The sequence below is a fragment of the Brevundimonas sp. FV2ps16 genome (assembly GCF_058681075.1).
Window position 1 is genome coordinate 1294396 of the sequence record NZ_CM178728.1, and the last position, 55773, is coordinate 1350168.

Here is a 55773-nt window from a genome sequence, read left to right on the forward strand (position 1 = left end):
GGTAGGGCGATCCGATGCCGTAGCGGGTGGCCTGGACATGGAAAGGATTGGAAACCCTCAGGCTGAAGGCCCGCTGGGCCGAGCCGAGACGGGCGGTCAGCTCGGTACGCACATAGCCGCCCTGGGGGACGTCGAGGCCTGGTCCCAACCCAAGCCGCGACTTGCCGACATAGCGCACGTTGGCGCCGAGCGTCAGGGGCAGGCCGGCCAGACGCAGGTCATGCTGATCCACGGCCAACTGGGCGCCGACGGGCGCGACGTTCGGGATCGGGGCGCGGCCTACGCCGATGATCGTGGGCCGGTCGATACGCACGAGACTGTCGTTGAGAAACAGTCCGCCAGAGAGTTGCAGCGTGGGCGTCGGCGTCCAGGCGGCGCGCGCCGACACGAACCGGATTCGGCCGTCGCCGATATTGCCGGTCACGAGGTCGCCGCCCTGGGTCGCGACGTCGGCCTGGATGTCTCGCCAGTCCTGCCAGCCGATCGAGACCTGGGCTTGGATGTTCGGTGAGGAAGGCGTCTGGACGCCGGTTTCCCACAGGGTGACATGATCCGAGGCGAAGGTCTCCACGCCTCCATCGCTGTCGCTGACGCCGCCCGGTCGGACCGCCTGATCAAACCGCACAAAGGCCGACCAGCCGAATGGCGTCGTCCAGCGCGCCGAGACCGTCGGGGTCGCCGTCAGGCTGACGCCGTCGTCGCGCGGTGAGGCGGCTTCCACCGCGTTCGGCCCGACGGTATGGATGTCGTAGACGAGGCGAACCGCCGCCAGACGGCCGCCGAACGCAAGCCGCAAGCCGGGGGCGGGGCGAGCCACAGCCTCGCCGAAAACGGCGGCCTCTGCAAAGGTCCGGTCGAGGTCCGAGCCATAGGTCGGGCCCTGCGCCTGGGAGGGTTCAAACCGGCGTCGCTCGGCGCGGGTTTCACCGAGCGCCAGGGCGCCGCCGCCTGTCCAGGACCAGGGCGCCTCGCGGTCGGATTCGACGCGGAACTCGCTGGACAGGGCCCAGATCGATTGGTCGCGGTCCACGAGGGCGGCCACCGCTCCGCCCGGTTCGGTGGCGTCGAACCGTTCCTTGAGGGTCTGCCGCGAGAGACTGGTCGCGGAGGTCAGGCGCATGGCGCCGACGTCGCGGCTCGCTGTCACCCCCGCCAGTGCAAGCGTGCTTCGATAGGGTTCGGCGACCAGACGGTCCCGCGACAATCGCTGGTCCGCCGCCGGTATGGTCTGGGCGTCGTTTGCGACGATGTCCTGTCCGACCGCCGTGAGGTCGAAGGTCCAGCCGTCGCGAACCAGTCGGATTGCGCCGCGGAGACCCAAGGTCTCGACGCTGTCGCCGTCCTCGACGCCTCGCGCCGGATTGTTCAGGAAACCGCCGTCTCGACGACCATAGACGACGAGACGGGCAGCGGCGTCATCGCCCCAGGGTTGGTTGAGGATCGCCGCGGCGTCCGCCCCGTCTGCGCCGCCGGAGGTCGACGACAGACCGACGACGAACCGCGCGCTTGTCTCGGCGAAGGACGGTGAGACGGGTTGCAGACGGACGACGCCGCCGATGGAGCCGGCGCCGAACCGCGCGCCCTGCGGCCCCTCGAACACCTCGACGCCCGAGATGTCGACCAGGGCCAGGTCCGGGTCGGGCGATCCGTAGGTCAGTCTCAGGTCGCCCAGATACTGGCCGATCGTGGACTGAAGCGGTCCGTTGAAGGCGGAATCGGCGAGACCGCGGACGAAGAGCTTGTTGCGGCCCGGACCCTGGCGGGTTGAATCGACGGCGGCGGAAAGGTCGGCGACAGCCTCGCTGGAGGCGACCCCCTCCGCTCTGTCCAGTCCGTCGGGCGCGATGAGGGTTCGTCCGGTGGCTTCGGACAGGCCGCCTCGTCGCACGGAGGCCGTGACGATCACCTCGTCCAGAACGGTCGGGGCGGCCGGGCGCGGCGGCGGAGGCGCAGGGCGGACAGGGGGAGCCGGCTCGATCCGGTAGACCCCCTGGGCCAGCCGCACGGCGCGGGCCCCGGTCGGTCGCAACAGCCGCTCGAAGGCCTGGTCCACCGTCAGCCGCCCGTTGACGCCGCCCGCCGTCCGGCCGCGAAGTGGGGCCTGAACCACCACATCCACCCCGGCTTGAGCCGCGATCGCCTGTGCGCCCTGGAGCAGGGGGCCGGGGCGGACGTTGAAGTCATGTTGCTGGGCCGGCGCCTGAGCCGAGATATGGGCCAAGACGGCGGCGACAAGGACGGCCGGGGCTGTCACGGAACGGCGCGCGGCTCGATACGCCAACCGACGCCATTGTTCGTCACACTGGCGTCTAGGCTGAGTTCCAGCCGGCGTCGCACACTCTCCGGCGCCCCTGAAACCGAGAGGCTTCCCGAAATGCGGCTGTCCTCCATTTCCGGGGCGACGCTGACCGGGCGGCCCAGCGCGATCGACAGATCGACCGCGACGACCGCCAGGCGTTCATTGTCATAGACCAGCCGTCCGTCGCGCCAGGCGCCGACCGCCGCGAGATCCAGGCGACGGCGCTCGAAACCTTGGTCTCCGACGATGACGCCGTCGCCGGCGCCTAGAGTTACGGAGCGCCCCCTTTGATCGACCCGCACCACGCCCTCGGACACGGTCACGCGCGCGCCGTCGTGCAGACGGGTGACGTCGAAGACGGTCCCGAGATCCGTGACGGCGACCTCATTGACCTCGACCACGAACGGGCGGCGGTCGTCGTGGGCGACCTCGAACAGGGCGCGGCCTGACTCCAGCTCGGCGTTTCGGGGCGCGCGGCGGTCCAGGCGCAGACGCGTGCCGCCGGCGACATGGACGATCGTGCCGTCCGCCAGTTCCAGAGCCCGCTGTTCGCCGGGCGCGGTCTCAACCACCCAGGGCTGTGGCCGCATCAAACCGTACCAGCCGATCCCGAACAGTGCGGCGACGAGAACAGCGGCCGCCGCCGTGAGCCACATCCGCGAGGTCCGCCGCCGAGCCTCGCGCGCGGGGCGCAGACCTGATCGTCTGGACGGGGCGGCCATGGCGTCGACGAGATCGGCCTCGGTCTTCGCCAGCCGCCAGTAGACGGCCGCATTCAGCGGATCCTGGTCGAGCCACGCCTGCCAGTCGTCCCAGGCGTCAAAAGCGGGATCGTTGACGCGCACCAGCCAGTCCAGGGCGGCGCGTTCGACGGCGTGCGAGGTGTCGGTCATCTGCATATCCCCTGGACGCCGCGGTGTAGGGTTTGCCTCATGCCGGATCTCCCTCAAGGCCGAGGAGCGCGGCGTAGGCGCGTCGCAGGTGCTTCTCGACCGTGCTCAAGCCCATACGCAGGTCCTCGGCGATGCGGCGTTGGGTGTGGCCGTCGATTCGATGACGGCGGAAGATCATGGCGGCGGGGTCGCCCAGGGCTTCAAGCCGAACCTCAACGGCCGCCAGGGTTTCGCGTGCGATCAGGGCGCGTTCGGCCTCGGCGCTGGTCGCGGGGTCGACTGCGCTCCCGGCGTCCCTGATCCATGCGGCCTCGCGGGCGGATGTCCTAAGACGCCCGCGACGGCGGTCCAGAACGCCGGTGTAGACCATGCGAAACAGATAGGCGCGGGGATTGGCGATCGGGCCGCGCGAGCCCTGCACTCGGATCCAGACGTCTTGGAGAACGTCCTCCGCATCGTCCGCCGCGCCCATGGCGCGGGCGCGCCGCTCGAGCTCTGGCCGCAGGGCGTGAAACACCGCCTCTAGACCGGCGGCCTGTGTCGAAGACGGAGGGCTCATCGGCGCCCTATACACCCGCTCGCGACGATCCCGGCAACCGATGAGATCAGAGGTTGCGGCGAAAACGGTCGTCGATGATCGGACGTGCGGCCGTCCCGCTTACTTTCAAATTCAGCAAATTTGTCGCGGGCCGTGCGTCCGCAGCCTAAACGCCGCCTAGTTCTCAAGTCGGATCGTTCGCCGTGCGCACTGCAATCCTGATGCCTTCCGGATGCCGCTTTTCCGCGTCCCAGCCCAACTCCATGGAGACGGTGGTTCGAACCCTGGTTCAGGCCAGCCCAGGCCAGGATGTCCGAATATTCTGCTGCGAAGGCGCCGAAGATCATGGTCTGCCGAATGTCGTCGTCCTGCCGGTCGATCGTGCAAGCCGTCGCACAGCCTTGATCGAAGGTCTGCGAGCCTATCGACCCGATGTGATCGAACACCACCAGCAGGTCAAACAGGCCGTGTTCGTTTCGTCAGTCCTGCCTGAGCCTGCCCATATCCTGTATCGCCACAACGCCCTGAAAACGCCTCGCCATATGCTGGACGACTGGCGGTACAACCGACGCTACGACTGGATGGACGGCTTCGTCTTCGTCAGCGATGCGGAAAAGGACGCCTTTGTTCGCGCCTACCCCCGTCAGGCGGAGCGGGCCTTCTCGGTGCCCAATCCCATCGACGTGGGGCCCTGGCTGGCGCCGCTCGAACGCCGGGAGCCGATCATCGCCTTCGCCGGGCGGGCCATGCCGGAAAAGGGCGTCGCCGCCATCTGCGCCGCCCTTCCCACCGTGCTGGACCGTCATCCGGAGTGGCGCGCCGTTCTGATGCTGAACGACTGGGACCATCATCACCGCTGGGCGGGTCCGCATGTGGCGCCGCTGACGCGCTTCGGCGAGAGGGTCACAATCCTGCGCTCCGCTCCCATCGGTCAGGTTCAGACGGTCATGAAGTCCGCCGCCATCGCCCTGACGCCCTCGATCTGGGACGAACCCTTCGGCCTCACCGCCGTGGAAGCCCACGCGGCAGGCGCCGCCCTGATCTCATCGGGTCGTGGGGGACTGCGCGAAGCCAGCGGCCCTCATGCCCTCTATTTGCGGGCCGTGGCTCCCGACCTGCTGATCGAGGCGATGGAGCGCCTGATTCTTGATCCGGGCGAGAGGTTCAGGCTCGCGCGCGGCGGACAGCGCTATGTGTCCGAGGTTCACCAGCCGGGGCGCAGAGCGGCTCAACTGCACATGGTACGCAGAATTGTTCTGGCCGAATGCCAGGCTACCGCCCCCGTCGCACCGCCAAGCCCTCTCCCTGATAGTGCCGAGACGGCTTCTTCTTGTTGAGGCTGAAGCGCTCGCGCTCCAGACTGATGCATAGGCGCCGATAGCCGAAGCGACGGCGCTCTCCGACTAAGCTCCGCAGCCGCCCCTCGGGACGAGCCCGAGGATGACGGCATCAGGAAGTCGGGAGCATGCTCCTACTTCAGCGAACCGCTGTTCAGGTTCAGGTCCCCGGCCTCGATGACCTCCAGGTTCGGGTGTTTGGCGCGCAGGGCGTCGAGGAACAGCGAGCCGTCGCCGACGATCACCAGGCTGGCGCGATTGACCGGCAGGTGTTCGGCGAAGGCGGCCTCGACCTGTTCCGGTGTGACGGCGCGGACGCGACCGGCGTAGTCGGCCAGATCGCTCATCGGCAGGTCGTACAGAGCCAGATTGGCGACCAGCGAGCCCAGGCCGTCCACGGTTTCCAGCGAGCGACCGAAGCCGCCGATCAGGGTGGCGCGGCGCGGGGCCAGGTCGGCCTGGGTCGGGGTCTCGGTTCCCAGTTTGGCGATCTCGGCCAGGATCAGGTCGGCGACCTCGTCGGCGGTCTCGTTCTTGGTCTGGGTCGAGGCGGTGAAGACGCCGGCGTCGGCGCGTACGCCCAAGGAGGATCCGGCGCCGTAGGACAGGCCGCGCTTGATGCGGATCTCCTGGTTCAGCCGCGACGAGAAGCCGCCGCCCAGCAGGGTGTTGCCGACCGTCAGCGGGAAATAGTCGGCGTCGGTGCGCGACACGCCGCGGATGGCGGCGACGACGGCGGCCTGGCCGGCGCCGGGCTGGTTCACCACGACGATGCGCGGGGCGAGGGCCTGACCGGCGGGATTGGCGGTGGCGGCGGGCGCAGTTCCGGCCGGGCGCCAGTCGCCGAACGCCTGTTGCGCCAGGGCGCGGGCGGCGGCGGGGGTGATGTCGCCCGAGAAGACCAGGGTCGCGTCCGATGGGCGATAGCGGGCGGCGTGGAAGGCGGCCACGTCGGCGGGGGTGATGGCCGGCACCGTCTGCTGCGTCAGGGTCGCGCCATAAGGGGCGTCGCCATAGATAACGCGGCCCACGGTCATGCTGGCGATCGAGCCCGGCTGGCTGAGGGCGACGCGCAGGCCGTCCAGGGCCTGGGCCTGCTGACGCTCCAGCTCTTCGGCGGCGAAGGTGGGGTTCTTCACCAGATCAGCCATCAGAGCGACCGTCGCCGGGAAGGCATTGGCCGGGGCGTTGGCGTAGACATTGGTGAAGTCCACGCCGGCGCCGGCGCCGATGGAGGCGCCCAGCTGTTCGATCTCCGTCGCGATCTCGGGCGCCGACTTGGTCTTGGTGCCCTGGGTCAGCAGCGCGGCGGTCATGGAGGCGATCCCGGCCTTGCCGGTGGGATCATCGGACGAACCGGCGTCGAAGCTGAGGCGGGCCGAGACCAGCGGCAGGCCGTCGGTCGGGGCGACCAGGACGCGCAGGCCGTTGGACAGACGGAAGTCGGCGACGGTCGGGGTGGCGGGCGCCACCTCCGCCCCCGGCTGCGGCAAGGCCGCACGCTCGGCCTCTGGCAGCAGGACGGCCGGGGTTCCCGCCGGCGCCAGGTCGGCCACCTTGACGGGGGCGTCCACGTTCATCTTCTGAACCGAGGGCGGGTTCTGCTCGTCAGCGGCCAGATAGCGGATCGTCGACTGCCGCTGCGGCGTCAGATATTTGCGGGCCACACGCTGAACGTCGGCGACGGTGACCGCCTGGATCTGGGCGATCTCGCGGTCGGCGGCGGCGGCGTCGCCGGTGTTGATCAGGGCGAAGCCCAGCGCCACGGCGCGGTCGTCCACGGTCTCGCGGCTGCGCAGGGTGTCGGCGACGATCTCGTTCTTGGCCTCGGTCAGTTCGGCGGCGGTGACGGGGATGTCGCGCAGCTTGGCGATCTCGGCGTTCAGGGCGGCGATCCCCTCCTCGGCCGTGTGCCCTTGGGCCATGATGGCCAGGGCGGTCAGATTGCCGGCCTGCTGGGCGAAGTCGGGCGTCGAGCCGATCTGGGCGGCGATCTGCTGATCATAGACCAGCGAACGGTACAGGCGGCTGCTCTCTCCGGTCGACAGTATGCCGTCCAGCACGGTCAGGGCGGCGCGGTCGGCGTCGGCGTACTTGACCGTCGGCCAGCCGAGCACGACGGCGGGCAGGGGGACGTTCGGCGCATAATAGGTGGCGTCTCGCGGGCCGGTCGGCTCGGGCTCTACGACATTATTAGCCGGAAGGGGCGTGGTCGGGTTCTTAAGCGGGGCGAAATACTGGTCGATCCAGCGGTCCAACTGCGCCTGGTCGAAATTGCCCGCCACGATCAGATAGGCGCTGTCGGGCCGGTAGTAGGTGGCGTGGAAGCGTAGGACGTCGTCCAGGGACGAGGCTTCAAGCTCCTCGATCGAGCCGATGCCGGCGCGGCGATAGGGGCTCTCCTGATACAGGGTCTCGGGCACGAACAGGCCGAACAGGCGGCCGTAGGGATTGGCGAGGATGCGCTGGCGGTATTCCTCCTTCACCACGTCACGCTCGGCGACGAAGGTCGGCTCGTCGACGACAAGCGAACCCATCCGCTCGGCCTCGGCGAACAGCATCCGCTGCAGGTGGTTGGCGGGGACGGTCTCGAAATAGGCGGTGGTGTCGTCGGCGGTGAAGGCGTTGTTCGACCCGCCCACATCCTCGGTCAGCCGGTCGAAGGTTTCCGGCGGCAGGTTCTTGGTCGCCTTGAACATCAGGTGTTCGAACAGGTGGGCGAAGCCCGAGCGGCCGGCCGGATCGTCCTTTGACCCGACCTTGTACCAGACCTGGACCGTCACGTTCGAAGTGTCGGCGTCGCGGGCCGTATAGACCTCCAGCCCGTTCGGCAGCACGCGCTTGGCGAAGCCCAGAGGCGGGACGGTGACGCCTTGGGGCGCCTGGACGGCGGCGATCGCGGCCACTGGGGCCGGGGCGGCGAAGGCGGGCGCGGTCAGTCCCAGCAGCAGGGCCGAGGCGGCGACGGTGACGGTCAGGCGGATTTTCATCGGGGGTCTCCAGGCCCGGAACGCCGGGGCGGAGGCGACCGTACCAGCGTCCGCCCGCCGTGCACCTTACAGAGATGTAATCTTCAGCGCCTGAACACCTCGACCCCGATCTCGCCGTCCGGCGTCAGCCAGGCGCGTTTCATGCCTTGGCTGTTGAAGGGGCTGGCGATGTTTCCGGCGGCGTCCAGGGCGATCAGGCCGCCGTCGCCGCCCATATGGCCGATCTCGTCGATGACGGCCTGGGTCGCCTGCGCCAGAGTCTGGCCGGCGGCGACACGCCAGGCGACCTGGGCGGCGGCGGCGACGCGGATGAAATATTCGCCCTGGCCGGTGCAGGAGGTGGCCGCGTGGCCGTCGGCCCAGGTTCCGGCGGCGGGGATGGGGGTGTCGCCGACGCGGCCCGGCATCTTGCCGAAGACCCCGGCGGTCGAGGTGGCGGCGGCGAGACGGCCCTGGCTGTCCAGCACGCAGCAGCCGACGGTGCCGTGGCTGAGGGTTCCGGGCGGATGATTGTCCTCCCCCTGGCCGGCGCCGGTGTACCAGGCGGCCTCGTCGGCGATGGGCTCAAGCCCCTGGTCATGGGCGAACAGGGCCGCGCCCTCGCCTACCAGCATGACGTGCGGCGTGCGGTCCATCACCGCGCGGGCGGCGACGACGGGGTTGCGGAAGCCCTGGAGCGCGGCGACGGCGCCAGCCCGGCGGGTGGCGCCGTCCATCAGGCTGGCGTCCAGCTCATAGGCGCCGGCCAGATTGGGCGAGGCGCCCTTGCCGGCGACATAGAGGCCGGAATCCTCAAGCAGGGTCACCGCCGCCACGGCCACGTCCAGGGCGCTGTCGCCCGCGTCCAGCCGGGCCTTCATGGCCTCGACCACCTGGCGCATGTGCACGACCTCGGCGTCATAGTTGCGTTCGCGCCGGGCGCCGGCGCCGCCGTGGAGGATGAGGGCGGTCATGATCTGTCTTCCCGAGCCTGTTGTTTCGCCTCTTTCAAACGGGCGTGGCGCTCTTTAGCGTCGTCGAGAAGGCCGCGCCATGTCGGCCAAGGAGGAATAATGCGCGCAGTCCTGTCCAAGACCGCCGGTGGTCCCGAAACTCTCGTGGTCGAAGACGTGCTCGATCCGACGCCCAAGGCGGGCGAGGTGGTGATCGAGGTCAAGGCGGTGGGGATCAACTATCCCGACACCCTGATTATCGAGGACAAATACCAGTTCCGCCCCGAACGGCCCTTCTCGCCCGGTGCGGAAGTCGCCGGCGTGGTCGAGGCCGTGGGCGAAGACGTCAAGGGCGTGCGCAAGGGCGACCGGGTCATCGCCGTGCCCGGCTGGGGCGGCTTGGTCGAGCGGCTGGCGGTCAAGGCCGAGACGGTCATTCCCATCCCAGAGGCCATGAGCTTCGAGGAGGCGGCGGCCCTGATCATGACCTATGGCACCAGCTATTATGCGCTGAAGGACCGGGCGCAACTGAAGCCCGGCGAGACGCTTCTGGTGCTGGGCGCGGCCGGGGGCGTGGGCGCCGCCGCCGTCGAATTGGGCAAGGCCATGGGCGCGCGGGTCGTGGCGGCGGCCTCGACCAATGACAAGGTCCAGTTCGCCCTGGATCTGGGGGCGGACAACGGCCTGATCTATCCGACCGGGCCGATGGACAAGGCGGGGCAGAAGGAGCTGTCCGGCGAGTTCAAGCTGGCGGCCGGCCGCGACGGCGCGGACGTGGTCTATGACGCGGTGGGCGGCGACTACGCCGAACCGGCGCTGCGGGCCATGGACTGGAACGGGCGCTATCTGGTGGTCGGCTTCCCGGCGGGGATTCCGTCCCTGCCGCTGAACCTGACCCTACTGAAGTCGGTGTCGGTGATCGGGGTCTTCTGGGGCGCGGCCGTGGCGCGTGATCCCAAGGGGCACGCCGCCAACATGGCCGAGCTGATGCAGATGTATGCCGAGGGCAAGATCAAGCCGCGCGTGTCGCAGACCTTCCCCCTGGAGAAGGCCGGGGCGGCGATCAAGGCGCTGGGGGATCGTCAGGCCTTGGGCAAGATCGTGGTGACGGTGGAAAGCTGAAATCCCCTCTCCCCTTGCGGGAGAAGGTGGCCCGAAGGGCCGGATGAGGGGTCGGTCTGTGCGAAACGGCGAGGCCGGCGCGACCCCTCGCCCGACCGCGCCAGGACGACGGCTGCGCCGCCGTGCGCGGTCTCCCTCTCCCGCAGGGGGAGAGGGGTGTGCCTATTTCGCCTTCAGCCGCTGCACCGCGTCCTCGGCCTGGTCGCGGTGGCGGCGTTTGATGTTGGCACCGAGGGTGGCGATCAGGGCGGCGATGACGGCGGCGTCGTCGGTGTAGCCGATGCCGGCGAACAGGTCGGGGATCGCGTCGATCGGCATGATGAAATAGGCCAGGCCGGCGAAGATCATGCCCTTGGCCGGCAGGGGCGTGGCCGGGTCGCGGGCGGCGTACCAGGCGGCCAGGGCCTGATCCGCGAAGGGGATTCGGGCGGCCGTGCGTTGCAGCTTGGGCCAGAAGCCCTTGGCCACGCGCACTTCGTTGACCTTGACCACGGACGGGACCAGGGCCTTGCGCGGGTCAAGGGCGTCGGATGGGTCGGCGGGTTTGGCTTTGGCGGTCATGGCCGCTAAATCCTCAAACGAAACTCAGGTTCATTACAACATAGGAACGACCGGGATGAAACTCGACAACAGTATCGCAGCAGTGGTCACCGGCGGGGCCTCGGGCCTAGGCGAAGGCACGGCGCGCGCCATCGCCGCCACCGGGGCCCGGGTGGCCTTGTTCGATCTGAACGCCGAACGCGGCGAAGAGATCGCCAAGGAAATCGGCGGCGTCTTCTGCCAGGTCGACGTCACCGACGACGCCTCGGTCGCCGCCGCCTTCGCCAAGGCCCGCGCCGCCCACGGCCAGGAGCGGCTGACCGTCAACTGCGCCGGCATCGCCACCGGCATGAAGACCGTCTCGCGCAAGAAGGACACCGGCGAGATCAAGGCCCACGATATGGCCCAGTTCGAACGGACGGTGCGGGTCAATCTGTTCGGCACCTTCCGCGTCCTGTCGCAGTCGGCGGCCGGAATGGTGACCCTGGAGCCGATGGCGGACGGCGAGCGCGGCCTGATCGTCAATACGGCGTCGGTGGCGGCCCAGGACGGTCAGATCGGCCAGGCGGCCTATTCGGCGTCCAAGGGCGGGGTCTACGCCATGACCCTGCCGATCGCGCGGGACTTGGCGCAGGAAGGGGTGCGCTGCAACACCATTCTGCCCGGTATCATGTGGACGCCGATGATGGCCGGCATGGACCAGAAGATCCAGGACGCCCTGGCCGCCGCCATCCCCTTCCCCAGCCGCCTGGGCACGCCCGCCGACTACGCCTCCCTGGTGCTGGAGCTGGCGCGCAACGTCTATATCAACGGCGAGTGCATCCGGCTGGATGGGGCTATTCGCTTGGCGCCGCGCTGACGCGCGGAAGGGCGCTACGCTCGCGACGCGGTCGCTCGCTGCTTGAGCGCGAAGGCGCTCATGCGGCGAGCGTACAGGCGTTCCGGTAGGGGCAGTTTGCGCATGAATTCGGTTCAAGTCGCGCGAAGCGCGATAGCCACAAAAAAGAGCTTGCAGGACCGATCAACCCTCCGCTATACGCCCCCTCCTCGACGGGGAGCGCACCTAGCTCCTACGGAGTGCGGGCGTAGCTCAGTGGTAGAGCACAACCTTGCCAAGGTTGGGGTCGAGAGTTCGAATCTCTTCGCCCGCTCCAAGTCGAGACTGACAAAATCAGGGGCCTGTCGTTTTCGGCAGGCCCCGATTTTTTTGCCCTAGATCAGCCCGGCGGCGAGGGTCAGGACGCCCAGTCCGAGCGACAGGGGCGCGCGCAGGGCCAGCCATCCCTGGGGCGTCATGCCGGCCGCCTTGAGACGGAGATCGACGCTCAGGCTGGCGGCGATGAAGACGCCCAGAATCATAAGGGACGGTTCGGGCCAGGTCTGGCCGGTCGCCCAGGGCCAGGCCGTCGCAAGGGCCAGCAGGGATGGCGCCACGGCGGCGATCCAGACCCAGCGTGGGGCGCCGCCGTGTCTCGTGGCGGCCAAGCCCCACCAGACCCCGCCCAGGAAGCTGAAGATCAGGGCGGCGTAGGCATAGGCGAGGCTGAGGGCTGAGAACCGGACGTCCGGCCCGCCGAAGATCAGGACCCCGACCGCCGCCGCCTGGGGCAGCAGACCGGCGAAACCCAGGATGCGGGCAAGGGGCGGCAGCGCGGGGTGGTCGGTCATTTCGGCATCCATCGTATCGGCCATCGGTCATCGATCGGGGCGGCGTCTGATCCAGGTTATAGAAATTTGCGTATAGGATTGCGACTGCGCGCTGCGCCCCCGGAAGGCCGTCGTCGTCGATGACTGGAGCCTTTCCTTGCCCCCAACCCCGACCATAGCCCCGATCAAGAGCCCGCTGCTCGTCTGGTACGACGGCGGCTGCCCCCTGTGCCGCCGCGAGATTGCCCTGATGCGTCGGCTGGATCACCGAGGCGCGATCCAGTTCGTCGATGTGGCCTCGGGCGATGACGCGTCCTGTCCCCTGGACCGCGACGCCCTGCTGGCCCGGTTCCACGCCAGCGAGAATGGACGGCTGCTGTCGGGGGCCGCGGCGTTTGCGGCCATGTGGCGGGCCATTCCCCTGCTGCGATTGCTCGGGCTGGCGGCGCGCGCTCCCATGGTGCTGGCGGGGCTGGAAGCCGCCTATCGGGTGTTTCTGAAGGTGCGACCCCGGCTTCAGGCCCTGGCCCGCAAGGCGGGGTGAGCCATGGCCGTGCTGCGGCTGGTGCTGGGCGACCAGCTGTCCGATGGCCTGTCGGCCCTGGAGGGGCTTGAGCCCGGGGTCGACGCCGTCCTGATGGCCGAGGTGCGCGACGAGGCGACCTATGTCCGCCATCACAAGCAGAAGATCGCCCTGACCTTCGCGGCCATGCGCGGCCATGCCGAGCGGCTGGCGGGCCGAGGCGTGCAGGTGCGCTATGTGCGGATCGACGATCCCGACAACAGTGGTTCGATCACCGGGGAGCTGGGTCGGGCGCTGGAGGGCGGCGGTTACGACCGGGTCGTCATCACCGAATGCGGGGAGTGGCGGCTGGCTGAGCATCTGGCGGCCTTCGCGGAAGGCGCGAGCCTGCCGGTCGAAATCCGCGAGGATCGCCGCTTCCTCTGTTCGCATGACCGGTTCCGGCGCTGGGCCTCGGGCAAGTCGCAGCTGCGGATGGAGTTCTTCTATCGCGAGATGCGGCGCGAGACCGGCCTGCTGATGGACGGCGCCCAGCCGGAGGGCGGGCGCTGGAACTATGACGCCGAGAACCGCAAGAAACTGCCGCGCGGCCTGACGCCGCCGTCGCGGCTGCGCATTCCGCCCAATGCGACGACCCGAGCGGCCATGGCGGACGTCGAGCGGCTGTTCGGGGATCATTTTGGATCGCTGGAGGCCTTTGGCTGGCCGACGACGGCGGCGGAGGCCGAGGCGGTTCTGGCGCATTTCCTGGAGGCGATTCTGCCGTCGTTCGGCGACTGGCAGGACGCCATGGCGGAGGATCAGCCGTGGATGTGGCACGGGCTGATCTCGACCTCGCTGAATCTGGGCCTGCTCGATCCGCTGGACGTCTGTCGCCGGGCCGAGGCGGTCTATCGCGCCGGGAGGGCGCCGCTTAACGCGGTCGAGGGCTTCATCCGCCAAATCCTGGGCTGGCGCGAGTTCGTGCGCGGGATCTACTGGTTGAAGGCGCCGGAGTATCGGGTCAGGAACTTCCTGGACGCGGACCGGACCCTGCCCTGGTTCTACTGGTCCGGCGAGACCGACATGGCCTGCGTGGCGGATGCGGTGAAGACGACGCAGGACAACGCCTACGCCCACCATATCCAGCGACTGATGGTGACGGGGAACCTGGCCCTGTTGCTGGGTGTCCATCCCGACGCGGTCGACGACTGGTATATGGCCGTCTACGCCGACGCCTATGAATGGGTGGAGATGCCCAATACGCGGGGCATGGCCCTGTTCGCCGACGGCGGGATCGTGGGGTCCAAACCCTATGCGGCGTCCGGGGCCTATATCGACCGGATGAGCGACTACTGCGGCGGCTGCCGCTATGACGTGAAGAGCAAGAGCGGCGACGCGGCCTGCCCCTTCAACCGGCTGTACTGGGGCTTTCTGGAGCGCAATCGGGGCCGGCTGAGGGACAATGTGCGCCTGGCCATGCCCTACAAGACCCTGCACGGGTTTGACGAGGCGAAACGGGCTGCGCTGGCCGCCGAGGCGGAGGCGTGCCGGACCCTGCTGGGGGCGAACCCGATCAAATAGGGGGAACCTCGACGCGGCGGACGGTATTTGCTTGGATGTTCCGTCAACCCCGCCAGAGGCCGCCCATGATCGCCATTCGCCGTCCCGCCGCCATCCTGGTCGCCGCCGTTGCGGCCTCGGCCCTGTCCGCCTGCGCCTATAACGAGGCGCTGGGGCGCAATCAGCTGCTGCTGGTTGACAACGCCTCCCTGTCGCAGCAGTCGACCGCCGCCTGGCGCGAGGCCATCGCCAAGCCGGGCGTCCAGACCTCCGGCGCCCAGGTTGATCGGATACGGCGTGTCGGCGGGCGGCTGGTGCAGGCGGCGGGCCTGGGCGGCCGGACCTGGGACTACGCCGTCTTCAGCGAGAAGAGCCCCAACGCCTTCGTCCTGCCGTCGGGCCAGATCGGCGTGACCGACAGCCTGCTGGCCCTGGTCCAGAACGACGACCAGCTGGCCAGCTTCATCGGTCATGAGATCGGCCATGTCGTCGCCAACCACGCGGCCGAGCGCGCCTCCAGCCAGTCGCTGACCGCCGTCGGCCTGGCGGCCGTGGGCGGCGCAGCGGGACGCTATGGCGATGCGGTCAACGCCTATGGCGGTCTGGCGGCCCAGTACGGGCTGCTGCTGCCCTATTCGCGACGCGATGAACTGGAGGCCGACCGGCTGGGCGTGGACTATATGGCGGCGGCGGGGTTCAGGCCCTCACAAGCCGTCGCCCTGTGGCGGCTGATGGCGGCGCAACGCCAGGCCAGCGTCCCTCAGTTCGCCTCGACCCACCCGTCGGATGCGACGCGGATCGATCTGCTGCAGCAATATATCGCTAGCAAGGGCTGGAACTGATCAGACCTTGATGTCGAGATAGGTCCCCGGGCGCATGATCCGGGGCGTTTCCCCGTCGGCTGCGGGCCGCGGCGCAAACGGGCGGGGCGCAGTGGCCACGGGCGCCTGAACCTGGATCGGCGTGGCTTGAACCTGGGCCGCCTGGACTTGGTTCAGCGCGGTGCGGAAGAAGGCGGCCTGGGCGTTTCGCGCAGACGGAGCCTCGCCCAAGGGCGTGGGCAGGGACTGCGGCAAACCGGGGCGAATCGCGCTCATGCCCAATCGTTAACGCATTCGGAGCGATCAATCGTTAACAAGGCCTCTCGAAAGAGAGTTAACGCGCTTTTTCGTTCGGCAGGGGTCTCGGCGGAGCCTGCATCGAGGCCACAAGACGGTCGATATCGGCGTCGTTGAGCAGGGGGCCGGACTGTTTGGCGGTGATCCGGCCCATGGCGTCGACGGCGAAGGTCTCGGGCACGCCGGAGATGCCCAGGTCCAGGCCGGCCCGACCCTCGCGGTCCACCAGAACCATGGAATAGGGGTCGCCCAACTCGTCCAGGAAGGCGCGCGTCGCGACCGGCTCGTCCTTGTAGGCCACGCCGACGACGGCGATCCCCCGCGCCTTCAGGGCCAGAAGCTTGGGATGTTCGATCCGGCACGGCGCGCACCAGGAGGCGAAGACATTGACCAGCATGGGCCGGCCGACGCCCGCCGTCTTGAGATCCAGATTGCCGGGTCCGGCGGTGTCGCCGGTGAGCATGGGCAGAACCGTTTCGGGGATGGGCTGGCCGACCATGGCGTCGGGCTTGAAGGCCGGATCGCGTTTCAGCGACCAGCCGATGAACAGGGCGGCGAGCGCGCTGAGCACCACCAGGGGCAGGAGGGCCAGCCAGCGGTTCACTTTAAGGGCCCTATCGCGCTTCGCGCTACTTGAGGGCGATTGGAGTCTGAGGCGTCCGATGTGGGGTCCGTCTCCAACCGCTCCAGTTCCCGCTTCCATTTGCGGGAGGCGATGACGGCGCGGGCGACCAGGGCGGCCAGGACCAGGGCGCTGACGCCCCAGGCGGGCCAGACGAAGGCGGCGTAGGGGGTCATGTCGAGGTCGAGCATCTAAGCCTCCAGCGCCTTTCGGGCGCGCAGGGTCAGGACGCGGCGGCGCCGGATCTCGGTGCGGATCGCCGTCAGCCACAGGGCCGCGAACAGAACCCCATAGGCCGCCAGCATGGTCAGGAACGGCGGCAGATAGACGGGGTCCAGGCCTGAGGACCCAGGGGTCAGGAAGCTGGCCGGCTGGTGCAGGGTGTTCCACCAGTCGACCGAGAATTTGACGATGGGCAGGTTGATCAGGCCGACGAGGCCCAGAACGGCGGCGGCGCGGGCGCCCTTCTGCTCATCGTCGATCGAGGCCCGCAGCGCCATATAGCCGATGTAGAAGAGGAACAGGACCAGCACGCTGGTCAGGCGCGCGTCCCACACCCACCAGGTTCCCCACATCGGCTGGCCCCACAGCGAGCCGGTGAACAGGGCCAGGGCCGTGAAGGCGGCGCCGGGCAGGGCGGCCGTGCGGGCGGCGGCGTCGGCCAGGGCGTGGCGGAACACCAGGGCGAAGAAGCTTGAGACGCCCAGGGCCGAATAGGCGCCCAGGCCCCAGACGGCGGCGGGCACATGGACGAACATGATCCGCACCGTGTCGCCCTGCTGATAGTCCGCGGGGACGGAGAAGCTGAGCCAGATCCCGACCGCCAGCAACACGGCCGCGACCGCCCAGAGGACGGGCGTCAGAGGGCCGGTGAAGGCCATGAAACGCTGCGGGTTGGACAGGCCGAACATGGGCTCAGCGATTACGCGGGGTCGCGACGGCGGGCAAGCGGCGGATCACCTCAGTCATCCCTGGGCGTTGCGCACCGCTGCGGCCCCAGCGAAGGCGGCGACGACGCCCGCGAACAGGACATAGGCGCCCAGGAAGGCCAGGGCCGGGGCGGGCGACTGGCCGGATGCCGCGCGTTCCAGCGCCCCTGCGCCGAAGACGACCGGCGGAATGAACAGGGGCAGGACGACGACGGCGATCAGCAGGCCGCCCCGCTTGGCGCCCAGGGCCAGGGCCGCGCCCAGGGTTCCGGTCAAGGCGAAGCCCGCGCCGCCGATCAGGGCCGACAAGGCGGTGAGCGGGACCAGGGCCGGCGGCAGCCCCAGCGCCAGGGCGGCGACCGGCGCGGTCAGAGCCAGGGGCAGGCCGACGGCGATCCACTGGGCCAGGGCCTTGATCAGGACGACCGACTCGAGCGGCAGGTGGCCGAGCGCCAACAGGTCCAGCGCCCCGTCCTCCAGATCCCGCTCGAACAGCCGCTCGAGCGACAGCAGCGAGGCCAGGGCCAGGGCCAGCCAGGCGATCCCTCCCGCCACGGGCGAAAGCGTGCGCGGATCGCCGCCCACGGCCAGGGGCAGGACGGCGGTAAGGCAGGCGAAGAAGCCGCAGGCCAGCAGGGGGCCGCCTCCGCCGCTCCAGGCCAGGTCCAGCTCCCGCTCCAACAGCACGCGCGTCGCGCCGCGCAGGCCGGGCGGGCGGGGTTCGGCGTCTATCTGACGGCTCACGTCAGGCCTCCCAGGTCCAGGGTGCGGGCCGGGAGGGGCAGGGGGTCGTGGACGGCGGCGAGAATCAGGCCGTCGGCGTCGAGATGGCGGCGCATCTGGTCGGCGAAGACCGCGCGCCAGCGGGCGTCCAGCGGGGCCATGGGCTCGTCCAGCAGCCACAGGGCGCGCGGCGAGCCGACCAGCCGGCCCATGGCCAGGCGGCGGCGTTGACCGGCGGACAGGCGGCGGACTTCAAGGTCCAGCAGGGGAGCGAGGCCGAAGGCCTCGACCGCATCGTCCAGGCCGCATTGGACGTGACCCAGCCAGTCGCACTGGAAACCCAGCTCCTCGCGCGCCGTCCGCCCGGTCTTCAGCCCGTTCTGGTGGCCCAGAAAATGGGTTTCGCGTCCGCGCGCCAGCCGCTCGTCCAGCGGATTGCCGTCGCCGTCGTGGAAGGCGATCTCGCCGGTGTCGGGGCGCAGCAGACCGGCGATGGTTCGCAGCAGACTGGTCTTGCCCGCGCCATTGGCGCCTGTCAGCACCACGGCTTCGCCGGCCTGAAGGCGCAGGTCGAGGCCCTGGAATAGGCGGCGCTCGCCGCGTGAGACGGTCAGTTCGGAGATCGAGAGGGTGTGGATCATCGGAAACTTCCCGTCGCCATGAAGGGGAGGGAGAAGAACGCCTTTGTTTTGAGAACCTTTCTCAATGTCCGCGTCGAGGGTGTGGACACATGGACGGTGCGCGATGAGCGGACTATAGGCACGATTGCCGCAGCAGGCTTTCGCCGCGCGCGCAGGGGCCCTGTGAGCCGCTGCGTCTGCCGCGCGAAGGCGCAACCGGATTGTCGGGCGGCGCTGACCAGAGGAAGACTCCATGCCGTCGAACGACAGCTTCAACACCCGCCAGGACCTTTCCGTCGGGCGCAAGAAATACGCCTATTACAGCCTTCCGGCCGCCGAGGAAGCCGGTCTGACCGGGATTTCCCGCCTGCCGCGCTCGATGAAGGTGCTTCTCGAGAACCTGCTGCGCAATGAGGACGGGGTTTCCGTCACCGAAGCCGACCTGAAGGCGGTCGCCGCCTGGGTCGAGAACAAGGGCTCGGTCGAGCACGAGATCGCCTTCCGTCCGGCCCGCGTCCTGATGCAGGACTTCACCGGGGTTCCCGCTGTGGTCGATCTGGCCGCCATGCGCGACGCCATGAGCGCCCTGGGCGCCGACGCCGCCAAGATCAACCCGCTGGTTCCGGTCGATCTGGTCATCGACCACTCGGTCATGGTCGACCACTTCGGCACGGCCAAGGCTTTCGGCCAGAACGTCGAGCGCGAATATGAGCGCAACATCGAACGCTACAACTTCCTGCGCTGGGGTTCGTCGGCCTTCAACAACTTCCGCGTCGTGCCCCCCGGCACCGGCATCTGCCACCAGGTGAACCTGGAGAACCTGGCCCAGACCGTCTGGACCCTGGACGAAGGCAAGAAGACCGTCGCCTATCCCGACACCGTCGTCGGCACCGACAGCCACACCACCATGATCAACGGCCTGGCCGTCCTGGGCTGGGGCGTCGGCGGCATCGAGGCCGAGGCCGCCATGCTGGGCCAGCCGATCCCGATGCTGATCCCCGAGGTCATCGGCTTCAAACTGACCGGCCGCCTGCCGGAAGGGACGACCGCGACCGACCTGGTGCTGACCGTCACCCAGATGCTGCGCAAGAAGGGCGTGGTCGGCAAGTTCGTCGAGTTCTTTGGCGACGCCCTGCCGAACATGACCATCGAAGACCAGGCGACCATCGCCAACATGGCCCCGGAATACGGCGCCACCTGCGGCTTCTTCCCCGTCTCGGCCGCCACCATCGGCTATCTGACCGCCACGGGCCGCGACAAGGCGCGCGTCGCCCTGGTCGAAGCCTACGCCAAGGCCCAGGGCCTGTGGATCGACGAGACCTCGGAAGACCCGGTCTTCACCGACGTTCTGGAACTGGACCTGGCCACTGTCGTGCCGTCGCTGGCCGGTCCGAAGCGTCCGCAGGACCGCGTCGAACTGACCACGGCCGCCCCGGCCTTCGAAACCGCCCTGGTCGATGTCTTCGCCCGTCCGACCGACGCCCCGCGCGCGGCCGTCGAGGGTGAGAAGTTCACCGTCGGCGACGGCGACGTCGTCATCGCCGCCATCACCTCCTGCACCAACACCTCCAACCCGTCGGTGCTGATCGCCGCCGGCCTGGTGGCGCGCAAGGCCAATGCGCTCGGCCTGAAGGCCAAGCCCTGGGTCAAGACCTCGCTGGCCCCCGGTTCGCAGGTCGTTACCGATTATCTGACCGACGCCGGCCTGCAGAAGGACCTGGACGCCCTAGGCTTCAACCTGGTCGGCTACGGCTGCACCACCTGTATCGGCAACTCGGGCCCGCTGGATCCGGCGATCTCGAAGGCGATCAACGACAACGCCCTGGTCGCGACCTCGGTCCTGTCGGGCAACCGCAACTTCGAAGGCCGCGTGAACCCGGACGTCCAGGCCAACTATCTGGCCTCGCCGCCGCTGGTCGTGGCCTACGCCATCGCCGGCTCGATGCGGATCGACATCACCAAGGATCCGATCGGCCAGGACAAGAAGGGCAATGACGTCTTCCTGAAGGATGTCTGGCCGACCTCGCAGGAGATCGCCGACATCCAGAAGAAGTCGGTCACCCCGGCCATGTTCGCCAAACGTTACAAGGACGTCTTCAAGGGCGACAAACACTGGCAGGCGATCAAGGTCACGGGCGGCCAGACCTATGAGTGGGACGACGCCTCCACCTATGTCGCCAACCCGCCCTACTTCGAAGGCCTGTCGATGGACCTGACTCCGGTCCAGGACATCGTCGAGGCCCGCGTCCTGGCCATCTTCGGCGACTCGATCACCACCGACCACATCTCTCCGGCCGGTTCGATCAAGAAGACCTCGCCCGCCGGCGTCTATCTGACCAGCCACGGCGTCGAGGCGGCCGAGTTCAACAGCTACGGCGCCCGTCGCGGCAACCACGAAGTCATGATGCGCGGCACCTTCGCCAATATCCGCATCAAGAACCGGATCACGCCCGAGATCGAGGGCGGCGTCACGAAGCATTTCCCGTCGAACGACACCATGTCGATCTATGACGCGGCCATGCGCTACCAGTCGGAAGGCCGGCCGCTGGTCGTCTTCGCCGGCAAGGAATACGGCACGGGCTCGTCGCGCGACTGGGCGGCCAAGGGCACGCGCCTGCTGGGCGTTCGCGCCGTCATCGCCGAAAGCTTCGAGCGCATCCACCGTTCGAACCTGGTCGGCATGGGCGTCGTGCCCCTGCAGTTCAAACAGGACGGCTGGCAGAAGCTGGGCCTGACCGGCGAGGAGATCGTCACCATCCGCGGCCTGTCCGACGCCAATGTCGGCAAGCTGCGTCCGCGTCAGGACCTGTGGGTCGAGCTGTTCCGTCCGTCGGACGGCAAGATGGCCCGCTTCCCGGTCCGCTGCCGCATCGATAACCAAACCGAGATGGACTATCTGCTGGCCGGCGGCGTCATGCCCTACGTCCTGCGCAACCTGGCCCGTGGCCCGGAAACCGAAGCCCCGATCGCGGCCGAGTAATCCGGCAGCCTCAGGCTGAAACAGAAGGGGCCGGCGGAGCGATCCGCCGGCCCTTTTCGTTGTTGTGCCCAACGAGCGTATGAAGCTGTTAACCTTAAAGGGGTGTACATTCGGCTTCGGGAGTTCCGCATGGCTGATACGTCAATCGAATGGACAGACGCGACTTGGAATCCGGTCGCGGGCTGTTCCGTCATCTCTCCAGGTTGCACGAACTGCTACGCAATGCGTATGGCAGCGAGATTGGAAGCGATGGGTGTTGCAAAATACGCCACGTTAACCCGCAAAAGCGGTGACCGTTACATCTGGACGGGCAAAATTGCCCTTGATGAGTCGGCTCTCACGATACCTTCGACTTGGCGTAAACCTCGAAAGGTGTTCGTCAATTCAATGTCGGACCTTTTCCATCCCGATGTGCCAAGTGAGTTCATCGCTCGAGTATGGCAGGCCATGGCGGAGACGCCTCAGCATACCTATCAGATTCTGACGAAGCGCCCTGATCGTATGCGGCAGGTGTTGTCAGAAGTCGCGGCTTCGCCTCTCCAAAACGTGTGGCTGGGGACGAGCGTTGAGGATGCCACAGTCGTTGGTCGCCTCGATGAACTACGGGCAACTCCGGCGATGATCCGGTTCGTTTCTTTTGAGCCGTTAATTGGTTCAGTGGTTGGCGCTAACCTCGAAGGAATCCACTGGGCTATCGTGGGGGGTGAGTCCGGACCCAGATCGCGGCCTATGGAGACCGCGTGGGTCGATGAGATTCGCGCTCTATGTATCGCGGCGTCCGCTGCCTTCTTCTTCAAACAATGGGGCGGCCGGAACAAGAAGGCTGCTGGGCGTACCTACCGAGGCCAGCTTTGGGACGAGATGCCCTTGTCGAGCACGCTTCCCGCCAGCCGTTGAGCCAGTCCTCGCGCGGGACCGGACGCGTTGGACAAGGCGAAGAATAGCGAAAATTGATGGACCGAGCCTCGGTCCATATAAAGCCTTAACGGCTTCGGAACCCACGTGAAGAGCGATCCTAGGCGCTGTTGAACCCACGTCTCGACGGCGGCTTCGTCTGCTGTCCTGCTCCATTCGTCGGGTGATAACTGTCCGAAGATATTCATCTGCTTCGGCCGCAAGCCGTACCAAGCTGAAATCCACTCATCTGTGCCGAACATTCGAGTTAAGCGTCGGCGCTTATGATTGTCGATAGCCTCTCGAGATCGAGCAGCTTGCCGAAGGATTCCGTTGATGTTGACCAAGTACCAGACATCTATGGAGCCGGTTGCTCGTATTGCCTTGAGGGTCTCCCAGTCGACGTTCAGACCATAGGGATCAAGAAACATGACTGCACGTTTCCCGGACCACCTCTCGTTAGCGAGAGCTTGGGGAATAATGGTGTTGCAGTCGCCGCGAACGACATCGATCACGCGGTCTGGGTGATCCGCCTTGAGGGCCAGTAGCGCGCTAACGTGACCCGGCTTTTGGTCGATGAAGGTCAGCCGATCAAAGGCTGGTCGGGCGTCCAAAGCGATGCGGGCGGACCCTCTACGTTGCTCTCGGAATGCTTCTCGCTGCCGACCTTCGACGAAATCCAACATTGCTGGATGATTGATCGTCCTAGAGCCGGTGCCAGCAAAGGCGTCGATATACCATAGGTGGTTAAAATGAGGGCGTAGGGCCGTGACGTAAGCCTTGAGGTATCTCTCGATGACGTCGAGCTTCAGGTCGGTCGAGGAGTTACCAAATATGTGGTCTGTCACGATGTTGCGCTCGGTACCTGTTCGGCTCGATCAGCAACCGTTGCATATCAACATGGGGTTGTGGAGTCTCTTGGTCAGGCGCGTGTCGGCCTCCGCAGGCTGGTCATTGCGACGTTAAAGAGTTCGTCCGACAATCGCCCCATCAGTCCAGCTTCAGCGCTTCCGCCAGCAGGCGGGCCTCGGCGGCGCGGCTGGAGCCGGAGCGCCAGGCGACGACGATTTCGCGGTGGGGCGGGGCGCCGTCGGCCTGGTTCTCGAAGGCGCGGATGACGACGGAAGGCGTGTCGGCCAGGCCCGCCTGCACCGCCATCTTGGGCAGGAAGGAGACGCCCAGGCCCGAGCCGACCATCTGGATCAGGGTGTGCAGGCTGGTGGCGGCGAAGACGTCGTCGCCGCGCGGGGCCTCGATGTCCAGGGCCGCCAGGGCGTGGTCGCGCAGGCAGTGGCCGTCTTCCAGCAGGATCAGATCCTCGGCCCGCAGCGATCCGGGACGGATCGGGCCGGGGGCGGCCAGGGCGTGGTCGTGGGGGGCGGCGGCCATGATCTCGTCGTCGCCGATGCGGGCGTGTTCGACGCCCGGCGCGTCATAGGGCAGGGCGATGACGGCGGCGTCGATCTGGCCCGCCTTCAGGGCGGCGATCAGGCGCGGCGTCAGGTCCTCGCGGATGAACAGTTTCAGGTTCGGATAGGCGGTCTTCAGCGACGGCAGTTTGGCGGGCAGCAGGAAGGGGGCCACGGTCGGGATGACGCCCAGCCGGAACCGGCCCGACAGCAGGCGGCCGGCGTTCTTGGCCGCCTCGACCAGATCCTCGGTCCGGGCCAGGACGTCCTCGGCCCGCCGCACGGCCTCGGCCCCGACGGCGGTCATGATGACGGCGCCGCGCGCCCGCTCGACCACGGGCGCGCCCAGGATCCGCTCCAGCTCCTGCACCCCGGCGCTGAGGGCGGGCTGGCTGACGTGAGCGGCCTCGGCGGCGCGGGAGAAGCTGCCGTGTTCGGCGAGAAGCTTGAGGTACTGGAGTTGGCGCAGGGTGGGGAGCATTCGGGGTGGATAGGCCAAGCCTATGCCGAAATCAAAGATAATCGATTGGCCTTATGAAGCTGGGCCGTGCAGGAATAGCCCCATCGACGAAGGGGCTATCGATAACAGGCCCGCCGCATCGCGCCACCACAGGGAAGATCGCCATGACCACCGAAGCCAAATGCCCGTTCTCAGGCGCGACCACCGAGTCCGTCGCCGGTGGCGGCGTACAGAACCGCGACTGGTGGCCGGGGCAACTGCGCACCGATCTGCTGAACCAGCATTCGTCGCGCTCCAACCCGCTGGGCGAGGGGTTCGACTATCGCGAGGCCTTTTCCAAGCTGGACTATGAGGCGCTGAAGAACGACCTGCGCCAGCTGATGACGGATTCGCAGGACTGGTGGCCGGCGGACTTCGGCCACTACGGCCCTCAGTTCGTCCGCATGGCCTGGCATAGCGCGGGCACCTATCGGGTCGGCGACGGCCGTGGCGGCGGCGGGCGCGGCCAGCAGCGGTTCGCCCCGCTGAACTCGTGGCCCGATAATGTGAACATCGACAAGTCGCGCCGCCTGCTGTGGCCGATCAAGCAGAAATACGGTCAGGCCATCTCCTGGGCCGACCTGTTCATCCTGACCGGAAACGTGGCGCTGGAGACGATGGGCTTCCGCACCTTCGGTTTCGCCGGCGGTCGCGAGGACACTTGGGAGCCGGATCAAGACGTCTACTGGGGGCGTGAAAACACCTGGCTGGGTGGGGACGAGCGGTACTCGCGCGGTTCGCACGGCGTGGACAAGCCGGCTGACGAGGCCGTTCTGGTCGCGGACGACACCGCCGACGGCGTCCAGCACACGCGTGATCTGGAGAACCCGCTGGCGGCGGTCCAGATGGGCCTGATCTACGTCAACCCGGAAGGGCCGGACGGCAATCCCGATCCGATCGCGGCGGCGCGCGATATCCGTGACACCTTCGCGCGGATGGCGATGAACGACGAGGAGACGGTCGCACTGATCGCCGGCGGCCACACCTTCGGCAAGACCCACGGCGCTGGCCCGGCCGACCATGTGGGGCCTGAGCCCGAGGCTGACGGCCTGGAAGCCCAGGGCCTGGGCTGGGCCTCCAGCTTCGGTAGCGGAAAGGCTGGAGACGCCATTACCAGCGGCCTGGAAGTGACCTGGACCCAGACCCCGGCCCAGTGGAGCAACTTCTTCTTCGAGAACCTGTTCGCCTTCGAATGGGAGTTGGAAAAGTCGCCGGCCGGGGCTCACCAGTGGGTGGCCAAGGATGCGGGCTTCATCATCCCCGACGCCCATGATCCGACCAAGATGCGCCGGCCGACCATGCTGACCACCGATCTGTCGCTGCGGTTCGACCCCGAATACGAGAAGATCTCGCGCCGCTTCCTGAACAATCCCCAGGCCTTCGCCGAGGCCTTCGCCCGGGCCTGGTTCAAGTTGACCCACCGCGACCTGGGTCCGCGCTCGCGCTATGTGGGCCCGGAGATCCCCAAGGAGGAACTGGTCTGGCAGGATCCCGTGCCGGCCGTCGATCATCCGCTGATCGACGCCGCCGATGCGGCCGCGTTGAAGGCGCAGGTGCTGGCCACCGGTCTGAGCGTTTCGGAACTGGTCGGCGTGGCCTGGGCCTCGGCCTCGACCTTCCGGGGCGGGGACAAGCGCGGCGGCGCCAACGGCGCGCGCATCCGGCTGGCGCCGCAGAAGGACTGGGCCGTCAATCAGCCCGAGCAGCTGGAGCGAGTGCTGAAGACGCTGGAAGGCGTGCAGTTCGCCTTCAACCAGGAACAGGTCGGCGGCAAGAAGGTCTCGCTGGCCGACCTGATCGTGCTGGCCGGCGCCGCGGGTGTCGAACAGGCGGCCAAGGCGGCGGGACATGAGGTCGTCGTGCCCTTCACGCCCGGCCGGACGGACGCCAGCCAGGCCCAGACCGACGTTGAGTCCTTCAGCTATCTGGAGCCTGTCGCCGACGGTTTCCGCAACTATCAGAAGGCCCGCTACGCCGTTCCCGCCGAGTCCCTGCTGATCGACCAGGCCCAGCGTCTGACCCTGACCGCGCCCGAGATGACGGCGCTGATCGGGGGGCTGCGCGCCATCAACATCAATGTGGGCGGTTCGACCCATGGGGTGCTGACGGATCGGCCGGGCGCCCTGACCAACGACGTCTTCGTCAATCTGCTGGACATGGGCGTGAAATGGTCCGCGTCGTCGCCCGCCAAGGACCTGTTCGACGGGCGCGACCGCAAGACCGGAGAGCTGCGCTGGACCGGCACCCGCGTCGATCTGGTGTTCGGCTCCAACGCCGTGCTGCGCGCCCTGGCTGAGGTCTACGCCGAGGCGGACGGTCAGAAGAAGCTGGTCGCGGACTTCGTGGCGGCCTGGGCCCGGGTCATGGAGCTGGACCGGTTCGACCTGCACGGCTGATTTCAGCCGGAGTACAGGCGGCGAGGGGGCGGACGCGTGCAGGCGTCCGCCCCCTCGCTGTGTCTGTGATCAGCGCAGCTTGATCTCGAACAGTTGCGGCCAGCGCTTGCCGGTGACGAACAGGCGTTTGCCGGCGGCGTCCCAGGCGATGCCGTTCAGGACGTCGTCCCGGGGGGCCAGGCCGGCGTTCTGGGGAACTAGTGCGGTCAGGTCGATAAAGGCCTTAACCACCCCCGTCTCCGGGTCGATGCGGGCGATGCGGTTGTCCTGCCACAGGTTGGCGAAGACCTCGCCGTCGATCCACTCCAGCTCGTTGATCTGGTCCAGCGGCTTGCCGTCGGCGGTGACGGAGACGCGGCCGGTCTCGGCCAGGGTGTCTGGATCGAGGAAGCGCAACTGGTCGGTGCCGTCGCTCATGATCAGCCGCCGCCCGTCGGTGGTCAGGGCCCAGCCTTCTCCCGGATAGGAGAAGCCGCCCAGGGGCGAGAAGTCGTCCAGCTTCCAGATGAAGCCGATGTGGTTGCGCCAGGTCAGGCTGTAGAGCTTGCCGTTCAGCGTGGTCATGCCCTCGCCGAAATAGACGGTCGGCAGGTCGCGCCGGCGCACCACCTCGCCCGTCTCCAGTCGCACCTGGCGAATGGAGGACGGGTATTGGCCCGTGCTCTCGTACAGGGCGCCGTCGTGGAACAATAGGCCCTGGGTGAAGGCCGTCCGGTCGTGCGGATAGGCGCGCACGACCTCGTAGGCCTGGACCGGAACCTCCGCGCGGACCGAAAGGAACCCGCCCGTCGCCAGCAGCAGACCGGCGGCGAGGCCGGTGAGGCGCAACGACAGGCGGGTCATGGGGTCAGGCGCCTTCGGCGGCGGCTTCCGCCTCGGCCTTCTTGGCGCGGGCCTCGGCCTGGTCGGCCTGGGCGCGGGCGGCTGTGGCCTTTTCCTTCTTGGTCGCGGAGCGACGGCCCAGCATGTTCAGGGCCTCGACCCCGGCCGAGAAGGCCATGGCGGCGTAGATATAGCCCTTGGGCACATGATAGCCGAAGCCGTCGGCGATCAGCACCATGCCGATCATCAGCAGGAAGCCGAGGGCCAGCATGACGACGCTGGGGTTCTCGTTGATGAAATTGGCCAGGGGATCGGCGGCCAACAACATGACGGTCACGGCGACGAGAACCGCGATCACCATGATGGGCAGGTGTTCGGTCATGCCGACGGCGGTCAGGATGGAGTCGATCGAGAAGACTAGGTCCAGCAGGATGATCTGGAAGATCGCCGCGCCGGCGTTGTTGATCATCACGTCCTTCTTGTCCATCACGTCATGGGTCGGCGTGGGATCGACGGTGTGGTGGATTTCCTTGGTGGCCTTCCAAACCAGGAACAGGCCGCCCGCGATCAGGATCAGATCCTTCCACGAGAACTCGTTGCCCATGACGGTGAAGACAGGCTGAACCAGGCCGACCAGCCAGGCGATGATCGACAGCAGGGCAAGGCGCATGACCAGTGCCAGGCCGATGCCGATGCGCCGGACCTTCTGGCGCTGATGCTCGGGCAGTTTGTTCGACAGGATCGAGATGAAGATCAGGTTGTCTATGCCGAGCACGACCTCCATCACAATGAGCGTCACCAGCGCGGCCCAGGCGGCCGGGTCGGAGAGCAGGGGCGTAATGCTGTCGAGCATGAGGTGTCCTAGAAGGAAAAGCGTCAGCGTAAAGAGCTAGGGCCGGCGCGGGTTCCGATCAAGCGCGCAGGACGGCGCAATGGTCGCACCCCGCCCTCAGGGTCGTGCAGGCGCAACATCCACGACCAAAGGGAAATGGTCGGAAATCACCTGACCCGCGATTGAGTCGGTGGGGACGCCGTATCTGCTCACCGACAGGCCGGGGCCGACGAAGACATGGTCTATGGCGACGCCGTCATTGTCCTTGGCGATGTCGAAGGCGTTGTAGGTGCCGGCCGGGCCGAAGACGACGGGGCTGACCGCGCGAGCATCGCGCAGGCCCGAGGCGAGGATGCGGCGATAGGGGGCGCTGTCGGGTCCGGTGTTGAAATCCCCCATCAGGACCACCGACGCCGTCACGCCGTCGACCGAGGCCGGCGCCATGTCAGCGGCCAGTGCGGCGCATTGCTCGCGGGCGATCACGCCGACATGGTCGAAATGGGCGTTGCGCACGTCCAGCAGGCCGCCGTCGGCCCGGTCGCGCAGGACGACGCGGGTGATCGTGCGGGGCAGGGCGGCGTCCCAGCCCTTGGACGGCCGGTCCGGCGTGGTCGAGCACCACAGGGTCTGGGTGCTGATCGTCTCGAATCGGGCGCGGCGCCAGAACAGGGTCGTCGTCTCGCCTGTCTGGGCGCCGTCGTCTCGACCGACCCCGTAATGGTCATAGGCCGGCGCCTGTTCGGCCAGATAGGCGACCATGTGCGGCAAGGCCTCCTGCACCCCCAGAACGTCGGGATCGAAGAAGGCGATCTGGCGCGCCATGTGCGAGCGACGCTGTGTCCAGTTCGGCGTGTCGTCGGGCGCGTCGTAGCGGATGTTGTAGCTCATCAGCCGCACAGGCCGCGCGGCGTCCGAGGCTGTCGGCTGGGCCGCGGAGGCCGTGTTCAGGGCGGCGGAGACGACGGCGACGGCGATCAGCAGGGCGGCAGGCTTCATCTTGGGGCTCGGGATCTCAAGGCTCGGGGCAGCTTGTTAAGGGCGCGATATCCCATGTGGGAATGACCGGTGTGCGACACGCCGCGCGGGCGCTGGTGACGGGGTGCGGCCTTATCGCCCTTCACGCAATGTTGCGAGCAGCAAAACCCCGTGCTATCAGGCGCCCGGCTTGAAGGGGGCGTATTCGCGAATACGGCCTCTATCGTGCTTTCCGTAAGCATTTCAGGCTTTTGACCGTTGCGACCCCGCATTCGGTCGCGACCCTGACACAACGACCTCGGACCCTAATCAGTGGCTGATGATTTCAGAACGACGGAAGTCGGCGATCGCTACGCACAGGCGCTGTTTGATCTGGCGCTGGAAACCGGCCGCCTGGACGCCGTCCGTGCTGACCTGGCGTCGTTGAAGGCCGCCTGGATCGAGAGCGCCGACCTGCGCCGCCTGGCGACCTCGCCGGTCATTTCGGCCGAGGATCAGGGCAAGGGTCTGGTCGCCATCGCCGCCAAGGCCAAGTTCGAACCGACCACCGCCAACTTCCTGGGTCTGCTGGCCCAGAACCATCGCGCCAAGGATCTGCCGGGCGTGATCGCCGGTTTCGAGGCCCGCTACGCCAAACACGCCGGCATCGTCGCCGCCGAGGTCGTCTCGGCCCAGCCGCTGGACGCCAAGCAAGTGGCCGCGATCAAGACCGCGCTGAACGCCAGTCTGGGCAAGGCGCCGGAACTGACCACGCGCGTCGATCCGTCGATCCTGGGCGGCCTGAAGATCAAGGTGGGCTCGAAACTGTTCGACGCCTCGCTGAAGACCAAGCTCGACCAGATGAAGTTCGCCCTCAAGCGGGCCTAAGGCCCGCTCCCGCCACAACGAATGCGCGCCTGATCGGCGCACCCGCAGAAGACTGAAGAACAGAGAGCCCGTCATGGACATCCGCGCCGCTGAAATCTCGGCCATCCTCAAGTCGCAGATCGCCAACTTCGGCGTCGAAGCCGATGTCTCCGACGTCGGCAGCGTGCTGTCGGTCGGCGACGGCATCGCCCGCATCCACGGTCTGGACAATGTCCAGGCCGGCGAAATGGTCGAGTTCACCAAGGCCGGCGTCAAGGGCATGGCCCTGAACCTGGAGCGCGACAATGTGGGCGCCGTTATCTTCGGCGCCGACGCCGCCATCGCCGAGGGCGACGACGTGCGCCGCCTGGGCGAGATCGTGGACGTGCCGGTCGGCAAGGGTCTGCTGGGCCGCGTCGTCAACCCGTTGGGCGAGCCGATCGACGGCAAGGGCCCGATCCAGTTCACCGAGCGCCGCCGCGTCGACGTCAAGGCGCCGGGCATCATTCCTCGCAAGTCGGTCCACGAGCCGATGCAGACCGGCCTGAAGGCCATCGACACCCTCATCCCCGTCGGCCGCGGCCAGCGTGAGCTGATCATCGGCGACCGTCAGGTCGGCAAGACCGCCGTCGCCGTCGACGCCATCCTGAACCAGAAGAACGTCAACAAGACCGACGACGAGAGCGCCAAGCTCTATTGCATCTACGTCGCCATCGGCCAGAAGCGTTCGACCGTCGCCCAGATCGTCAAGACTCTCGAAGAGTCGGGCGCGCTGGAATACACCATCGTCGTCGCCGCCACGGCGTCGGAACCGGCCCCGCTGCAGTTCCTGGCGCCCTTCGCCGGCACCGCCATGGGCGAGTTCTTCCGCGACAACGGCATGCACGCCCTGATCGTCTATGACGACCTGTCCAAGCAGGCTGTGGCCTATCGCCAGATGTCCCTGCTGCTGCGCCGCCCGCCGGGCCGTGAAGCCTATCCGGGCGACGTCTTCTACCTGCACAGCCGCCTGCTGGAGCGTTCGGCCAAGCTGAACGCAGACTATGGTTCGGGCTCGATGACCGCCCTGCCGATCATCGAAACCCAGGCCAACGACGTCTCGGCCTATATCCCGACCAACGTCATCTCGATCACCGACGGCCAGATCTTCCTGGAATCCGACCTGTTCTATCAGGGCATCCGCCCGGCCGTGAACGTCGGCATCTCGGTGTCGCGCGTCGGCTCGTCGGCCCAGACCAAGGCGATGAAGAAGGTCGCCGGCACCATCAAGGGCGAGCTGGCCCAGTATCGCGAGATGGCCGCCTTCGCCAAGTTCGGCTCGGACCTGGACGCCTCGACCCAGAAGCTGCTGGCCCGCGGCGCCCGCCTGACCGAGCTGCTGAAGCAGCCGCAGTATTCGCCGCTGGCGATGGAAGAACAGGTCGTCTCGGTCTACGCCGGCACGCGCGGCTATATCGACGGGATCGCCGTGGGCGACGTCGGCCGGTTCGAGAAGGAGCTGCTGGCCCGCATCCACGCGAACCACGCCTCGCTGCTGGACGGCATCCGCACCAAGAAGGACCTGACCGCCGACCTCGAGGCCGAGCTGAAGGACATCCTGGCCGCCTTCGTCAAGACCTTCGCCTGAACCCCGCCGGTTAGTTAGAGGAAGAGCAAAGCCGGATGGCCAGCCTCAAGGAAATGCGCAATCGGATCGGAAGCGTGAAAGCCACGCAGAAGATCACGAAGGCCATGCAGATGGTCGCCGCGGCCAAGCTGAAACGCGCTCAGGACCAGGCCGAGAGCGCCCGGCCCTATGCGCGCAAGATGGCCTCGGTCATCGCCAACCTCGCCGCCGGCGTCTCGGGCGCCGACGCGCCCAAGCTGCTGTCGGGCACGGGGCAGGACCAACGTCACCTGATCGTGGTGGCGACGGCGGACAAGGGTCTGGCGGGCGGTTTCTCGACCAATGTCATCCGCGCCGCACGCGAGCGGATCAACAGCTTGATCGCCAACGGCAAGGACGTGGCCATCATCGCCGTGGGTCGCAAGTCGCGCGATCAGCTGACGCGTCTGTATGGCGCCAAGGTGGTTCACACCTTCGAGCTGAGCGCCCAGAAGACCGTCGGCCTGCCCCTGGCCCAGCCGGTCGCTGAAATGATCGCCACGGCGTTCGAGAACGGCCAGGCCGATGTGGTCACTCTGTTCTACAGCCAGTTCAAGTCGGTCATCCAGCAGGTCCCGACCGGCAAGCAGCTGATCCCGGCCGTGGTCGAGGGCGACGCGGCCCCGATCGACCTGAACGGCGCGGTCTATGACTACGAGCCCTCGGAAGAGGAAATCCTTGAGACCCTGCTGCCGCGCAACCTGACGACCCAGATCCTGGCCGCCCTATACGAGAACCAGGCCGGCTTCTTCGGGTCGCAGATGGCGGCGATGGACAACGCCACGCGCAACGCCGGCGACCTCATCAATGCCCTGACGCTGCAATACAACCGCAAGCGCCAAGCCCAGATCACCACCGAGCTGATCGAGATCATCGCCGGCGCCGAAGCCCTCTGATCTCGACCGAACAGACATTCCGATACGGACCCCAGCCATGACCGACACCGTCGCCCCCAAGAAGCCCGCCGCCCGCAAACCCGCCGTCAAGAAGGCGCCCGCCGCCTCGACCGCGCCGGGCTCCGTCGTCGCCACCGGCAAGATCGCCCAGGTCATCGGCGCCGTCGTGGACGTCGAGTTCACCGGCCATCTGCCGGCGATCCTGAACGCCCTGCACACGCAGAACATCGACCAGAAGACGGGCGAGCCCTTCACCCTGGTTCTGGAAGTCGCCCAGCACCTGGGTGAGAACATGGTTCGCACCATCTCGATGGACACGACCGAAGGCCTGACGCGCGGTCAGCCCGTGTCGGACACGGGTTCCTCGATCCAGGCGCCGGTCGGCCCCGGCACCCTGGGCCGCATCATGAATGTCGTCGGCCAGCCGATCGACGAGCAGGGCCCGATCAAGACCGCCGAATACCGCCCGATCCACAAGGAAGCGCCCTCGTTCGAGGAGCAGTCCACCTCGTCGGAAATCCTGGTCACGGGCATCAAGGTCATCGACCTGATGTGCCCCTACACCAAGGGCGGCAAGATCGGCCTGTTCGGCGGCGCCGGCGTGGGCAAGACCGTGACCATGCAGGAACTGATCAACAACATCGCCAAGGCGTACGGCGGCTATTCGGTTCTGGCCGGCGTGGGTGAGCGCACCCGCGAAGGCAACGACCTGTATCACGAGATGATCGAGTCCAACGTGAACGTGGACCCGGCCAAGAACGGCGGTTCGACCGAGGGCTCCAAGTGCGCCCTGGTTTACGGCCAGATGAACGAACCCCCCGGCGCCCGCGCCCGCGTCGCCCTGACCGGCCTGTCCATCGCCGAGTACTTCCGCGACGAGGAGGGCAAGGACGTGCTGCTGTTCGTCGACAACATCTTCCGCTTCACCCAGGCCGGTTCCGAAGTGTCGGCTCTGCTGGGCCGCATCCCCTCGGCCGTGGGCTATCAGCCGACGCTGGCGACCGAGATGGGCAACCTGCAAGAGCGGATCACCTCGACCAAGAAGGGTTCGATCACCTCGGTCCAGGCCATCTACGTGCCCGCCGACGACCTGACCGACCCGGCGCCCGCCGCCTCCTTCGCCCACCTGGACGCGACCACGGTTCTGAACCGCGACATCGCCGCCCAGGCCATCTTCCCCGCCGTCGACCCGCTGGACTCGACCTCGCGGATCATGGACCCGCTGGTCATCGGCGAGGAGCACTACAACGTGGCCCGTTCGGTCCAGGAAGTGCTGCAGCAGTACAAGGGCCTGAAGGACATCATCGCCATTCTGGGCATGGATGAGCTGTCGGAAGAGGACAAGCTGGTCGTCTCGCGCGCCCGCAAGATCCAGCGCTTCCTGTCGCAGCCCTTCTTCGTGGCCGAACAGTTCACCAACTCGCCCGGCAAGTTCGTCGAGCTGGCCGACACGATCCGCTCGTTCAAGGGCATCGTCGCCGGTGAGTACGACCACCTGCCGGAAGCCGCCTTCTACATGGTCGGCGCGATCGAAGAGGCCGTCGCCAAGGCCGAGAAGATGGCGTCGGAAGCCTGATCATGGCCGGCAAGCTGAACTTCTCCCTCGTCTCGCCGGAACGGGAGGTCTTCTCCGGCCTCGTGGACCAGGTGGACGCGCCGGGCGTCGAGGGCGACTTCGGCGTCCTGCCGGACCACGCCCCCTTCATGACCGCCCTGCGCGAGGGTCTGGTGACCGTCTATGTCGGCGGGACCAAGACCCAGTACGACGTCAAGGGCGGCTTCGCCGACGTCAACGGCGAAGGCCTGACCATCCTGGCCGAACAGGCGACCGAGGTCGTCGCGGCCTGATCCTTTCCAAGGGTCGTAAAGATTGAGGCCTCCCGTTTCGGCGGGAGGCCTTTTCGTTGGCGAACGCCTTGACCGCCAAGTGTGGGTCGCACACTCTTGGCTTGTTTGGCGGGGCTGAGCATGCACACTCTCTGGATCCGACTGGCGGGCGTCGCCGCCATGGTCTTCGCCCTGGCCGGGTGCGCGACCAATCCAACTGTCCGACCGACCCAGCCCGCGCCCTGGGCCGCCCTGACCTCGCCCATGGCGGCGATGGAGATCGTCGTCTCCGACATCTGCCTGACCGCCGTTCGAGAGAATCGTCCTGTCGCGGGGCTGGCGCTGGATCATTGGCTGCGACCCGTGCCGCCCCGCACGACCGGTTCGCTCCTTGCCGTCGGCGCCTGGCGGCTGGCCTCCTATTCCGACGTCTATGTCATGGCCCTGCCGGACGGGGGCTGTTCGGCCTCGGTCGAGGCGGGCGACCCTAAGGCCCTCACTGACGCCGCCGTGGGCCTGTTGGCGAAGCACGGCGATTTCCGCCGGGGCGAGACGCTGGTCGCCGAGGACCACAGCCGCACCGCCTGGTGCACCGGGGAGGCGGACCGGCCGCTGGTCGTCGCGCTGGTTCAGGCGAACAAGGCCCGTATGGCGGGCGGACGGCGTCCGGCGCTGGTCACGAACGTCTTTCGCGCCGCGAGCGCCAGACCCGGCTTCTGCCCGCCGACAGCATGACGGCCCGGCCGGCGCCCTACGGGTTCCGGGAAAGGCGCCGCACCTGAGACTTCCCCCGCAGGCGGGGGACGGTTTATGAACGCCTCCATGACCGAAGCTCTCGACATCCATGGCGTCTGCGACCCGCGTTTCGCGGCGGTGAAGGACGCCTTCGCCGCCAACTTCACTGATGCGCCCGAGGGGCTGAACGAGGTGGGGGCGCGGTTCTGTGTGATGATTGAGGGGGCGCCCGTCGTCGATCTGTGGGCTGGGCACGCCGATACGGCGAAGACGACGCACTTTGCCGAGGACACCCTGACGCCGGTGTTTTCAAGCGGCAAGTCGGTGATGGCCCTGCTGATGGCCACGGCGGTTGAGGCGGGCAAGCTGGCCTATGACGAGAAGGTCTCCCACATTTGGCCCGCCTTCGGCCAGGCGGGGAAGGAAGGGGTCACGGTCGCCCAGCTGATGAGCCATCAGGCGGGCCTGCCCGGCTTTTCGGAGCCGGTGGAGCCGTCGTTGTGGTTCGATCCGGCGGCGGTCAACGCCCGGCTGGCGGCCCAGGCGCCGATGTGGGCGCCGGGCACGGCCTCGGGCTATCACCCGGTCACGGTCGGCTATCTGGCCAATGAGGTGTTCCGCCTGACGACGGGGCGGACCATGGGCCAGGCCCTGCGAGCGGACTTCGCCGACCTGGACCTGTGGATCGGCCTGCCGGAAGCCGAGCATGGGCGAGTGGCCCAGATGCGCAAACCGTCGGCCGCGCCCAGCCTGGGGACCATAGACCCGATCAAACACGCGGCCTTCCTGGATCGCGGGTCGGCGCCGGGCGGGCGCGGCTCGACCGAATGGCGCAAGATGGAGATCCCCTCGGCCAATATGCACGCCACGGCCTCGGGTCTGGCGCGGATGCTGGGCGTCGTGGCCAATGACGGGATGCTGGACGGGCGCCGGGTGCTGTCCAAGGGGGTGCTGCGCGACCTGACGCGTGAGCGGATCCACGGCCAGGACAAGGTGCTGCCCTATGTGATCAGCTGGGCGGCGGGCCTGATGCGTAACGACGGGCTGAACGTCTTCGGCCCGGGCGAATCCTTCGGCCACTATGGCTGGGGCGGGTCGATGGCCATGGCCGATCCGTCGCGCCGCCTGTCGGCCGCCTATGTGATGACGCGCCAGTCGCCGCACCTGATCGGCGATCCGCGCCCCCGGCGGCTGCTGGAGGCGCTTTACGGGGCGCTCTAGACCGTTTCGGTCAGGGCCACGGCGCGGCGTGCGGCGCGCGACCGCGAGGCGGCGCCCAGTGCAAATACGCCGGCCCCGGCCCAGATGAAGACGAAGGAGACGATCCGCAGCGGGGTCAGGGCCTCGCCCGCCCAGACGCCGCAGGCGAACTGGAGCGTCGGCGCCAGGAACTGGATGAAGCCGAGGGTGGATAGGGGCAGGCGCCGCGCCGACCAGGCGAACAGTACCAGGGGAATGACCGTCGCCGGGCCGTTGACCAGGGCCCAGGCCAGACCGGCGGGGGAGGCGAAACCCGTCGCCTGGCCGTGCGTCGCCAGCCAGGCCAGGAACAGGGCGCCGAAGGGCAGCAGCACCAGACATTCGACGAACAGCCCGGTCTGGGCCGAGGCGGGCACCCGCTTTCGGATCACCGCATAGGCGCAGAAGGTGACGGCCAGGGTCAGGCCGATGATCGGCACATGGCCAAGCGCTATGGTCTGGATCACGACGCCGACGGCGGCCAGGCCGATGGCGACGGCGCTCCAGCGGTCGATCCGTTCACGGAACAACACCGCACCCGCCGCCATGTTCAGCAGCGGGTTGATGTAGTAGCCGAGGCTGGCCTCCAGCGTCGCATGATGGGTGGTGGCGAAGACGTAGAGGCTCCAGTTGGTGGCGATCATCGCCGCCGACAGCGCCAGCCAGGCCAGGGTGCGCGGCGTGGCCAGCACCTGTCTCGCCTCGCCCCATTGGCCTGCGAGCAGCAGGAACAGACCCGCCACGAAGACCGACCATACCGCCCGGTGGGCCAGGATCTCGGGCGCGCCGAAGCCGTGGGCGGCCATGGCCATGAACAGCAGGGGCAAGAGGCCCCACAGGCTGTAGCAGGCGATGGCGGTGGCGACCGCGCGGGGATCGTTGGGGGTGGCGGCGGCGGTCATGGGGTCCTTCATCCCCCGCCGTCATCCTCGGGCTTGACCCGAGGATCGGGCACGGCGGGCGCTGGTGCGTCGCTCGTTCGCACCAGCGGCGGAACATCCGGTCCTCGGGTCAAGCCCGAGGATGACGGGGTGGAGCGTCAGACGGTGATCGAACGATACCCCGACGACGAGGTGATCACACCCGTCTCGTCCAGCAGTTGGGCGATCTGGACGGCGTTCAGGGCGGCGCCCTTGCGCAGGTTGTCGGACACGATCCACAGGTTCAGGCCGTTTTCGACGGTCGGATCCTTGCGGATGCGCGATACATAGACGCCGTGTTCGCCGGCGGCGTCGACGGGGGTGATATAGCCGTCGTGCTCCTGCTTATCGATCACCAGCACGCCCGGCGCCTCGCGCAGGATGGCGCGGGCCTCGTCCGGGGCGATGGGGCGGTCGAACTCGATGTTCACGGCCTCGGAGTGGCCGACAAAGACCGGCACGCGCACGCAGGTGACGGTGACCTTGATGTCGGGGTCCAGCATCTTGTGCGTCTCGTCCGACATCTTCTGCTCCTCGTCGGTCGAGCCGTCCTCGAGGAAGGAACCGATATAGGGGATGACGTTGAAGGCGATCTGTTTAGGGAACTTCTTCGGACGCGCGTCGCCCAGGCCGTAGATGGCCTTGGTCTGGTTCCACAGCTCGTCCATGCCTTCCTTGCCGGCGCCGGACACCGACTGATAGGTCGAGACCACCACCCGCTTGATCTTGGCCGCGTCGTGCAGGGGCTTCAGCGCCGTGACCAGCTGGATGGTCGAGCAGTTGGGGTTGGCGATGATATTCTTCTTCTTGGCGTCCTTGACCGCGTCCGGGTTCACTTCCGGCACGATCAGGGGCACGTCGGCGTCCTTGCGGAAGGCCGAGGAGTTGTCGATCACGATGGGGCCGGCCTTGCCGATCTTTTCCGACCAGGCGCGCGAGACCTCGCCGCCGGCCGACATCAGGACCAGATCGACCTTGGAGAAGTCGAACTGTTCGATGTCCTGGCATTTGATAGTCTTGTCGCCGAACGAGACCTCGACCCCCTTGGACTTGCGCGAGGCGATGGCGTGGATTTCATCGACGGGGAATTCCAGCTCCTCGAGGATGTTCAGCATTTCGCGGCCCACATTGCCCGTGGCCCCGACGATCGCGACGCGATAACCCATGATGCTTGGTCCTTCGGACGCGCTATCGCTCGGCTCAGCGGAGCCTCGCTGCTTGAGCGCGATTTTGTTGGTTGTGGAGTGCATTTAGGCGTTCGCAGCCGCGAAGCAATCGCTTTTCGGCGACAGGGACTTTAAGCAGGGGCTCATGACCTCCCGCATCCGAAACGCCTACGACATCCGCGTGGAAGAGGGCGTGCTGACGCCCGATCCGGCCCAGGCCGAAGTGCTGGTCGCCCTGGAGCGACTGGAGCGCGATCTGGCCAAACGCGGCCTGTTTGGGCGCGCCCCTGAGGTGAAGGGGATCTATCTGTGGGGCCCGCCGGGACGGGGCAAGTCCATGCTGATGGACCTGTTCTATTCGGCCACGCCCGAGCCGCGAAAGACCCGCGCCCATTTCCACGCCTTCATGGCCCGGATCCACGACCTGGTGCGCCAGTGGCGCGAGGGGGATGCGAAGACTCGCAAGGCCGTGTTCGGGACGCATAGGGGCGACGATCCCATTCCCCCCATCGCCAGGCTGATCGCCTCCGAAGCCCGGCTGCTGTGTTTCGACGAGCTTCAGGTGACGGACATCGCCGACGCCATGATCCTGGGCCGGCTGTTCGAGGCCCTGTTCGAGGACAAGGTGGTGCTGGCCATCACCTCGAACCGGGCGCCCGAGGACCTGTACAAGAACGGCATCAACCGCCAGCTGTTCGTCCCCTTCATCGACATCATCCGCGACCGCTGCGCCGTGGTCGAGACGGCGGGGGCGCGCGACTGGCGGCTGGATCGGCTGAGTTCGGCCGAGGTCTGGCACACGCCGGACGAACGCGCCGGGTTCGAGGAGCTCTGGCGCGAACTGAAGGGGGGCGAGCCGGAAGAGCCGGCGCACCTGACCGTCTTAGGCCGTGACGTGGTGGTTGAGCGGACCGTGGGGTCGATGGCGCGCGCGAGTTTTGCGGACCTGTGCGGCCGGCCGTTGGGACCGCAGGACTATCTGGCCATCGCCGAACGGTTCCACACCCTGTTTCTAGAGGATGTGCCGATCCTGAGTTCGGACAACCACCACGAGGCGCGGCGTCTGGTGACCCTGGTGGACGCCCTTTACGAGGCCAAGACCAAGCTGATCGTCCTGGCCGCGGCCAGGCCCGAGGCCCTCTATACCGAAGGGGTGGGGGCGTTCGAGTTCGAACGGACCGTGTCGCGCTTCAACGAAATGCAGAGCAAGGACTGGCTGGCCCACGTGCGGGAGTAGATCCCTCTCCCGCCGGGAGAGGGCTTGAGCGCACGGCGGCGCAGCCGTCGTTCTGGCGCGAAAGGGTGAGGGGTAAGGTGGTGCGAACTGGCCCACCGCGGGCCCTCATCCGGCCCTGCGGGCCACCTTCTCCCCATGGGAGAAGGAAGAATTGAAAAGGGCCTGCGGATTGCTCCGCAGGCCCTTCGTCATTCGATCTGGATGATCGCTTAAACCAGCGAGGCGTCGATATCCTTGCAGGCCTGCAGCAGGCCCTGGACCGAGGCGACGGACTTTTCGAACATCGCCTTTTCTTCGTCGTTGGTGGTGAACTCGATCACCTTTTCGACGCCGGCGGCGCCGATCAGGGCCGGGACGCCGACGTAGAGGTCGGACAGGCCGTATTCGCCCGACAGCCAGACGGCGCAGGGCAGGACGCGCTTCTGGTCCAGGAGATAGGACTTGGCCATGGCGATGGCCGATTCAGCCGGGGCGTAGAAGGCCGAGCCGGTCTTCAGCAGGGCGACGATCTCACCGCCGCCCTTCCGGGTGCGGTCGACGATGGCGTCCAGGTCGGCTTGCGACAGGAAGCCGGCGGCGACGGCGTCCGGCAGGGGCAGGCCGCCGACGGTCGAGTGGCGCACCATCGGCACCATGTCGTCGCCGTGACCGCCCAGGGTCCAGGCGTGGATGTCCTGCACCGAGACGCCGGTCTTTTCAGCCAGGAAATAGGCGAAGCGGGCCGAGTCCAGCACGCCGGCCATGCCGACGACCTTCTCCTTGGGCAGGCCCGAGAACTTCTGCAGCGCCCAGACCATGGCGTCGAGCGGGTTGGTGATGCAGATGACGAAGGCGTTCGGGGCGTGGGCCTTGATGCCTTCACCGACGGCCTTCATGACCTTCAGGTTGATGCCGATCAGGTCGTCGCGGCTCATGCCCGGCTTGCGCGGCACGCCGGCGGTGACGATGCAGACGTCGGCGCCCGCGATGTCGGCGTAGTCGTTGGCGCCCTTCAGGGCCACGTCCGAGCCGAAGACGGCGGTGGCCTCGGCGATGTCCAGCGCCTTGCCCTGGGGGGTGCCTTCAGCGATGTCGAACAGGATGACGTCGCCCAGCGCTTCGCGCGCGGCCACATGGGCCAGGGTGCCGCCGATCATGCCGGCGCCGATGAGGGCGATCTTCGCGCGAGCCATGGATGTCTCCGTTTATTGCGTGTGCGAATGGGGATTAATCGTGCGGGCGGTCTAGACCCCTCTCGCGGCTGTCGCAAGAACCTCGCTTTACGGCCTTGGTCTGGCTTGCGAAGGTTGCGGTCCAACCGGAGGATTTAGATGCGCCCTTCCCTTGCCCTCGCCCTGCTGCTGGGCGCCGTACCCGTCGTCTGCGCCGCCCCTGCAATGGCCCAGACCCCGCCCGCGACCATCGGCGACCGCTATATTCCCGCGCCCTGGTGGATGCGGGACCCGGTCATCGCCTCGGTCGGGGAAGTGCGGGTCGAACTCCAGGCCAACCGCGCCTTCGTCTCCGCCAGTTTCCAGTCGGTGGACCGCAGCGTCGCCGAGGCCTCGCGCGCCGCCGCCGACCAGGTGCGGGCCCTCAGCCAAGCGCTGTCGGCCTATGGCGCGGACAAGGTGCGGGTCGAGACCAGCGTCACCACCCGCCCCCTCTATGACCAGTATCGCGACGAGAACGGGGTGATGCGCGACAACACCCGCGCCGACCGTGTGGCGCGCTATCAGGCCGACGCCTCGGTCAATGTGACGGTCCGCGACGTGAGCCTGATCGAGCGGGTGTACGCCACCATCGTGGCCTCGCGCCCGACGTCGATCGGCCAGGTGAATTTCCAGTTGGATCCGGAGAATAGCTGGAAGGCCAATCTGCAGGCCGAGGCGATGAAGGATGCGCGGCGCCGGGCCGAGGCGGCGGCGACCAACGCCGGCGCGACCCTGGGGCGGGTGAAGATCATCGATCCGTCGGGCCGCGTCTGCCAGACCGACGTCCTGGCGGGCTGGCCCGCCTACGCCGCCGGCGAGCAGGCGACGACCGTGGACGATGTCGTGGTGACGGGATCGCGGATGCGGGCTGGGGCGAACTTTGCACCGCCTCCGTCGCCCGCACCGGCCGCCGGCGCCGCGCCCAGCGAGGCGCAGATCGAGGCCGCACGGCTGGCGCTTCAGCCGCCGTTGCAGGTCATGACCGACAGCGCCTGCGTCATCTATGGACTGAACTGAGCATGGAGTTTGTCGTCGCGCCCGCCTTCGAGGCGGGCTCCATCGCGGCCGCCGAATGGCCGCTGTGTCATGTGCGGCTTCAGGACGACGCCCGCTTCCCCTGGCTGATCCTGATCCCGCGCGTCGAGGGGGCGGTGGAGCTGGAAGACCTAAGCGTCGAACAGCGGGCCGCGCTGATGGAGGAGACGGTGCGGGCCGGGGCCCTGGTGCGGCGGTTGGGAACGGTCGAAAAGCTGAACGTCGGGGCCATCGGCAATGTGACGGCCCAACTGCACGTCCATGTCGTCGGCCGCCGCCGCGACGACGGCCTGTGGCCCGATCCGGTCTGGGGGCGAGGACCGGCGGTCCCCTATGCGGGGGAGATGCGGGCGCGGCTGTTGGAAGCGATCGGGCGCTGGTAGCCGATCCGACGACCGACGTGGCGTCGCGCCCATTTGCGTCAGCCGCTGTCGCACCGCATATGAGCCCTATGGAAGACGCGCTGCGCATCCGGCTGGACGAACGCCAGGTGAACCTGATCGCCAAGGCCCTGGCGGAGCCGCGTCGCCGTCAGATCCTCAAGGAAATCGGCGCGGCCAGCGAACCCGCCCCCTGCGGCGCCGTCGCCCAACTCGTGGCGGTCAGCGCCCCCACCTTCTCGCACCATATGAAGGAGCTTGAGACCGCCGGCCTGATCCAGATCTGCCGGCAGGGCAAGTTCGCCTTCCTGGTGCTGCAGCGCGACGTCCTGAACGCCTATCTGGCCCAGCTCGCGGAAATCTGAGGCCGGCTTTCAGAAAATCACGCGGCATCGCTCATTGAATCACTTCGATGGTTATCTAAGTATCAAACCGTTCGCCGCTGAAGGCGACCGGAGAGAGATCATGAGCAAGCTTTCAGGCAAGACCGCCGTCGTCACCGGCGCATCGAAAGGCATCGGAGCGGCCATCGCCAAAGCCCTGGCCGCCGAGGGCGCCGCAGTGGCCGTCAACTACGCCTCCAGCCGCGAAGGGGCGGACAAGGTCGTGGCCGAGATCACCGCCGCCGGCGGCAAGGCCATCGCCGTTCAGGGTTCGGTGGCCAAGGGCGACGACGTCACGCGGCTGTTTGACGAGACCCATAAGGCGTTCGGCGGGGTGGACATCCTCGTCAACAACGCCGGCGTCTATGCGTTCGCGCCGATTGAGGACGTGACCGAGGCCGAGTACCGACGTCAGTTCGACACCAATGTCCTGGGCTTGCTGCTGGCCACCAGCGAGGCGGCCAAGCGCTTCGGCCCGGACGGCGGCAGCGTGATCAACATCAGCTCGGCCGCCACCACCGTGGATATCCCGACCGCCTCGGTCTACACGGCCACCAAGGCCGCCGTGGACTCGATCACCCGTGTGCTGGCCAAGGAGCTCGGCTCGCGCCATATCCGCGTCAACGCCATCGCGCCCGGCGCCGTTGAGACCGAGGGCACTCACGCCGTCGGCATCATCGGCTCGGATCTGGAGGCCCAGATGGTCGCCCAGACGCCGCTCGGCCGCATGGGTCAGCCGTCCGATATCGCGCCTGTGGCCGTCTTCCTGGCCTCGCCCGAAAGCGCCTGGATCACCGGCGAAATCATCGCTGTGGCCGGCGGCAACCGTTAAATCACGCCGTGGCGAAGGACGCGGCCGGGGTTCGGCCGCGTCCGCATCTCTTAGATAATATCCAGCGGGGTCTCGCGCGTGGGCGGGGGGAAGGCCGCGTCGAGGCGTTCGATGTCCTCGAGGTCGAACTGGATCTCCAGGGCGTCGGCGTTGGCCTCGACGTGTTCGATCGAGCCGGCCTTGGGAATGGCGATGACGCCGTCGTGGCGCAGGATCGCGGCGAGCGCCACCTGAGCCGGGTCGGCGCTGTGGCGGTTGGCGATGTCGCGGATCAGGGGCTGTTCCAGCAATTCGCCGCGGCCCAGGGGCGAATAGGCCATCATCGGCATGTCGCGGGCCTGCATCCAGGGCAGGAGGTCGAACTCCACCCCGCGCGAGCCGAGATTATAGAGGACTTGGTTGACGGCGCAGTCTTCTCCGCCTTCGATCTCCTCCAGCCGCCGCATGGCGCGCAGGTCCAGGTTGGACACGCCCCAGCGGGCGATCATCCCCTCGTCGACCAATTCCTGGAAGGCGGCGACCGTCTCTTCCAGCGGGACATTGCCTTCCCAGTGCAGCAGATACAGGTCCAGCCGGTCGGTCCCCAGCCGTTCCAGCGACTTCTCGCAGGCCAGCATCATCTTCATTTCCGACGCGTTGTCGGGCCGGACCTTGGAGACCAGAAAGACCTCGTCGCGACGCCCGGCGATGACCTCGCCCACCAGCCGTTCGGAACGGCCGTCGCCGTAGAGCTCGGCCGTGTCGATCAGGGTCAGGCCCAGGTCTATGCCCCGCGCCAGGGCCTGCTGCTCCTCGTCGCGCCAGGCGGGATCGTCGCCCATCTCCCACGTGCCTTGGCCCAGGGCGGGAACGGTCGTACCGTCTGCAAAGGTGACGAGGCGGGTCATGTCCGTCCTGTTCGATGAGCGGCGGGAAACGCCGCCTTGGCAAGGGAGGGGGAGGTTGGAATGCGCACCCGGCTTATCAAGACCGACGGCCTTGTCCAACAGGTGCTGGAGGCGGGGTTCGAAGACCCCAACGCGCTATTGGTCCTGCTGATCCACGGTTTCCCGGAACTGGGGATCAGCTGGCGGGGCCAAGTCGAGGCCCTGTCGGCGGCAGGATACCACGTCGTCGCCCCGGACATGCGTGGATATGGCGGCACGGACAAGCCGAAGGGCGTCGACGTCTTTTCGATCCTGCATCTGGTCGGCGACATGGTCGATCTGGTCCGGGCGCTGGGCAAACAGACCTGTGTCGTCGTGGGCCACGACTGGGGCGCGCCGGTCGCCTGGCATTGCGCTCTGCTGCGGCCTGATCTGTTCACGGCGGTGGCCGGCCTGTCCGTGCCGCTCCAGCCGCGTCGGCCCCAGGGCCCGCCGACGACCGTCATGGCCATCCTGTCCGAGCGGGCCGGGATGGGCGATCTCTACATCAGCCGGTTCCAGGCGGCGGACGCCCATCTGGCGCTGGAGGTCGATCCGGCGACGACGCTGAGGAAGCTGTTCTGGGCCTATGACGGCGCCACCCCGGCCTTGAAACGGGCCACCGGCTTCATGGCGCCCGGCGTCGGCCTGCTGGATAGTGTCGACGACGGCGCGGACCTGCCGCCGTGGATGAGCCCCGCCCATTTCGCAGAATATGTCGAAGCCTTCACGGCCGGCGGTTTCGACGGGCCGCTGAACTGGTACCGGGCCATCGACCTGAACTGGTCGCTGGCCGCCTTCGTTCAGGATCAGCAGATTCTCCAGCCGGCCCTGTTCATCGTCGGTGAGGACGATCCGGTCCGACACTATGCCGGCTCCGCAGAGGCGGGGCTCAAGGACTGGGTTCCGAACCTGACGCGTTCGGTCGTCCTGCCCGGCGCCGGCCACTGGATCCAGCAGGAGCGGGCGGATGAGGTGAATGGGCTGCTGCTGGGGTTTCTTGCGCCCCTCTCCCGAGGGGAGAGGGCTTGAGCGCACGAGAGCGTTAGCGATCGTCCTTAGCGCGAAAGGGTGAGGGGACGGCTGTGCGAGTTGGCCCACCGGCGGACCCTCATCCGGCCCTTCGGACCACCTTCTCCCAACGGGTGAAGGAAACCGTTCACGCCGCCTGCGCCGTCTCCATCTGTCCGCGAACCTCGGCCACGATCTCCAGGCTGCGGATGCGGGCGGCGTTGTCGAAGGCCATGCCGGTGATCATCAGTTCATCGACGCCGGTCAGGGCGATGAAGTCCGACAGCTGTTTGCGCACCGTGTCCGGTCCGCCGACGGCGGAATAGAGGAGGCGGCTGCGCGCCCCCTCGATCTGTTGCGGGGTCAGGACAGCGGTGATGTCGTCGACGGGCGGCGGAAGCTTGCCCGGTTTGCCGGTCGAGAGACGGGCGAAACTCTGTTGCATCGAGGTGGACAGGCGCACCCCTTCCGCGTCCGTATCGGCGGCGAAGACATTGATCGCGGCCATGGCGTAGGGCTGGGCCAGCCGGTCAGACGGGGTGAAGCTGCGGCGATAAAGCGCCAGGGCCTCCAGCAGCAGTTCAGGCGCGAAATGGCTGGCGAAAGCGTAGGGCAGGCCCAGCTGGCCGGCCAGCTGGGCGCTGAACAGGCTGGACCCCAGCAGCCAGATCGGCACGCGCAGGCCGGCGCCAGGGACGGCGCGGACGGGCTGATTGTCCGAGGCCGGTTCGAACCACTGGATCAGTTCGACCACGTCGCGCGGAAACTGATCGGCGCCCTCGAAATAGCGGCGCAGGGCGCGGGCGGTGGTGCCGTCGGTCCCGGGCGCGCGGCCTAGGCCGACGTCGATCCGGCCGGGGAACAGGGTCTCCAGGGTGCCGAACTGTTCAGCGACGACCAGGGGCGCGTGGTTGGGCAGCATGACGCCGCCGGAGCCGACGCGGATCCGCTGGGTGCCCGCCGCCACATGGCCGATGACGATGGCGGTCGCCGCACTGGCGATGCCGGGCATGTTGTGGTGCTCGGCCAGCCAGAACCGCTGATAGCCCAGGCGGTCGGCGGCCTGGGCCAGGGCCAGGGTCTCGTCGAGGGCGCGGCGGGCGTCGCCGCCTTCGACGATGGGGGACAAATCGAGCACTGAGAACGGGATCATGCGTCCTAGATCGGGAGTGATGATGCGGGATCAAGGGGCAGGGAACGGGAACCGCAACCGCGTCGGCGGCTTTCACATCGAGAAGAATAAGGAGCGCGCGATGATGGACGCCAATTCCCCCGACCCGGCCGACGGCGAGGACGCCCGTGAGGCCGCCGACATGGGCGAGAAGCCGGATCTTGGCCACAGGGCCGACGCCCTGATCGAGGCCTTGGACGGAAGCGATTCGGGATCGGATACGCGGGCGGGCTCGCTACGCGGCGGTTCGGCCAGTGGTTCGGAAGATGATCCGGATTCCGACGCGATCAATGCACAACTGGCCGAGGAGGGGCGGGCGTCGGCCGATCCCGAGTCGCCGTCCGACGTCGGCCCCGACGCGGTCAAGGGGTCTGGGAAGGACTTCGAGACGTCCCGCGCCGACCCTGCAGAGGGCGCACGCGGCGCCGACTGAACGCGACGCCTTGCTGCCGCCGCATCCATGCGCCACGGTGGCGCCTTGACCATGGGTCCAAGGGACGATTCCCCGATGATACGCCGTACGGCGGCCTCGGCCGCCTTAGTTTGCCTTTGCCTTGCGGGTTGCGACGACCGGTCGAACGCCGAACAGACGCCGGATCAGGTCGCCGCCGTCGCGCCGGTCGAGGCGCCCGAATCGGTTGCCGCTGCGGCCGAGGCGCCGACGCCGTCTGAATCGGCCGGCCTGGTTCCTGCGGCGCCGGGCGCCCCCGCCTATGCGGCCCTCTACCCCGGCGCCGCCCTGGATCAACCTGCTACGACGGCGGACGGTCCGGACGGGCAAGGGGGGCTGGTGACCTTCACGACCGCCGCCTCGCCTGACGAGGTGGTGGGCTTCTATCGGGCTCGCGCTGAGGAGGCCGGCCTGACCTCGGTCATGGGCATGGACCAGGGCGACGCCCGCGCCTATGGCGCCGCCGGCGGCCAGGCGGGGGCGACCAATCTTCACGTGGTGGCCGCGCCAGGCGAAGGGGGCGAAACCTCGGTGCAACTGAGCTGGAGCGCGGGCCAGTGAAGCCGGTCGCCGCCCTGGGCGCGGCGACCTTGATTCTCTCCGTGGCGTCTGCGTGCGCCCCGGCCGCGCGGCCTTCGCCCTCTCCGATCTTTATCTCTGTCGACCAAGGCTATCTGACGGCCGGCGAGCTGGAACGGCTGGCCCGGACGGCGCTCCCCGCGCCTGTCGCCGGCTCGGTTCGGGATCTGGCTGATCGCGCGGTCTCCGCGCGGTTCGCAGCGCTCGAAGATTCAGACCGCTGGCTGATGGCCACCGCCCATGCCGAACTGAGACCGCCGCTGGCCCTGCAGCATTTCGACTGCGCCCTCGGTGTGCGGCTGGGATCGGCCGAGACGCCGGTTCTGGATCGGATGGCGGCGCGGGCCTTTCATGACGCCCAGGCGGCGGCGACCCTGGCGCGTGCGCAGGGCCTGCGCGCTCGACCGGTCGCCGAGGATCCCGCCCGCCGCGCCTGCCAGGCCCTGCCCCCCGAGGCGCGACGCAGTTCGGCCTATCCGTCCATCGGCGCGACTGTGGGAACCGCCTATGCCGAGGCCTTGGCCCGCGTCGCGCCGGACCGGGCTGAAGCGGTGCGCCGGATCGGCCATGAGATCGGCGTCAGCCGTCTGGTCTGCGCCATCGACTATCCCAGCGACGTGACAGCGGGCGAGGCCCTTGGGCGGGCGGTGGTGGCCGAGATCGCCGCAAGCCCCGCCTTCGAGGCCGAAGTCGCCGCCGCGCGCGCCGAGATCGAGGCCGCACGCGCGACCGGGCGGACCAACCCGGGCTGTGCGGCGGAACGCGCGGCCCTGGCGATTCCCCTGCCCTGAGATGGCGGCGGCTCTGATCCTGCTGGCCCTGCTTCAGGCCGATGCGCCCGCCGCGCGGCCTTGTACGGCGGCGGAGATTCGCGAACTGACGAGCCCGTCAGACCAGGCCTATCGCCTGACCTGCCGTGCCGAACTGGCCGGCGTCACGGTGCAGCGCCGCGTACTGATCGAAGGCGGGGAAGCCTCGGGCGCCGGGATCGATTGCGGCGGCGGCGTCATCCGGCCGGTGGGCAAGGCGACGACGCGGGCGCCCACAGTGGCGATCTGGTCGCGGCGCGACGGCGAGGGCTGGAGCCGTCCGGTTCAGGTCTATCTGCGACACTGCACCGTCGTCGGCAATGTCCGGATCTGGGGCATGGGGGCGGGCGGATCGATGCGCGATCTTCTGGCCTCGTCGCGCACGCCCGGCCATACCCAGGCGGTCCAGGCGGCGGCGCCGTCGGACGTCGTGCTGGAGCGGGTGCGGTTCGAGGGCGTGGGGACCATCCCCCTCTATGTCGGGCCGGGCGTGACGCGGACCACGGTGGTCCGGTCGCGCTTCTCGGGCCGGTCGGAGTCCGTCGCCGTCTATCTGGACGCCGAGAGCGCCGGGGCTGTGATCCAGGACAACGACTTCGCCATTCGCACGGGGCGCGAGCAGATCGCCGTGGACGGATCGGGCGCCAATCGCATCCTCGGCAACCGCTTCGCCCTGGGCGGCCGGGGCGGGGTCTTCCTGTACCGCAACTGCGGCGAGGACGGGGTGATCCGGCACCAGACGCCGTCCTATAATCAGATTACGGACAATATCTTCGCCGGCGCGAGCTGGCTGCGGCCCCGCACGGTGGTGGTCGGCGCGCGCGAAGGGAACCGGTCCTATTGCGGCGATGATGCGGGCTACTCCTTCGGGTCCAGCGTCGACGACGGCGACGGGGCGACCGGCAACCGGGTCGAGCGGAACCACACCCGGCCCTGACATCACGCACTTGCGAAACGGCGCAGCCTCGGCCCTATTGGCGAGATGACGCCTCGGGGGATGCATCTAATGCGGCTGGCCTTGTTGTTGACGGCCCTGGCGGCGGCGCTGGGCCTGGCCGCGATCACGACTCAGACGCCCCGGCCCGCGCCGGCGAGCGCCCCTGCTGCGGATTTCTCGGCGGAACGAGCCATGGCGGATGTGCGGGTCATGGCGCGCTCGCCCCGCCCGGTCGGTTCGACCGATCACGCCCTGGTCCAGGCCTATCTGTACGGCCGAATGACGCAGCTGGGCCTGTCGCCGGCGCTTCAGGCCGGCGTCCTGTCGCCCGCAGCGGTGCTGCGGATCGAGGATCGGGGCGAGACGGTCGAGGGCCTGTCGGTGGTCAATCTGGTCGGCGTCCTGCCGGGTCGGAACCCCAGCCTGCCGCTGGTGGTGCTGATGGCCCATTACGACAGCGTGCCGGGTTCGCCGGGCGCGGCCGACGACGCCAGCGGCGTGGCCGCCGTGCTGGAGGCGGTGCGGGCGATCAAGGCGCGCGGGCCAGCCGAGCGGGGCTTGATCATCCTGCTGACCGATGGGGAGGAACTGAACCTGGACGGGGCGCGGGCCTTCTTCAGCGAACATCCGCTGCGTCACCGGGTCGGGGCGGTGGTGAACCTGGAGGCGAGGGGCGGCGGCGGCCGCGCCCTGATGTTCCAGACCGGTCCCGGCAACGCCCAGACCATCGACCTGTACGCCCGCGCTGCGCGCCGGGCCCAGGGCGGGCCTTCCAGCAATGCTCTAGCCGTCTTCGTCTATCGGCTGATGTCGAACGACACTGATTTCACCATCGCCGCCGACCGGGATTTGCCGGGGGTCAATCTGGCCTTCATCGGCCGCCCGGCCCAGTACCATTCGCCCAGCTCGACCCCGGACGCCCTGGATCAGGGCAGTGTGCAGCATATCGGCGCCCAGGCGTTGGAGACCGCCGACGCTCTGTTGCGGGCGCCGGTCCTGCCTCAGGCGACGCGGAACGCCGTCTATGCCGATGTCTTCGGCCTGGGGGTGCTGCGGCATGGACCGGACGCGGGCTGGGGGCTGCTGGGGCTAGGCTTTGTGCTGACCGGCTTCGCGGCCTGGGGCGCGCGCCACGCCACGGGCCTGACTTGGCGCCAGGGGGTGAAGGGCTTCACCGGCGGTCTTTGGCTGCTGAGCGCGGGCGTCGTCGTCGCCCAGGCGGCGCGGGTTCTGGCCGGACCGGTAGGCGATCGGATCGACTCGTCAGAGATCTACTACATGATGCTGCGTCGCCTGCCTTGGATGGAGGCGGGGGCGGGCCTGGCCGTGCTGGGGGCGATGCTGGCCTTGATGGCGGGCCGAGCCCTGATCGGACGCCGGTTGCTGGCAGGCGTGACCACGGCGGCGGCCGTGCTGGCCACGGTCATGGGCGGCTTCAACCCTATGGTCCTGGCCGCGGCGGGCATCGCAGCGGCGCTGAGCCTGTGGCCCGACGGCGAGGACGAGACGGTCTGGGGCGGATGGCTGGGCGCAATCGTCCTGGTGCTGATCCTGGGGGTTCTGGTCCAAGCCTTTGCGCCCGAGGCGGCCCTGCTGTTCGTCTGGATCGGGCTGGCGGCGGCCTTCGCGGCGGCTCTGGCGGCGGTGATCGGCGCCCGGCTGGAGCGGTGGGCGGCTCTGGCGCCGGCGGCTGTGACCACTTTGATCGTCGGCGGCTGGCTGGCGGGGCTGGGCCATTTCGTCTTTCTGGGCGTCGGCCTGGACCAGCCGGGGGCGCTGGGCCTTATCGCCCTGCTGATCCTGGCCCTGGCCCGCCCCTTGGCGCCCGCCAGGCTGGACGCGACCGGGGCGGCCAGCCCTGCGGTCAATACCCTCGCGGGTTTGGCGGCCGCTGCGCTGATCCTCGGCTGCGGCCTGTCCATGGCGGCCCGACACGCCGAGCCGCCGTCGGCGGTCGATGTGGCCGTTCCCTGATGCGTCAAAATCGGACGTAGGCTTGGATGTTCTCATCTGTTCCGGATGAGAACATCTTGTGAACCAGAACAAACCGTGCACATAGTCGGTCTCACAAACGGGGGCGGGTCCATGGCGGGTCTCTCCCAAGCTTCTGACGGGAATCATGGCAAGGGAGACGAAGGCAATGGCACAGGCGGCTTTGAAACTGGTGGGCAAGGAAGACGGCGACAAGCAACGGGCCCTGGAGGCGGCGATCGCTCAGATCGATCGCGCCTTCGGCAAGGGTTCGGTGATGAAACTGGGCAAGGGCGGGGTCGCCGACGTGATCCCCTCGGTGTCCACCGGATCCCTGGGCCTGGATATGGCGCTGGGTATCGGCGGCCTGCCGCGCGGACGGGTGATCGAGGTCTTTGGTCCTGAATCCTCGGGCAAGACCACCCTGGCCCTGCATACGGTGGCCGAGGTTCAGAAGGCGGGCGGCGTCGCCGCCTTCGTCGACGCCGAACACGCGCTGGACCCGGGATATGCCCAAAAGCTGGGCGTCAATCTGGATGACCTGCTGGTGTCCCAGCCGGACACCGGCGAACAGGCGCTCGAGATCGTCGACACCCTGGTGCGCTCCGGCGCCGTGGATATCGTGGTCGTCGACTCCGTCGCCGCCCTGACGCCGCGCGCCGAGATCGAGGGCGAGATGGGCGACAGCCTGCCGGGCCTTCAGGCGCGTCTGATGAGCCAGGCGCTGCGCAAGCTGACGGCGTCCATCTCCAAGTCGAACTGTATCGTCCTGTTCATCAACCAGATCCGTCACAAGATCGGCGTCATGTACGGCTCGCCCGAGACGACGACGGGCGGCAATGCGCTGAAATTCTACGCCTCGGTGCGCCTGGACATCCGCCGCACCGGCGCGATCAAGAACCGAGACGAGGTGGTCGGCAACACCACCCGGGTCAAGGTGGTCAAGAACAAGGTCGCCCCGCCGTTCCGCGAGGTCATCTTCGACATCATGTACGGCGAGGGCATCTCCAAACTGGGCGAAATCATCGACCTGGGCGTCAAGGCCGGGGTGATCGAGAAGTCGGGCAGCTGGTTCAGCTATGACTCGACCCGGATCGGCCAAGGCCGCGAGAATGTGCGCGAATTCCTGAAACAGAACCCCGACATCGCGGCCTCGATCGAAAAGGCGGTGCGCGCCTCGACCAGCAAGATCGCCGACGAACTGCTGGGCACGCCCGAGCCGGACGAAGGCCAAGACCTGGAAGGCTGACGCCAAGGCGGTCGGCCAGGCGGGCGTCTGCCCCGTCGCGGCCGACCGCTTCGCCTTTCACAGACACTCCGTCGCCCCAAGCGACCCGCCACCGACCCCGCGAGGGGCGGCGGAGCGACCCGTCCGACCTCGTGTCGGGCGGGTCTTTTTTGCTCGGCCTATCGCGCGTTCGCGCTGCTTGAGGCCAGGTTCCACACACAACCGCTCATCTCGGCGAAAGCCGGGACCCAGGACTTTGGGCGATCTGTCTCGCCCCCGGAATCCGTGTTGCGATCCAACGCACTGCCGAGCGACAGAACTGGGTCCCGGCTTTCGCCGGGATGAGCGGAAACGAGGAATCCAAACCAAAACGGGCGACCCGAAGGCCGCCCGTTCCGTAGCTCAAAGATGTCCGCGACCGATCAGGCGGCGGCCTTCTCCGGCGCGAACTTGCCGTAGAAGGTCTCGTTCTTGGCGGCCATGTCGCGCAGCAGGTCCGGAACCTTGAACCGGTCGCCATAGGCGACGGCCAGGCGGTCCGCCGTCTCGACGAACTGGGCCAGGCCGATGCCGTCGATCATGCTGATCGGGCCGCCGGTCCAGGGCGCGAAGCCCCAGCCCAGGATGGCGCCCAGGTCGGCTTCACGCGGGTCGTCGATGACGCCCTCGGCCCAGCAGCGGGCGACCTCGACGGCCTGGCGATACAGCAGGCGGGTCTTCAGCTCATCGATCTGGGCGAAGGCGGTGGCCTCCTCGGGCTTGTCGATGCCCTTGGTGGTCGGCGCCAGTTCGCGCAGGCCAGCCCAAAGCGTCTTGGGCTTGCTGTCATAGTCGTAGAAGCCCTTGCCGTTCTTGCGGCCGAAGCGTCCGCCCTCGACCATGGTGGCGACGATCTGTTCGCCCTCGTTAGCGACGTATTTGTCGCCGAGGTCGGCCTTGGTCTGTTTGGCGATCTTGTAGGACAGGTCCAGGGCGACGTCGTCGTGCATCTCCAGCGGGCCGCGCGGCATGCCGGTCATGCGACCGACATTGTCGATCAGGGCCGGGCCGTAACCCTCCTCCAGCATCGCCATGCCTTCCATCAGGAAGGTGGAGAAGCAGCGCGAGGTGTAGAAGCCTCTGGAATCGTTGACGACGATCGGCGTCTTCTTGATCTTCAGCACATAGTCCAGCGCCTTGGCGATGGCGGCCTGACCCGTCTTCTCGCCCAGGATGATCTCGACCAGCATCATCTTGTCGACGGGCGAGAAGAAGTGGATGCCGATGAAGTCCTCGGGACGAACCGAGGCCTCGGCCAGGCCGGTGATCGGCAGGGTCGAGGTGTTGGAGCCGAAGACGGCGCCCTCGACCAGCTGGGCCTCAGCGCGCTTGGTGACGTCGGCCTTGATCTCGCGGCTTTCGAACACGGCCTCGACCACCAGGTCCGACCCCTTGATGTGGTCATAGTCGGTCGTCGCGGTGACCAGGGCCAGGGTGGCGTCATACTTGTCTTGCGTCATCTGACCGCGCGACAGACGCTTCTTCAGCAGCTCCTCGACATGGGCCTTGCCCTTGTCGGCGGCTTCCTGGGTCTGGTCGATCAGCACGGTTTCGATACCGGCCATGACCTGAACATAGGCGATGCCTGCGCCCATCATGCCGGCGCCCAGGACCGAGACCTTCTTCGGATCGGACTTGGGCACGCCGGCGGGACGCACGGCGCCCTTGTCCAGCTCCTGCTTGGACAGGAACAGGCTGCGGATCATGGCCTGGGCCTGCGGCGTCATCAGGGTCTTGATGAAATAGCGGGTCTCGATCCGCAGGGCCGCGTCCATCGGCACCTGCGTACCCTCGTAGACGGCCTTCATCAGGTTCAGCACGGCGGGATAGTTGCCGTAGGACTGTTTGCGCAGCATGGCGTTGCCGACCATGAAGTTCTGGATGCCGGCCGGGTGATAGGGGCCGCCGCCGGGCAGTTTGAACGACTTGTCGTCCCAGGGCTGGACGGCCTTGCCGCCGTTCTTGATCCAGGCCTTGGCGGCCTCGACGGCCTGACCCTTTTCGACGACTTCATGGACGATGCCGGCGCCCTTGGCGTCATTGGGACGGAAGGACTTGCCTTCGCTCATCGCCATCATGGCGTTCTGCACGCCGACCAGACGGGTCAGGCGCTGGGTGCCGCCGCCGCCGGGGAAGAGGCCGACCTTGATCTCGGGCAGGCCCAGTTGGATCTTGTTGTCGTTCTCGACCACGCGATAATGGCAGGCCAGGGTGAACTCCAGCCCGCCGCCCAGGGCCAAGCCGTTGATCGCCGCCGCCACCGGCTTGCCGCAGGTTTCCAGCGCGCGGAAGGCGCCGTTCAGCTTCCAGCCGGCGTCGAACGCCTTTTGCAGGTCGCCGCCGCCCGACAGCACGCCGCCGGCCATGTCGCCCAGGTCCGCGCCGGCACAGAAGCCGGACGCCTTGCCCGAGGTGATGACGGAGCCCTTGATGGCGTCGTCGGTCTTGATCCGTTCGACCAGTTCCGGGATCTCGGCCATGACCGCGCTGGTCAGGGTGTTCATCGAACGGCCGGGGACGTCGAAGGCGATGACGGCGATGCCGTCGGCGTCGATGTCGATCTTGAAGTTTTCCATAGTCATTCGCTCCGGATCAGACGCGTTCGATGACGGTGGCGGTGCCCATGCCGCCGCCGATGCACAGGGTGATCAGGGCCGTCGACTTGTTCGAGCGTTCCAACTCGTCCAGGGCGATCCCGGTGATCATGGCGCCGGTGGCGCCCAGGGGGTGGCCCATCGAGATGCCGCCGCCGTTCACATTCATCTTGGCGTGGTCGATGTTCAGGGCCTGCATGTAGCGAAGCACGACGGCGGCGAAGGCCTCGTTCAGCTCCCACACGTCGATGTCGTCGGGCGTCATGCCCAGCTTGCCCAGCAGTTTGCGGGTCACATATTCAGGGCCGGTCAGCATGATCGACGGCTCCGAGCCGATCGAGGCGCCGCCCAGGATCTTGGCGCGCGGCTTCAGGCCCAGGGCCTGGCCGGCCTCCAGCGAGCCGATCAGCACGCCGGCCGAACCATCGACGATGCCGGACGAGTTGCCGGGGGTATGGACGTGGTTGACCCGCTCGACCTCGGGGTAGCGCTGGTTGATCACGCTGTCGAAGGCCATCTCGCCCATCATGGCGAAGGAGGGGTTCAGGCCGCCCAGGGTCTG

53 protein-coding genes, 1 tRNA gene and 1 pseudogene (2 of these 55 cut by a window edge) are annotated in these 55773 nt (G+C 67.8%); 29 read left to right on the forward strand and 26 right to left on the reverse strand.

The features are described 5' to 3' along the window. The 3 genes in view from ACW170_RS06175 to ACW170_RS06185 are tightly spaced (at most 37 nt apart) and all read right to left on the reverse strand, a layout consistent with a single transcriptional unit that may run on beyond the window. Positions 1-2254: the 5' portion of a TonB-dependent receptor plug domain-containing protein gene (locus ACW170_RS06175; RefSeq protein ID WP_492088784.1), read on the reverse strand. The gene continues 71 nt to the left of window position 1, outside the view; 2254 of the gene's 2325 nt are visible here — the first part of the coding sequence; its start codon is at positions 2252-2254; its stop codon lies off the left edge, out of view. Beyond that, entirely contained in the window at positions 2251-3192 is a 942-nt protein-coding gene (locus ACW170_RS06180) for a FecR family protein (protein ID WP_492088785.1), read from the reverse strand. The genes ACW170_RS06175 and ACW170_RS06180 overlap by 4 nt, the downstream gene beginning before the upstream one ends. 37 nt (positions 3193-3229) lie before the next feature. Continuing rightward, positions 3230-3751: an RNA polymerase sigma factor gene (locus ACW170_RS06185; protein ID WP_492088786.1), complete on the reverse strand. Its 522-nt coding sequence runs from the start codon at positions 3749-3751 to the stop codon at positions 3230-3232. A 182-nt stretch (positions 3752-3933) separates the two neighbouring features. Here ACW170_RS06185 and ACW170_RS06190 point away from each other — a divergent pair, with 182 nt between their 5' ends. After that, positions 3934-5067 (forward strand): glycosyltransferase family 4 protein, encoded by a 1134-nt coding sequence (locus ACW170_RS06190; protein WP_492088787.1) that lies wholly within the window; start codon positions 3934-3936, stop codon positions 5065-5067. On the opposite strand, the pseudogene ACW170_RS06195 reads toward ACW170_RS06190, so the two are convergent. The 3 genes and pseudogenes from ACW170_RS06195 to ACW170_RS06205 all read right to left on the reverse strand — a co-directional run. Further along, positions 5012-5149: pseudogene (locus tag ACW170_RS06195) on the reverse strand (IS3 family transposase); the annotation flags it as partial. The gene ACW170_RS06190 and the pseudogene ACW170_RS06195 sit on opposite strands and share 56 nt — an antisense overlap. 52 nt (positions 5150-5201) lie before the next feature. Further along, a complete protein-coding gene (locus ACW170_RS06200) occupies positions 5202-8057 on the reverse strand; it encodes a M16 family metallopeptidase (RefSeq protein ID WP_492088788.1) in 2856 nt (951 codons plus the stop codon). An 83-nt stretch (positions 8058-8140) separates the two neighbouring features. Further along, complete coding sequence (locus ACW170_RS06205; RefSeq protein ID WP_492088789.1) at positions 8141-9010, reverse strand: isoaspartyl peptidase/L-asparaginase family protein; 870 nt, start codon at positions 9008-9010, stop codon at positions 8141-8143. A 99-nt stretch (positions 9011-9109) separates the two neighbouring features. Between ACW170_RS06205 and ACW170_RS06210 the strand changes: the two genes are divergently transcribed. Further along, entirely contained in the window at positions 9110-10111 is a 1002-nt protein-coding gene (locus ACW170_RS06210; protein WP_492088790.1) for an NADPH:quinone oxidoreductase family protein, read from the forward strand. A gap of 162 nt (positions 10112-10273) precedes the next feature. Here the strand turns inward: ACW170_RS06210 and ACW170_RS06215 are convergent, their stop codons facing one another. Then, positions 10274-10672 (reverse strand): YkvA family protein, encoded by a 399-nt coding sequence (locus ACW170_RS06215; protein WP_492088791.1) that lies wholly within the window; start codon positions 10670-10672, stop codon positions 10274-10276. A gap of 55 nt (positions 10673-10727) precedes the next feature. On the opposite strand from ACW170_RS06215, the gene ACW170_RS06220 reads away from it, so the two are divergent. Further along, positions 10728-11510: an SDR family NAD(P)-dependent oxidoreductase gene (locus ACW170_RS06220; RefSeq protein ID WP_492088792.1), complete on the forward strand. Its 783-nt coding sequence runs from the start codon at positions 10728-10730 to the stop codon at positions 11508-11510. Between the two features lie 220 nt (positions 11511-11730). After that, positions 11731-11805 (forward strand) — tRNA-Gly (locus ACW170_RS06225). A 58-nt stretch (positions 11806-11863) separates the two neighbouring features. On the opposite strand, the gene ACW170_RS06230 is transcribed toward ACW170_RS06225, so the two are convergent. Beyond that, positions 11864-12319, reverse strand: a complete 456-nt coding sequence (locus tag ACW170_RS06230; protein ID WP_492088793.1) for a DUF3429 domain-containing protein — start codon at positions 12317-12319, stop codon at positions 11864-11866. A 136-nt stretch (positions 12320-12455) separates the two neighbouring features. Here ACW170_RS06230 and ACW170_RS06235 point away from each other — a divergent pair, with 136 nt between their 5' ends. From ACW170_RS06235 to ACW170_RS06245, 3 genes are all read left to right on the forward strand, one after another. Next, positions 12456-12842, forward strand: a complete 387-nt coding sequence (locus ACW170_RS06235; protein ID WP_492088794.1) for a thiol-disulfide oxidoreductase DCC family protein — start codon at positions 12456-12458, stop codon at positions 12840-12842. A gap of 3 nt (positions 12843-12845) precedes the next feature. Beyond that, a complete protein-coding gene (locus ACW170_RS06240) occupies positions 12846-14384 on the forward strand; it encodes a cryptochrome/photolyase family protein (RefSeq protein ID WP_492088795.1) in 1539 nt (512 codons plus the stop codon). A 65-nt stretch (positions 14385-14449) separates the two neighbouring features. Beyond that, positions 14450-15205: a M48 family metallopeptidase gene (locus ACW170_RS06245; protein WP_492088796.1), complete on the forward strand. Its 756-nt coding sequence runs from the start codon at positions 14450-14452 to the stop codon at positions 15203-15205. Here the strand turns inward: ACW170_RS06245 and ACW170_RS06250 are convergent, their stop codons facing one another. From ACW170_RS06250 to ccmA, 6 genes are read right to left on the reverse strand one after another with little or no spacing between them, the layout of a single operon-like run. Beyond that, on the reverse strand, positions 15206-15460 hold the full coding sequence (locus ACW170_RS06250) for a hypothetical protein (RefSeq protein ID WP_492088797.1): 255 nt from the start codon (positions 15458-15460) through the stop codon (positions 15206-15208). A gap of 58 nt (positions 15461-15518) precedes the next feature. Next, positions 15519-16085, reverse strand: a complete 567-nt coding sequence (locus ACW170_RS06255; RefSeq protein WP_492088798.1) for a DsbE family thiol:disulfide interchange protein — start codon at positions 16083-16085, stop codon at positions 15519-15521. Further along, positions 16082-16294, reverse strand: coding sequence for a heme exporter protein CcmD (ccmD, locus tag ACW170_RS06260; RefSeq protein WP_492088799.1), 213 nt, complete (start codon positions 16292-16294; stop codon positions 16082-16084). Before ccmD ends, ACW170_RS06255 begins: the two co-directional genes overlap by 4 nt. Beyond that, on the reverse strand, positions 16295-17014 hold the full coding sequence (locus ACW170_RS06265; protein ID WP_492088800.1) for a heme ABC transporter permease: 720 nt from the start codon (positions 17012-17014) through the stop codon (positions 16295-16297). It abuts the gene before it with no gap. A gap of 54 nt (positions 17015-17068) precedes the next feature. Continuing rightward, positions 17069-17776 (reverse strand): heme exporter protein CcmB, encoded by a 708-nt coding sequence (gene ccmB / locus ACW170_RS06270; RefSeq protein ID WP_492088801.1) that lies wholly within the window; start codon positions 17774-17776, stop codon positions 17069-17071. Continuing rightward, positions 17773-18396: a heme ABC exporter ATP-binding protein CcmA gene (gene ccmA / locus ACW170_RS06275; protein ID WP_492088802.1), complete on the reverse strand. Its 624-nt coding sequence runs from the start codon at positions 18394-18396 to the stop codon at positions 17773-17775. Before ccmA ends, ccmB begins: the two co-directional genes overlap by 4 nt. A 232-nt stretch (positions 18397-18628) precedes the next feature. On the opposite strand from ccmA, the gene acnA reads away from it, so the two are divergent. Beyond that, the gene (gene acnA / locus ACW170_RS06280) at positions 18629-21355 is read left to right on the forward strand and encodes an aconitate hydratase AcnA (RefSeq protein WP_492088803.1); all 2727 of its coding nucleotides are present in this window, start codon (positions 18629-18631) and stop codon (positions 21353-21355) included. A gap of 129 nt (positions 21356-21484) precedes the next feature. Beyond that, positions 21485-22252, forward strand: coding sequence for a DUF5131 family protein (locus ACW170_RS06285; RefSeq protein ID WP_492088804.1), 768 nt, complete (start codon positions 21485-21487; stop codon positions 22250-22252). On the opposite strand, the gene tcmP is transcribed toward ACW170_RS06285, so the two are convergent. Both tcmP and ACW170_RS06295 read right to left on the reverse strand, forming a co-directional pair. Next, complete coding sequence (tcmP, locus tag ACW170_RS06290) at positions 22192-23097, reverse strand: three-Cys-motif partner protein TcmP (protein WP_492088805.1); 906 nt, start codon at positions 23095-23097, stop codon at positions 22192-22194. The two genes, ACW170_RS06285 and tcmP, sit on opposite strands and share 61 nt — an antisense overlap. A gap of 142 nt (positions 23098-23239) precedes the next feature. Beyond that, positions 23240-24139 (reverse strand): hydrogen peroxide-inducible genes activator, encoded by a 900-nt coding sequence (locus ACW170_RS06295; RefSeq protein ID WP_492088806.1) that lies wholly within the window; start codon positions 24137-24139, stop codon positions 23240-23242. Positions 24140-24282: 143 nt separating this feature from the next. Here ACW170_RS06295 and katG point away from each other — a divergent pair, with 143 nt between their 5' ends. Next, complete coding sequence (gene katG, locus ACW170_RS06300) at positions 24283-26553, forward strand: catalase/peroxidase HPI (RefSeq protein WP_492088807.1); 2271 nt, start codon at positions 24283-24285, stop codon at positions 26551-26553. 69 nt (positions 26554-26622) lie between these two features. Here katG and ACW170_RS06305 read toward each other — a convergent pair whose 3' ends face one another. The 3 genes from ACW170_RS06305 to ACW170_RS06315 all read right to left on the reverse strand — a co-directional run bounded on the left by ACW170_RS06305 (position 26623) and on the right by ACW170_RS06315 (position 29203). Next, a complete protein-coding gene (locus ACW170_RS06305; RefSeq protein WP_492088808.1) occupies positions 26623-27396 on the reverse strand; it encodes a glutaminyl-peptide cyclotransferase in 774 nt (257 codons plus the stop codon). A 4-nt stretch (positions 27397-27400) separates the two neighbouring features. Beyond that, the gene (locus ACW170_RS06310; protein WP_492088809.1) at positions 27401-28228 is read right to left on the reverse strand and encodes a TerC family protein; all 828 of its coding nucleotides are present in this window, start codon (positions 28226-28228) and stop codon (positions 27401-27403) included. A 96-nt stretch (positions 28229-28324) separates the two neighbouring features. Continuing rightward, a complete protein-coding gene (locus ACW170_RS06315) occupies positions 28325-29203 on the reverse strand; it encodes an endonuclease/exonuclease/phosphatase family protein (protein ID WP_492088810.1) in 879 nt (292 codons plus the stop codon). Between the two features lie 291 nt (positions 29204-29494). Between ACW170_RS06315 and ACW170_RS06320 the strand changes: the two genes are divergently transcribed. The 7 genes from ACW170_RS06320 to ACW170_RS06350 all read left to right on the forward strand — a co-directional run bounded on the left by ACW170_RS06320 (position 29495) and on the right by ACW170_RS06350 (position 36352). Then, a complete protein-coding gene (locus tag ACW170_RS06320) occupies positions 29495-30049 on the forward strand; it encodes a F0F1 ATP synthase subunit delta (protein ID WP_492088811.1) in 555 nt (184 codons plus the stop codon). 73 nt (positions 30050-30122) lie between these two features. Then, entirely contained in the window at positions 30123-31655 is a 1533-nt protein-coding gene (gene atpA / locus ACW170_RS06325) for a F0F1 ATP synthase subunit alpha (RefSeq protein WP_492088812.1), read from the forward strand. A 35-nt stretch (positions 31656-31690) separates the two neighbouring features. Continuing rightward, positions 31691-32569, forward strand: a complete 879-nt coding sequence (locus ACW170_RS06330; RefSeq protein ID WP_271165379.1) for a F0F1 ATP synthase subunit gamma — start codon at positions 31691-31693, stop codon at positions 32567-32569. 37 nt (positions 32570-32606) lie between these two features. Further along, a complete protein-coding gene (gene atpD / locus ACW170_RS06335) occupies positions 32607-34145 on the forward strand; it encodes a F0F1 ATP synthase subunit beta (protein ID WP_373878095.1) in 1539 nt (512 codons plus the stop codon). A gap of 2 nt (positions 34146-34147) precedes the next feature. Next, a complete protein-coding gene (locus ACW170_RS06340; protein ID WP_267514663.1) occupies positions 34148-34417 on the forward strand; it encodes an ATP synthase F1 subunit epsilon in 270 nt (89 codons plus the stop codon). A gap of 120 nt (positions 34418-34537) precedes the next feature. Further along, positions 34538-35131, forward strand: a complete 594-nt coding sequence (locus tag ACW170_RS06345; RefSeq protein ID WP_492088813.1) for a hypothetical protein — start codon at positions 34538-34540, stop codon at positions 35129-35131. Positions 35132-35218: 87 nt separating this feature from the next. Further along, positions 35219-36352 (forward strand): serine hydrolase domain-containing protein, encoded by a 1134-nt coding sequence (locus tag ACW170_RS06350; RefSeq protein WP_492088814.1) that lies wholly within the window; start codon positions 35219-35221, stop codon positions 36350-36352. Here ACW170_RS06350 and rarD read toward each other — a convergent pair. Both rarD and ACW170_RS06360 read right to left on the reverse strand, forming a co-directional pair. Next, positions 36349-37272 (reverse strand): EamA family transporter RarD, encoded by a 924-nt coding sequence (rarD, locus tag ACW170_RS06355; protein WP_492088815.1) that lies wholly within the window; start codon positions 37270-37272, stop codon positions 36349-36351. The genes ACW170_RS06350 and rarD overlap by 4 nt on opposite strands. Before the next feature lie 137 nt (positions 37273-37409). After that, on the reverse strand, positions 37410-38456 hold the full coding sequence (locus tag ACW170_RS06360) for an aspartate-semialdehyde dehydrogenase (protein ID WP_267514660.1): 1047 nt from the start codon (positions 38454-38456) through the stop codon (positions 37410-37412). Positions 38457-38601: 145 nt separating this feature from the next. On the opposite strand from ACW170_RS06360, the gene zapE reads away from it, so the two are divergent. Then, positions 38602-39693, forward strand: a complete 1092-nt coding sequence (zapE, locus tag ACW170_RS06365) for a cell division protein ZapE (RefSeq protein ID WP_492088816.1) — start codon at positions 38602-38604, stop codon at positions 39691-39693. 209 nt (positions 39694-39902) lie between these two features. Here zapE and mdh read toward each other — a convergent pair whose 3' ends face one another. Then, positions 39903-40865 carry a malate dehydrogenase gene (gene mdh, locus ACW170_RS06370; RefSeq protein WP_492088817.1) on the reverse strand — a complete coding sequence of 321 codons (963 nt, stop codon included), beginning with the start codon at positions 40863-40865 and terminating at the stop codon, positions 39903-39905. A 138-nt stretch (positions 40866-41003) separates the two neighbouring features. Between mdh and ACW170_RS06375 the strand changes: the two genes are divergently transcribed. The 4 genes from ACW170_RS06375 (at position 41004) to ACW170_RS06390 (ending at position 43516) form a co-directional block, all read left to right on the forward strand. Beyond that, positions 41004-41903, forward strand: a complete 900-nt coding sequence (locus ACW170_RS06375) for an SIMPL domain-containing protein (RefSeq protein ID WP_492088818.1) — start codon at positions 41004-41006, stop codon at positions 41901-41903. Between the two features lie 2 nt (positions 41904-41905). Next, entirely contained in the window at positions 41906-42304 is a 399-nt protein-coding gene (locus tag ACW170_RS06380) for an HIT domain-containing protein (RefSeq protein WP_492088819.1), read from the forward strand. A 68-nt stretch (positions 42305-42372) separates the two neighbouring features. Next, on the forward strand, positions 42373-42666 hold the full coding sequence (locus tag ACW170_RS06385; protein WP_492088820.1) for an ArsR/SmtB family transcription factor: 294 nt from the start codon (positions 42373-42375) through the stop codon (positions 42664-42666). Between the two features lie 100 nt (positions 42667-42766). Then, positions 42767-43516 carry a glucose 1-dehydrogenase gene (locus ACW170_RS06390; protein WP_492088821.1) on the forward strand — a complete coding sequence of 250 codons (750 nt, stop codon included), beginning with the start codon at positions 42767-42769 and terminating at the stop codon, positions 43514-43516. 50 nt (positions 43517-43566) lie between these two features. On the opposite strand, the gene ACW170_RS06395 is transcribed toward ACW170_RS06390, so the two are convergent. Then, positions 43567-44403 (reverse strand): aldo/keto reductase, encoded by an 837-nt coding sequence (locus ACW170_RS06395; RefSeq protein WP_492088822.1) that lies wholly within the window; start codon positions 44401-44403, stop codon positions 43567-43569. Positions 44404-44463: 60 nt separating this feature from the next. On the opposite strand from ACW170_RS06395, the gene ACW170_RS06400 reads away from it, so the two are divergent. After that, the gene (locus ACW170_RS06400) at positions 44464-45453 is read left to right on the forward strand and encodes an alpha/beta fold hydrolase (protein ID WP_492088823.1); all 990 of its coding nucleotides are present in this window, start codon (positions 44464-44466) and stop codon (positions 45451-45453) included. A 127-nt stretch (positions 45454-45580) separates the two neighbouring features. Here the strand turns inward: ACW170_RS06400 and ACW170_RS06405 are convergent, their stop codons facing one another. Beyond that, entirely contained in the window at positions 45581-46585 is a 1005-nt protein-coding gene (locus ACW170_RS06405) for an LLM class flavin-dependent oxidoreductase (protein WP_492088824.1), read from the reverse strand. 100 nt (positions 46586-46685) lie between these two features. On the opposite strand from ACW170_RS06405, the gene ACW170_RS06410 reads away from it, so the two are divergent. From ACW170_RS06410 to recA, 6 genes are all read left to right on the forward strand, one after another. After that, positions 46686-47036, forward strand: coding sequence for a ribonuclease (locus tag ACW170_RS06410; protein ID WP_492088825.1), 351 nt, complete (start codon positions 46686-46688; stop codon positions 47034-47036). 75 nt (positions 47037-47111) lie between these two features. Continuing rightward, on the forward strand, positions 47112-47615 hold the full coding sequence (locus ACW170_RS06415) for a hypothetical protein (RefSeq protein WP_492088826.1): 504 nt from the start codon (positions 47112-47114) through the stop codon (positions 47613-47615). After that, complete coding sequence (locus tag ACW170_RS06420) at positions 47612-48424, forward strand: phosphatase PAP2 family protein (protein WP_492088827.1); 813 nt, start codon at positions 47612-47614, stop codon at positions 48422-48424. Before ACW170_RS06415 ends, ACW170_RS06420 begins: the two co-directional genes overlap by 4 nt. 1 nt (position 48425) lies before the next feature. Continuing rightward, entirely contained in the window at positions 48426-49379 is a 954-nt protein-coding gene (locus tag ACW170_RS06425) for a right-handed parallel beta-helix repeat-containing protein (protein WP_492088828.1), read from the forward strand. Positions 49380-49448: 69 nt separating this feature from the next. After that, complete coding sequence (locus ACW170_RS06430) at positions 49449-51353, forward strand: M20/M25/M40 family metallo-hydrolase (protein WP_492088829.1); 1905 nt, start codon at positions 49449-49451, stop codon at positions 51351-51353. A 166-nt stretch (positions 51354-51519) separates the two neighbouring features. Continuing rightward, positions 51520-52599: a recombinase RecA gene (gene recA, locus ACW170_RS06435; RefSeq protein ID WP_492088830.1), complete on the forward strand. Its 1080-nt coding sequence runs from the start codon at positions 51520-51522 to the stop codon at positions 52597-52599. Between the two features lie 401 nt (positions 52600-53000). On the opposite strand, the gene ACW170_RS06440 is transcribed toward recA, so the two are convergent. Both ACW170_RS06440 and ACW170_RS06445 read right to left on the reverse strand, forming a co-directional pair. Continuing rightward, a complete protein-coding gene (locus ACW170_RS06440) occupies positions 53001-55193 on the reverse strand; it encodes a 3-hydroxyacyl-CoA dehydrogenase NAD-binding domain-containing protein (protein ID WP_492089141.1) in 2193 nt (730 codons plus the stop codon). Between the two features lie 16 nt (positions 55194-55209). Continuing rightward, on the reverse strand, positions 55210-55773 hold the 3' portion of the coding sequence (locus ACW170_RS06445; protein WP_492088831.1) for an acetyl-CoA C-acetyltransferase. 642 nt of this gene lie beyond the right edge of the window; 564 of the gene's 1206 nt are visible here — the last part of the coding sequence; the start codon falls outside the window, past its right edge; it ends in the stop codon at positions 55210-55212.

Excerpts from the sequence above, each read along its gene's own strand:
- ACW170_RS06410 (WP_492088825.1), top strand. The coding sequence starts at position 46,686 with ATGATGGACGCCAATTCCCCCGACCCGGCCGACGGCGAGGACGCCCGT.
- ACW170_RS06350 (WP_492088814.1), top strand. The coding sequence starts at position 35,219 with ATGACCGAAGCTCTCGACATCCATGGCGTCTGCGACCCGCGTTTCGCG.
- atpD (WP_373878095.1), top strand. The coding sequence starts at position 32,607 with ATGACCGACACCGTCGCCCCCAAGAAGCCCGCCGCCCGCAAACCCGCC.
- ACW170_RS06430 (WP_492088829.1), top strand. The coding sequence starts at position 49,449 with ATGCGGCTGGCCTTGTTGTTGACGGCCCTGGCGGCGGCGCTGGGCCTG.
- mdh (WP_492088817.1), bottom strand. The coding sequence starts at position 40,865 with ATGGCTCGCGCGAAGATCGCCCTCATCGGCGCCGGCATGATCGGCGGC.
- ACW170_RS06240 (WP_492088795.1), top strand. The coding sequence starts at position 12,846 with ATGGCCGTGCTGCGGCTGGTGCTGGGCGACCAGCTGTCCGATGGCCTG.
- ACW170_RS06230 (WP_492088793.1), bottom strand. The coding sequence starts at position 12,319 with ATGACCGACCACCCCGCGCTGCCGCCCCTTGCCCGCATCCTGGGTTTC.
- ACW170_RS06310 (WP_492088809.1), bottom strand. The coding sequence starts at position 28,228 with ATGCTCGACAGCATTACGCCCCTGCTCTCCGACCCGGCCGCCTGGGCC.
- ACW170_RS06205 (WP_492088789.1), bottom strand. The coding sequence starts at position 9,010 with ATGACCGCCCTCATCCTCCACGGCGGCGCCGGCGCCCGGCGCGAACGC.
- ACW170_RS06405 (WP_492088824.1), bottom strand. The coding sequence starts at position 46,585 with ATGATCCCGTTCTCAGTGCTCGATTTGTCCCCCATCGTCGAAGGCGGC.
- ACW170_RS06220 (WP_492088792.1), top strand. The coding sequence starts at position 10,728 with ATGAAACTCGACAACAGTATCGCAGCAGTGGTCACCGGCGGGGCCTCG.
- ACW170_RS06440 (WP_492089141.1), bottom strand. The coding sequence starts at position 55,193 with ATGGAAAACTTCAAGATCGACATCGACGCCGACGGCATCGCCGTCATC.
- atpA (WP_492088812.1), top strand. The coding sequence starts at position 30,123 with ATGGACATCCGCGCCGCTGAAATCTCGGCCATCCTCAAGTCGCAGATC.
- ACW170_RS06285 (WP_492088804.1), top strand. The coding sequence starts at position 21,485 with ATGGCTGATACGTCAATCGAATGGACAGACGCGACTTGGAATCCGGTC.
- ACW170_RS06345 (WP_492088813.1), top strand. The coding sequence starts at position 34,538 with ATGCACACTCTCTGGATCCGACTGGCGGGCGTCGCCGCCATGGTCTTC.
- ACW170_RS06265 (WP_492088800.1), bottom strand. The coding sequence starts at position 17,014 with ATGTTCGGCCTGTCCAACCCGCAGCGTTTCATGGCCTTCACCGGCCCT.
- ACW170_RS06200 (WP_492088788.1), bottom strand. The coding sequence starts at position 8,057 with ATGAAAATCCGCCTGACCGTCACCGTCGCCGCCTCGGCCCTGCTGCTG.
- ACW170_RS06185 (WP_492088786.1), bottom strand. The coding sequence starts at position 3,751 with ATGAGCCCTCCGTCTTCGACACAGGCCGCCGGTCTAGAGGCGGTGTTT.
- ACW170_RS06215 (WP_492088791.1), bottom strand. The coding sequence starts at position 10,672 with ATGACCGCCAAAGCCAAACCCGCCGACCCATCCGACGCCCTTGACCCG.
- ACW170_RS06305 (WP_492088808.1), bottom strand. The coding sequence starts at position 27,396 with ATGACCCGCCTGTCGTTGCGCCTCACCGGCCTCGCCGCCGGTCTGCTG.
- ACW170_RS06250 (WP_492088797.1), bottom strand. The coding sequence starts at position 15,460 with ATGAGCGCGATTCGCCCCGGTTTGCCGCAGTCCCTGCCCACGCCCTTG.
- recA (WP_492088830.1), top strand. The coding sequence starts at position 51,520 with ATGGCACAGGCGGCTTTGAAACTGGTGGGCAAGGAAGACGGCGACAAG.
- ACW170_RS06375 (WP_492088818.1), top strand. The coding sequence starts at position 41,004 with ATGCGCCCTTCCCTTGCCCTCGCCCTGCTGCTGGGCGCCGTACCCGTC.
- ACW170_RS06295 (WP_492088806.1), bottom strand. The coding sequence starts at position 24,139 with ATGCTCCCCACCCTGCGCCAACTCCAGTACCTCAAGCTTCTCGCCGAA.
- ACW170_RS06210 (WP_492088790.1), top strand. The coding sequence starts at position 9,110 with ATGCGCGCAGTCCTGTCCAAGACCGCCGGTGGTCCCGAAACTCTCGTG.
- ACW170_RS06395 (WP_492088822.1), bottom strand. The coding sequence starts at position 44,403 with ATGACCCGCCTCGTCACCTTTGCAGACGGTACGACCGTTCCCGCCCTG.
- rarD (WP_492088815.1), bottom strand. The coding sequence starts at position 37,272 with ATGACCGCCGCCGCCACCCCCAACGATCCCCGCGCGGTCGCCACCGCC.
- ACW170_RS06415 (WP_492088826.1), top strand. The coding sequence starts at position 47,112 with ATGATACGCCGTACGGCGGCCTCGGCCGCCTTAGTTTGCCTTTGCCTT.
- ACW170_RS06245 (WP_492088796.1), top strand. The coding sequence starts at position 14,450 with ATGATCGCCATTCGCCGTCCCGCCGCCATCCTGGTCGCCGCCGTTGCG.
- ccmA (WP_492088802.1), bottom strand. The coding sequence starts at position 18,396 with ATGATCCACACCCTCTCGATCTCCGAACTGACCGTCTCACGCGGCGAG.
- ACW170_RS06425 (WP_492088828.1), top strand. The coding sequence starts at position 48,426 with ATGGCGGCGGCTCTGATCCTGCTGGCCCTGCTTCAGGCCGATGCGCCC.
- acnA (WP_492088803.1), top strand. The coding sequence starts at position 18,629 with ATGCCGTCGAACGACAGCTTCAACACCCGCCAGGACCTTTCCGTCGGG.
- zapE (WP_492088816.1), top strand. The coding sequence starts at position 38,602 with ATGACCTCCCGCATCCGAAACGCCTACGACATCCGCGTGGAAGAGGGC.
- ccmD (WP_492088799.1), bottom strand. The coding sequence starts at position 16,294 with ATGCTCGACCTCGACATGACCCCCTACGCCGCCTTCGTCTGGCCCGCC.
- ACW170_RS06400 (WP_492088823.1), top strand. The coding sequence starts at position 44,464 with ATGCGCACCCGGCTTATCAAGACCGACGGCCTTGTCCAACAGGTGCTG.
- ACW170_RS06315 (WP_492088810.1), bottom strand. The coding sequence starts at position 29,203 with ATGAAGCCTGCCGCCCTGCTGATCGCCGTCGCCGTCGTCTCCGCCGCC.
- ACW170_RS06385 (WP_492088820.1), top strand. The coding sequence starts at position 42,373 with ATGGAAGACGCGCTGCGCATCCGGCTGGACGAACGCCAGGTGAACCTG.
- ACW170_RS06330 (WP_271165379.1), top strand. The coding sequence starts at position 31,691 with ATGGCCAGCCTCAAGGAAATGCGCAATCGGATCGGAAGCGTGAAAGCC.
- ACW170_RS06340 (WP_267514663.1), top strand. The coding sequence starts at position 34,148 with ATGGCCGGCAAGCTGAACTTCTCCCTCGTCTCGCCGGAACGGGAGGTC.
- ACW170_RS06390 (WP_492088821.1), top strand. The coding sequence starts at position 42,767 with ATGAGCAAGCTTTCAGGCAAGACCGCCGTCGTCACCGGCGCATCGAAA.
- ACW170_RS06360 (WP_267514660.1), bottom strand. The coding sequence starts at position 38,456 with ATGGGTTATCGCGTCGCGATCGTCGGGGCCACGGGCAATGTGGGCCGC.
- ACW170_RS06180 (WP_492088785.1), bottom strand. The coding sequence starts at position 3,192 with ATGACCGACACCTCGCACGCCGTCGAACGCGCCGCCCTGGACTGGCTG.
- ACW170_RS06380 (WP_492088819.1), top strand. The coding sequence starts at position 41,906 with ATGGAGTTTGTCGTCGCGCCCGCCTTCGAGGCGGGCTCCATCGCGGCC.
- katG (WP_492088807.1), top strand. The coding sequence starts at position 24,283 with ATGACCACCGAAGCCAAATGCCCGTTCTCAGGCGCGACCACCGAGTCC.